Source organism: Rhizobium pantanalense (assembly GCF_030182525.1).
GTDB lineage: Bacteria > Pseudomonadota > Alphaproteobacteria > Rhizobiales > Rhizobiaceae > Rhizobium.
In genome coordinates this window covers 168,611-223,775 of sequence record NZ_JAQJCH010000007.1, presented here as the reverse complement: position 1 = coordinate 223,775, position 55,165 = coordinate 168,611, and the positions used below count along the sequence as shown (strand labels likewise).

Annotated in this window: 58 protein-coding genes (2 of these 58 cut by a window edge); 26 read left to right on the top strand and 32 right to left on the bottom strand. The window is 60.4% G+C overall.

The genetic code is table 11. From position 1 onward, the window contains the following. From PH558_RS20075 to ffh, 10 genes are all read right to left on the bottom strand, one after another. Positions 1–1,273: the 5' portion of an ABC transporter ATP-binding protein gene (locus PH558_RS20075; protein ID WP_285206154.1), read on the bottom strand. It extends 608 nt beyond the left edge of the window; 1,273 of the gene's 1,881 nt are visible here — the first part of the coding sequence; the start codon lies at positions 1,271–1,273; its stop codon lies off the left edge, out of view. Between the two features lie 258 nt (positions 1,274–1,531). Next, positions 1,532–2,941 carry a 3-isopropylmalate dehydratase large subunit gene (gene leuC, locus PH558_RS20070; RefSeq protein ID WP_113407863.1) on the bottom strand — a complete coding sequence of 470 codons (1,410 nt, stop codon included), beginning with the start codon at positions 2,939–2,941 and terminating at the stop codon, positions 1,532–1,534. Positions 2,942–3,210: 269 nt separating this feature from the next. Continuing rightward, positions 3,211–4,089 carry an amino acid ABC transporter permease gene (locus tag PH558_RS20065; RefSeq protein WP_285206153.1) on the bottom strand — a complete coding sequence of 293 codons (879 nt, stop codon included), beginning with the start codon at positions 4,087–4,089 and terminating at the stop codon, positions 3,211–3,213. Positions 4,090–4,123: 34 nt separating this feature from the next. Next, positions 4,124–4,921 (bottom strand): transporter substrate-binding domain-containing protein, encoded by a 798-nt coding sequence (locus PH558_RS20060; RefSeq protein WP_095433022.1) that lies wholly within the window; start codon positions 4,919–4,921, stop codon positions 4,124–4,126. A gap of 209 nt (positions 4,922–5,130) precedes the next feature. Beyond that, entirely contained in the window at positions 5,131–5,667 is a 537-nt protein-coding gene (rplS, locus tag PH558_RS20055; protein ID WP_069614778.1) for a 50S ribosomal protein L19, read from the bottom strand. 269 nt (positions 5,668–5,936) lie between these two features. Then, positions 5,937–6,629, bottom strand: a complete 693-nt coding sequence (trmD, locus tag PH558_RS20050; RefSeq protein ID WP_285206152.1) for a tRNA (guanosine(37)-N1)-methyltransferase TrmD — start codon at positions 6,627–6,629, stop codon at positions 5,937–5,939. 24 nt (positions 6,630–6,653) lie between these two features. Further along, positions 6,654–7,235, bottom strand: coding sequence for a ribosome maturation factor RimM (gene rimM / locus PH558_RS20045; protein WP_095436059.1), 582 nt, complete (start codon positions 7,233–7,235; stop codon positions 6,654–6,656). A gap of 180 nt (positions 7,236–7,415) precedes the next feature. After that, the gene (gene rpsP, locus PH558_RS20040; protein ID WP_095433020.1) at positions 7,416–7,775 is read right to left on the bottom strand and encodes a 30S ribosomal protein S16; all 360 of its coding nucleotides are present in this window, start codon (positions 7,773–7,775) and stop codon (positions 7,416–7,418) included. A gap of 126 nt (positions 7,776–7,901) precedes the next feature. Further along, positions 7,902–8,204: a chorismate mutase gene (locus PH558_RS20035; RefSeq protein ID WP_092717298.1), complete on the bottom strand. Its 303-nt coding sequence runs from the start codon at positions 8,202–8,204 to the stop codon at positions 7,902–7,904. 18 nt (positions 8,205–8,222) lie between these two features. Next, complete coding sequence (ffh, locus tag PH558_RS20030; RefSeq protein WP_113407860.1) at positions 8,223–9,800, bottom strand: signal recognition particle protein; 1,578 nt, start codon at positions 9,798–9,800, stop codon at positions 8,223–8,225. A gap of 377 nt (positions 9,801–10,177) precedes the next feature. On the opposite strand from ffh, the gene PH558_RS20025 reads away from it, so the two are divergent. After that, positions 10,178–11,167 (top strand): hypothetical protein, encoded by a 990-nt coding sequence (locus PH558_RS20025; protein WP_285206151.1) that lies wholly within the window; start codon positions 10,178–10,180, stop codon positions 11,165–11,167. Next, positions 11,164–12,180, top strand: a complete 1,017-nt coding sequence (locus tag PH558_RS20020) for an MBL fold metallo-hydrolase (protein ID WP_285206150.1) — start codon at positions 11,164–11,166, stop codon at positions 12,178–12,180. Before PH558_RS20025 ends, PH558_RS20020 begins: the two co-directional genes overlap by 4 nt. A 59-nt stretch (positions 12,181–12,239) precedes the next feature. Here PH558_RS20020 and PH558_RS20015 read toward each other — a convergent pair whose 3' ends face one another. Then, positions 12,240–12,683 (bottom strand): SRPBCC family protein, encoded by a 444-nt coding sequence (locus tag PH558_RS20015; protein WP_162751418.1) that lies wholly within the window; start codon positions 12,681–12,683, stop codon positions 12,240–12,242. Positions 12,684–12,880: 197 nt separating this feature from the next. On the opposite strand from PH558_RS20015, the gene dapF reads away from it, so the two are divergent. From dapF to PH558_RS19990, 5 genes are read left to right on the top strand one after another with little or no spacing between them, the layout of a single operon-like run. Beyond that, complete coding sequence (dapF, locus tag PH558_RS20010; RefSeq protein WP_285206149.1) at positions 12,881–13,786, top strand: diaminopimelate epimerase; 906 nt, start codon at positions 12,881–12,883, stop codon at positions 13,784–13,786. Next, positions 13,783–15,057, top strand: coding sequence for a tRNA (N(6)-L-threonylcarbamoyladenosine(37)-C(2))-methylthiotransferase MtaB (gene mtaB / locus PH558_RS20005; protein WP_285206148.1), 1,275 nt, complete (start codon positions 13,783–13,785; stop codon positions 15,055–15,057). Before dapF ends, mtaB begins: the two co-directional genes overlap by 4 nt. An 18-nt stretch (positions 15,058–15,075) precedes the next feature. Beyond that, positions 15,076–16,590 carry a signal recognition particle-docking protein FtsY gene (ftsY, locus tag PH558_RS20000; protein WP_285206147.1) on the top strand — a complete coding sequence of 505 codons (1,515 nt, stop codon included), beginning with the start codon at positions 15,076–15,078 and terminating at the stop codon, positions 16,588–16,590. Next, entirely contained in the window at positions 16,587–17,306 is a 720-nt protein-coding gene (locus tag PH558_RS19995) for a septation protein A (RefSeq protein ID WP_285206146.1), read from the top strand. The genes ftsY and PH558_RS19995 overlap by 4 nt, the downstream gene beginning before the upstream one ends. Continuing rightward, on the top strand, positions 17,303–17,893 hold the full coding sequence (locus PH558_RS19990) for a DUF2585 domain-containing protein (RefSeq protein ID WP_095433012.1): 591 nt from the start codon (positions 17,303–17,305) through the stop codon (positions 17,891–17,893). The genes PH558_RS19995 and PH558_RS19990 overlap by 4 nt, the downstream gene beginning before the upstream one ends. Before the next feature lie 164 nt (positions 17,894–18,057). On the opposite strand, the gene PH558_RS19985 is transcribed toward PH558_RS19990, so the two are convergent. From PH558_RS19985 to ccmA, 5 genes are all read right to left on the bottom strand, one after another. Beyond that, a complete protein-coding gene (locus PH558_RS19985; protein ID WP_285206145.1) occupies positions 18,058–18,669 on the bottom strand; it encodes a DsbE family thiol:disulfide interchange protein in 612 nt (203 codons plus the stop codon). Further along, positions 18,666–18,839 carry a heme exporter protein CcmD gene (gene ccmD / locus PH558_RS19980; protein WP_095433010.1) on the bottom strand — a complete coding sequence of 58 codons (174 nt, stop codon included), beginning with the start codon at positions 18,837–18,839 and terminating at the stop codon, positions 18,666–18,668. Before ccmD ends, PH558_RS19985 begins: the two co-directional genes overlap by 4 nt. 1 nt (position 18,840) lies before the next feature. Beyond that, positions 18,841–19,599 (bottom strand): heme ABC transporter permease, encoded by a 759-nt coding sequence (locus PH558_RS19975; RefSeq protein ID WP_285206144.1) that lies wholly within the window; start codon positions 19,597–19,599, stop codon positions 18,841–18,843. Between the two features lie 79 nt (positions 19,600–19,678). Beyond that, the gene (ccmB, locus tag PH558_RS19970; protein WP_113407849.1) at positions 19,679–20,338 is read right to left on the bottom strand and encodes a heme exporter protein CcmB; all 660 of its coding nucleotides are present in this window, start codon (positions 20,336–20,338) and stop codon (positions 19,679–19,681) included. A 256-nt stretch (positions 20,339–20,594) separates the two neighbouring features. Continuing rightward, positions 20,595–21,242, bottom strand: a complete 648-nt coding sequence (gene ccmA, locus PH558_RS19965) for a heme ABC exporter ATP-binding protein CcmA (protein WP_285206143.1) — start codon at positions 21,240–21,242, stop codon at positions 20,595–20,597. 262 nt (positions 21,243–21,504) lie between these two features. On the opposite strand from ccmA, the gene acnA reads away from it, so the two are divergent. The 3 genes from acnA (at position 21,505) to PH558_RS19950 (ending at position 25,926) form a co-directional block, all read left to right on the top strand. After that, the gene (gene acnA / locus PH558_RS19960; protein ID WP_095433006.1) at positions 21,505–24,195 is read left to right on the top strand and encodes an aconitate hydratase AcnA; all 2,691 of its coding nucleotides are present in this window, start codon (positions 21,505–21,507) and stop codon (positions 24,193–24,195) included. Positions 24,196–24,451: 256 nt separating this feature from the next. Next, positions 24,452–25,195 carry a DUF1223 domain-containing protein gene (locus PH558_RS19955; protein ID WP_095433005.1) on the top strand — a complete coding sequence of 248 codons (744 nt, stop codon included), beginning with the start codon at positions 24,452–24,454 and terminating at the stop codon, positions 25,193–25,195. Positions 25,196–25,524: 329 nt separating this feature from the next. Beyond that, entirely contained in the window at positions 25,525–25,926 is a 402-nt protein-coding gene (locus PH558_RS19950) for a DUF2794 domain-containing protein (RefSeq protein WP_095433004.1), read from the top strand. 106 nt (positions 25,927–26,032) lie between these two features. Here PH558_RS19950 and PH558_RS19945 read toward each other — a convergent pair whose 3' ends face one another. From PH558_RS19945 to PH558_RS19930, 4 genes are all read right to left on the bottom strand, one after another. Then, positions 26,033–26,590: a GNAT family N-acetyltransferase gene (locus PH558_RS19945; protein WP_285206142.1), complete on the bottom strand. Its 558-nt coding sequence runs from the start codon at positions 26,588–26,590 to the stop codon at positions 26,033–26,035. A 120-nt stretch (positions 26,591–26,710) separates the two neighbouring features. Further along, complete coding sequence (locus PH558_RS19940) at positions 26,711–27,451, bottom strand: Bax inhibitor-1/YccA family protein (protein ID WP_095433002.1); 741 nt, start codon at positions 27,449–27,451, stop codon at positions 26,711–26,713. A 195-nt stretch (positions 27,452–27,646) separates the two neighbouring features. Then, complete coding sequence (locus tag PH558_RS19935; protein ID WP_285206141.1) at positions 27,647–30,196, bottom strand: ABC transporter permease; 2,550 nt, start codon at positions 30,194–30,196, stop codon at positions 27,647–27,649. Next, a complete protein-coding gene (locus PH558_RS19930) occupies positions 30,193–30,903 on the bottom strand; it encodes an ABC transporter ATP-binding protein (RefSeq protein WP_285206140.1) in 711 nt (236 codons plus the stop codon). Before PH558_RS19930 ends, PH558_RS19935 begins: the two co-directional genes overlap by 4 nt. An 82-nt stretch (positions 30,904–30,985) precedes the next feature. Between PH558_RS19930 and PH558_RS19925 the strand changes: the two genes are divergently transcribed. After that, complete coding sequence (locus PH558_RS19925) at positions 30,986–31,636, top strand: arylesterase (RefSeq protein WP_285206139.1); 651 nt, start codon at positions 30,986–30,988, stop codon at positions 31,634–31,636. 68 nt (positions 31,637–31,704) lie between these two features. Then, positions 31,705–32,301 carry an RNA 2',3'-cyclic phosphodiesterase gene (gene thpR, locus PH558_RS19920; protein ID WP_285206138.1) on the top strand — a complete coding sequence of 199 codons (597 nt, stop codon included), beginning with the start codon at positions 31,705–31,707 and terminating at the stop codon, positions 32,299–32,301. Here thpR and PH558_RS19915 read toward each other — a convergent pair. Continuing rightward, positions 32,232–32,714, bottom strand: coding sequence for a low molecular weight protein-tyrosine-phosphatase (locus tag PH558_RS19915; RefSeq protein ID WP_285206137.1), 483 nt, complete (start codon positions 32,712–32,714; stop codon positions 32,232–32,234). The genes thpR and PH558_RS19915 overlap by 70 nt on opposite strands. 137 nt (positions 32,715–32,851) lie before the next feature. Here PH558_RS19915 and PH558_RS19910 point away from each other — a divergent pair, with 137 nt between their 5' ends. The 5 genes from PH558_RS19910 (at position 32,852) to PH558_RS19890 (ending at position 36,439) form a co-directional block, all read left to right on the top strand. Then, a complete protein-coding gene (locus PH558_RS19910; protein ID WP_285206136.1) occupies positions 32,852–33,157 on the top strand; it encodes a 4a-hydroxytetrahydrobiopterin dehydratase in 306 nt (101 codons plus the stop codon). A 66-nt stretch (positions 33,158–33,223) separates the two neighbouring features. Next, entirely contained in the window at positions 33,224–33,613 is a 390-nt protein-coding gene (locus PH558_RS19905) for a YkvA family protein (RefSeq protein ID WP_095432996.1), read from the top strand. 332 nt (positions 33,614–33,945) lie between these two features. After that, a complete protein-coding gene (locus tag PH558_RS19900) occupies positions 33,946–34,494 on the top strand; it encodes an invasion associated locus B family protein (protein WP_095432995.1) in 549 nt (182 codons plus the stop codon). 287 nt (positions 34,495–34,781) lie between these two features. Next, complete coding sequence (gene rlmN / locus PH558_RS19895) at positions 34,782–36,017, top strand: dual-specificity RNA methyltransferase RlmN (protein WP_285206135.1); 1,236 nt, start codon at positions 34,782–34,784, stop codon at positions 36,015–36,017. Positions 36,018–36,022: 5 nt separating this feature from the next. Continuing rightward, the gene (locus PH558_RS19890; protein ID WP_095432994.1) at positions 36,023–36,439 is read left to right on the top strand and encodes a hypothetical protein; all 417 of its coding nucleotides are present in this window, start codon (positions 36,023–36,025) and stop codon (positions 36,437–36,439) included. Here PH558_RS19890 and PH558_RS19885 read toward each other — a convergent pair. Next, positions 36,423–37,064 carry a LysE family translocator gene (locus tag PH558_RS19885; protein WP_095432993.1) on the bottom strand — a complete coding sequence of 214 codons (642 nt, stop codon included), beginning with the start codon at positions 37,062–37,064 and terminating at the stop codon, positions 36,423–36,425. The genes PH558_RS19890 and PH558_RS19885 overlap by 17 nt on opposite strands. 68 nt (positions 37,065–37,132) lie before the next feature. Next, the gene (locus PH558_RS19880) at positions 37,133–37,987 is read right to left on the bottom strand and encodes an SDR family NAD(P)-dependent oxidoreductase (protein ID WP_285206134.1); all 855 of its coding nucleotides are present in this window, start codon (positions 37,985–37,987) and stop codon (positions 37,133–37,135) included. Between the two features lie 183 nt (positions 37,988–38,170). On the opposite strand from PH558_RS19880, the gene PH558_RS19875 reads away from it, so the two are divergent. Next, on the top strand, positions 38,171–39,394 hold the full coding sequence (locus PH558_RS19875; RefSeq protein ID WP_095436057.1) for an argininosuccinate synthase: 1,224 nt from the start codon (positions 38,171–38,173) through the stop codon (positions 39,392–39,394). Between the two features lie 77 nt (positions 39,395–39,471). On the opposite strand, the gene PH558_RS19870 is transcribed toward PH558_RS19875, so the two are convergent. Continuing rightward, positions 39,472–39,954, bottom strand: a complete 483-nt coding sequence (locus tag PH558_RS19870; RefSeq protein ID WP_095432991.1) for a MarR family winged helix-turn-helix transcriptional regulator — start codon at positions 39,952–39,954, stop codon at positions 39,472–39,474. A gap of 162 nt (positions 39,955–40,116) precedes the next feature. Here PH558_RS19870 and PH558_RS19865 point away from each other — a divergent pair, with 162 nt between their 5' ends. Then, complete coding sequence (locus PH558_RS19865) at positions 40,117–40,758, top strand: LysE family translocator (RefSeq protein ID WP_095432990.1); 642 nt, start codon at positions 40,117–40,119, stop codon at positions 40,756–40,758. A 97-nt stretch (positions 40,759–40,855) separates the two neighbouring features. Continuing rightward, on the top strand, positions 40,856–42,919 hold the full coding sequence (locus PH558_RS19860) for a M3 family metallopeptidase (protein ID WP_285206133.1): 2,064 nt from the start codon (positions 40,856–40,858) through the stop codon (positions 42,917–42,919). 74 nt (positions 42,920–42,993) lie between these two features. Here the strand turns inward: PH558_RS19860 and PH558_RS19855 are convergent, their stop codons facing one another. Beyond that, positions 42,994–43,458 carry a MarR family winged helix-turn-helix transcriptional regulator gene (locus PH558_RS19855; RefSeq protein WP_285206190.1) on the bottom strand — a complete coding sequence of 155 codons (465 nt, stop codon included), beginning with the start codon at positions 43,456–43,458 and terminating at the stop codon, positions 42,994–42,996. Between the two features lie 90 nt (positions 43,459–43,548). Between PH558_RS19855 and PH558_RS19850 the strand changes: the two genes are divergently transcribed. The 4 genes from PH558_RS19850 (at position 43,549) to ppa (ending at position 47,659) form a co-directional block, all read left to right on the top strand. Next, complete coding sequence (locus PH558_RS19850; RefSeq protein WP_285206132.1) at positions 43,549–44,232, top strand: glutathione S-transferase family protein; 684 nt, start codon at positions 43,549–43,551, stop codon at positions 44,230–44,232. Positions 44,233–44,464: 232 nt separating this feature from the next. After that, positions 44,465–46,282, top strand: a complete 1,818-nt coding sequence (gene typA / locus PH558_RS19845; RefSeq protein ID WP_095432985.1) for a translational GTPase TypA — start codon at positions 44,465–44,467, stop codon at positions 46,280–46,282. A gap of 200 nt (positions 46,283–46,482) precedes the next feature. Beyond that, positions 46,483–46,989 (top strand): GNAT family N-acetyltransferase, encoded by a 507-nt coding sequence (locus PH558_RS19840; protein WP_069613362.1) that lies wholly within the window; start codon positions 46,483–46,485, stop codon positions 46,987–46,989. A 133-nt stretch (positions 46,990–47,122) separates the two neighbouring features. Continuing rightward, positions 47,123–47,659, top strand: a complete 537-nt coding sequence (ppa, locus tag PH558_RS19835; RefSeq protein WP_069613363.1) for an inorganic diphosphatase — start codon at positions 47,123–47,125, stop codon at positions 47,657–47,659. Positions 47,660–47,664: 5 nt separating this feature from the next. Here ppa and PH558_RS19830 read toward each other — a convergent pair whose 3' ends face one another. Both PH558_RS19830 and PH558_RS19825 read right to left on the bottom strand, forming a co-directional pair. Next, positions 47,665–47,982: a DUF167 domain-containing protein gene (locus PH558_RS19830; protein ID WP_285206131.1), complete on the bottom strand. Its 318-nt coding sequence runs from the start codon at positions 47,980–47,982 to the stop codon at positions 47,665–47,667. Further along, positions 47,979–48,302, bottom strand: coding sequence for a YggT family protein (locus PH558_RS19825; protein WP_095436056.1), 324 nt, complete (start codon positions 48,300–48,302; stop codon positions 47,979–47,981). Before PH558_RS19825 ends, PH558_RS19830 begins: the two co-directional genes overlap by 4 nt. 106 nt (positions 48,303–48,408) lie before the next feature. Here PH558_RS19825 and PH558_RS19820 point away from each other — a divergent pair, with 106 nt between their 5' ends. Both PH558_RS19820 and PH558_RS19815 read left to right on the top strand, forming a co-directional pair. Further along, entirely contained in the window at positions 48,409–49,665 is a 1,257-nt protein-coding gene (locus tag PH558_RS19820) for an MFS transporter (protein WP_113407839.1), read from the top strand. A gap of 10 nt (positions 49,666–49,675) precedes the next feature. Continuing rightward, on the top strand, positions 49,676–50,305 hold the full coding sequence (locus PH558_RS19815) for a poly-gamma-glutamate hydrolase family protein (protein WP_285206130.1): 630 nt from the start codon (positions 49,676–49,678) through the stop codon (positions 50,303–50,305). On the opposite strand, the gene PH558_RS19810 is transcribed toward PH558_RS19815, so the two are convergent. The 5 genes from PH558_RS19810 to PH558_RS19790 all read right to left on the bottom strand — a co-directional run. Beyond that, positions 50,302–51,027 (bottom strand): glutamine amidotransferase, encoded by a 726-nt coding sequence (locus PH558_RS19810; protein ID WP_285206189.1) that lies wholly within the window; start codon positions 51,025–51,027, stop codon positions 50,302–50,304. The genes PH558_RS19815 and PH558_RS19810 overlap by 4 nt on opposite strands. Then, positions 51,020–51,505 carry a tellurite resistance TerB family protein gene (locus PH558_RS19805; RefSeq protein WP_095432980.1) on the bottom strand — a complete coding sequence of 162 codons (486 nt, stop codon included), beginning with the start codon at positions 51,503–51,505 and terminating at the stop codon, positions 51,020–51,022. Before PH558_RS19805 ends, PH558_RS19810 begins: the two co-directional genes overlap by 8 nt. A gap of 113 nt (positions 51,506–51,618) precedes the next feature. Continuing rightward, positions 51,619–53,226, bottom strand: coding sequence for a heme biosynthesis protein HemY (locus tag PH558_RS19800; protein WP_285206129.1), 1,608 nt, complete (start codon positions 53,224–53,226; stop codon positions 51,619–51,621). A 15-nt stretch (positions 53,227–53,241) separates the two neighbouring features. Next, the gene (locus PH558_RS19795) at positions 53,242–54,522 is read right to left on the bottom strand and encodes a COG4223 family protein (RefSeq protein ID WP_285206128.1); all 1,281 of its coding nucleotides are present in this window, start codon (positions 54,520–54,522) and stop codon (positions 53,242–53,244) included. An 80-nt stretch (positions 54,523–54,602) separates the two neighbouring features. After that, positions 54,603–55,165, bottom strand: partial view of a uroporphyrinogen-III synthase gene (locus tag PH558_RS19790; protein ID WP_285206127.1) — the 3' portion only. Its footprint extends 166 nt past the window's final position; only the last 563 of its 729 coding nucleotides appear in the window; its start codon lies beyond the right edge, outside the window; the stop codon is at positions 54,603–54,605.

Sequence of the window (55,165 nt, the reverse complement as noted above, 5' to 3'; positions counted from 1 at the left end):
GGATCGCGCCGTCCTTGATATCGTAGAAGCGCAGGAGCAGGTTGGCGAGCGTCGTCTTGCCGGCGCCTGAGAGGCCGACGAGGCCGACCTTTTCGCCCGGCCGCACCGTCAGCGAAAGGTCATTGATGACGGGCTTGCCAGATTTGTAGGCGAAACGAACATTCTCGAAGCGGATTTCGCCGTTCGGGACGACAAGATCCCGCGCGTCCGGCCCGTCGGTAATGGTAGGCGGCGTCGTCATGACTGGCATGGCGTCCTTGATCGTGCCGATCGCCTGGAAGATCTGCTGGCCCATCTGCAGGAAAGTAAATGTGTGACCGGAGAGGCGGTTGAGAACATAAACGGCGGCGGTGAATTCGCCGATCGTGACGAAGCCATCCACGAGCCCGGTAAAGCCGATCGACAGGATAGCCAGCCAGTGCATCATGTTGAGAACGACGACGATGACTTCCGAGGTGCGATAGATGCGTTGTTCGCTCTGCTGAGCTTCGATCGCCTTGCTGATGATGCCTCTGATGGCGCCGGCCTCGCTGTCTTCCGCGGCGAATTGCTTGACCATTTGCATATTGGCGTAGAGGTCTGTGATGGCGCCGGAAATCAGGCTGCGACGCTTGGCCGAGCGGCGGGAGCGCTCAGTGAAGACGGGCGCCAGCCTGACGGCGAGAAGCACGTTGAGCGTGATCCAGATGATGGACGGAAGGGCAAGCTGCCAGGAGAGCGCGCCCAGAAGGATGACGGAGCCGACCATCTGCATGATAAAGCGCGGAATGGACTGGAAGGCCGAAACGACCTGCTGCTGGACGGCTGAAGCTACCTGCTGCAGGCGCGAGGCGACCTGGCCGGCATAGAGATCGTGGAAGAAGGCGAGATCCTGCCGCTCCACCGCCCTGTGGCCTTGCCATTGAATGGCGGCCGGCATGCCGATGCCAAGCGTATGCGAGTTCAACGTATTGACGAGGAAAGAGCCAATCGGGATGCAAGGGAAAAGCATCAGCCCAAGGAAGATCAGCAGCATCCGGTCGTTGTGCAGGAAAGCGGCAGCACCCTGCTGCGTGACGCCATCGACAATGACGGACAGGCCCCAAACGATGGTCAGGCTCATGATTTCAATCGCCATGGTGCAGAGCGCGAGCGTGATCAGGATGCCGCGAAACATGAGGATGAAGTGAAGAAGAACGGCCAATGGCCCCGTGGGGGGCAGCGGCCGGTAGGGGATGTCGAGCGGCCGGATCAACCTTTCGAAGGGACGGTAGATCTTATCTGAAATCGACATGGGCTTCTCGGATCGAAAATCGGGAGGAGCGCGGGAAATGAGTCAGACGGGCGGTATAAAATCATCTTCGGGCTGCAATCTCAAATAGAGATTTCAGAAAATGTAGGGGAGAGCGGATGTCACGAAAGCCGGGCCTGAGGCAGTGCGGCTGAGAGCTGTCGCTGAATTCTGAGATAGACGGCTCAGGCGGGAGAATTTTACAGCAGACAAAAAAGGCGGCTCGGAGGCCGCCTTTTGCATGCAATCAATCGAAGCAGATTACTTCCACTCGCGGATATCGACGAAGTGGCCGGCAATCGCGGCAGCGGCGGCCATGGCCGGCGAAACCAGATGGGTGCGGCCCTTGAAGCCCTGGCGGCCTTCGAAGTTGCGGTTCGAGGTTGATGCGCAGCGTTCGCCCGGCTTCAGGCGGTCGTCGTTCATGGCGAGGCACATGGAACAGCCAGGTTCGCGCCAATCGAAGCCGGCAGCCTTGAAGATCTTGTCGAGACCTTCGGCTTCGGCCTGTTCCTTCACGAGGCCGGAGCCCGGAACGATCATGGCGTTGACCGTGGAAGCCACCGTCTTGCCTTCAACGACCTTGGCGACGGCGCGCAGGTCTTCGATACGGCCGTTGGTGCAGGAGCCGATGAAGACGCGATCGACGTTGATCTCGGTCATCGGGGTGCCCGGCTTCAGGCCCATATAGTCGAGCGCACGCCACTTGGAGGCGCGCTTGGTCTCGTCCTGGATCTCGTCCGGGTTCGGAACGATACCCTGAACGGAGATGACGTCTTCCGGCGAGGAACCCCAGGAGACGATCGGCGGCAGGCTTGCGGCATCGAGCTTGACGATGCGGTCGTAATGCGCGCCCTCGTCGGACTTCAGCGTCTTCCAGTAGGCGATCGCCTGTTCCAGCGCTTCGCCCTTGGGCGCACGCGGCTTGCCCTTGATATATTCGAAGGTGACCTCATCCGGAGCGATCAGGCCGGCGCGGGCGCCGCCTTCGATCGACATGTTGCAGATGGTCATGCGGCCTTCCATCGACAGCGAGCGAATGGCTTCGCCGGCATATTCGATGACGTAGCCGGTGCCGCCGGCGGTGCCGATCTCGCCGATGATGGCAAGGATGATGTCCTTGGCGGTGACGCCGGGCGGCAGCTGGCCGTCGACCTGCACCAGCATGTTCTTGGCCTTCTTTTGAATCAGCGTCTGCGTGGCGAGCACATGCTCGACTTCAGACGTGCCGATACCATGGGCGAGCGAGCCGAAGGCGCCGTGGGTCGAGGTGTGGCTGTCGCCGCAGACGATGGTCATGCCGGGCAGAGTGAAGCCCTGCTCGGGGCCAATGATGTGGACGATGCCCTGGCGCTTGTCGTTTTCGGAGTAGTATTCCACACCGAATTCGGCGGCATTCTTGGCGAGCTGCTCGACCTGAATGCGGCTTTCCTCGTTCTTGATGCCGAGGTGGCGATCCGGCGAGGTTGGGACATTGTGGTCGACGACAGCGAGCGTCTTCTGCGGCGCGTGAACCTTGCGGCCGGACATGCGCAGACCTTCGAAGGCCTGCGGCGACGTCACCTCGTGAACGAGATGACGGTCGATATAGAGAAGACAGGTGCCGTCGTCTTGGGCGTCGACCAGATGGTCGTCCCAGATTTTGTCGTACAGTGTGCGTGGAGCGCTCATGGCTACAGATCCATATTGGCATTATCGAAGATGGGGGTTGACGGATCAGGACCGCCGGCCTCGGGTGTGATCAGCGAAGTCGGCTGTTGAGCGCGCCCGAAATCATCGCAAAGAAACGTGCCGGCAGACGCTTATGGTCCTGCAGCACGAAAGCCGTGACGTAACGTCCGTCTTTGCTCATGATCTTACTCATGGCCATGCTCATATCAATTTTCAAAACCTTCGGCAATGGCGACGATAGGCTGTATCGGTACGGTCGCCTTTGGCCATCATACTTGCGCGCTGGGCGGCTGGCCCGCGGCCAGACGGGGGAAGGCGGAGCGGTCGCTGCCGGAGCGGCGGCGCATCCAGGCTTCGAGTTGCCTGAGCAGCAGCGACAGACCGATCGTCAGCAGCAGATAGATGAAGGCGAGGATCGACAGCGTTTCGAAGTAGCGGAAATTGGCCGAATAATAGAGCTTGGCGAGCTGACTGATATCGGCGACGCCGAGCACGGACACCAGCGAACTGTCCTTCACCATGGCGATGAAATCGTTCGACAGCGGCGGCAGGATGACGCGGATCGCCTGAGGGAAGACGACGAGCCGAAAGCGCTGGAAGCGGCTGAGGCCCAACGCTTTTGCTGCTTCGATCTGGCCCTGGTCGACCGCCTGGATGCCGGCGCGGAAGATCTCGGCGATGAAGGAGGAATAGGCGATGGTCAGCGCGATGATCGTGCGCCAGACGAAGGGCACGTCGCGGGTGATGAGCGGGCTTGCCCAGCCGGTGGAGATCAATGGCGAGACGACGAAATTATAGACGGCGACAAAGGCCGGCGTGCCGACGAAGGCGATATAGGAAAGCAGTACCAGTATCGGGATGCCGCGCACGATCTCGATGTAGAAGCGCGCCATCTGTCTGAGCACGAGGAAATCGGAAAGGCCGAGCAGCGCCAGCCCGAGGCCGAGCAGCATGGCCAGCGTAAAGGCCACCAGCGTCACGAAGACCGTGACGCCGATGCCATTCAGCAGAAGAGAGAAAATCTGGGCATAGAGGCCGTTCGCCGCAATTGCGAATGAGGCGACGATGCCGAGGATAGCGAGGGCAATCAGCCACCAGGGAAAGTCATCCTTACCGCGGTGCCCGCCCGGACCTGCCAAAGGCGCCATCAGAGCGGGCTTCCAATATATCGGTCTTCAGAGTTCATTGGCCCATCTTGTAGTCGAGGAACCACTTCTTGTTCAGCGCGTCGAGCGTGCCGTCGGCCTTGAGGCTGGCGATGGCGGCATTGATCGGGGCGACGAGATCGGAGCCCTTCTGGAAGATAAAGCCGAAATCCTCGGTGCCGAGCGGACCGCCGACGAGCTTCAAGCCGCCATTGGAAGCGTCGACGTAGCCCTTGCCGGCCGTGCCGTCGGTCAGCACCATGTCGACGTCTCCGGTCTTCAGCGCCTGCACTGTCGCGCCGAAGGTTTCGAAGGTCTTGATGCGCGGATTCTGCTCGTTGCCGTCGAGGACTTCATAGACGGCGGTGTAGAAGGGCGTCGTGCCCGGCTGCGCGCCGATCAGGGCCTCCTTGACGGCGGCGAAGCTCTTGGCATCGGTGAAGCGCTTCTCGTCGCCACGCACGAGCATGAACTGCTGCGAGCGCATATAGGGGTCGGAGAAATCGACCTTCTGCTTGCGGTCTTCCTTGATGGTGATGCCGGTCATGCCGATGTTGTACTGGCCTTCGGAAACAGCCTGGATCATCGCGTCCCAGCTGGTGTTCTGGTACTCGACCTTGAAGTTCAGACGCTTGGCGATCTCGTTCATCGCGTCATATTCCCAGCCGATCGCCTTGTTAGTCTTCGGGTCGATGAACTGCAGCGGCGGATAGGCATTCTCGGTGACGACGACGACGGTTTTGCCGTTCAGGTTCGGCAGGTCGGCGGCGAAGGCAGCGAAAGGTGCAAGCACGAGGGCGCCAAGGCCCAGAAGGAACGAACGACGGAATGCCATGAAAATCTCCCCGATTAGCGTGGCGGGAAAGTGTCATATTTGGAAAGTGCATGGCAAGGCCGTTGCCGTGGCTGCGATCATAAAAATAGAAAAGCAACTCTAAGCGGGTGGCTGGCGATGAAAATTTCTTTCCGATGGGCGTGAGCCGGACAGCAAAAAGGCGACCCGAGGGCCGCCTTCAAGCTTTGCGATCCCAAGTGGATCGAAACTTATTCTGCTGCCGGCTCGGCTGCAGCAGCAGCTTCGGCAGCTGCCTTTGCTTCGGCGGCTTCCGCTGCTGCCTTCTCGGCTGCGAGAGCCTGAGCGGCTGCAACCTTCTCGGCTTCGATGCGTGCCTTCTCATCGGCCAGAGCCTGACGCTCGGCATCGTTGAGCTTGCGGGCGCGGGTGCCGGTGTTTTCGACGATACGGGCAGCCTTACCGCGCAGGTCGCGCAGGTAGTAGAGCTTGGCGCGACGGACCTTACCGCGGCGAACGACTTCGACGCTTTCGATCATCGGCGAGTAAACCGGGAATACGCGCTCGACGCCTTCGCCGTAGGAGATCTTGCGAACCGTGAAGTTTTCCTGCAGGCCGCCGCCGGAGCGAGCGATGCAAACGCCTTCATAGGCCTGAACGCGGGTACGGTTGCCTTCCGTGACCTTCACGTTGACGCGAACAGTGTCGCCAGCGGAAAATTCGGGGAGCGTGCGCTTGGCTTCGATCTTGGCAGCCTGTTCGGCTTCCAACTGCTGAATGATGTTCATGTTATCAACCTCGTTGTTGCTTCAACAGCCAGAGCGCTCATCATTCTATCTTCGGTCGGACCCTGAGATCACGCCTCGGATATATGCCCGTTCAGGCAGGAGCGAATACGTCTGCTCTTCTTTGCTGGTTGATGGGAAATTTCCCATGCCGGGCGCGCACATACCCTATTGTCACGCGTTTGTCACCCCTTGCGGCTGAATTAAGTGGCGATTGGCGCCAGTTTTGCGGCGCGCTTGAACCAATGTCGCTCATCCAGCCGGTGTTGTCGCTATTTCTTCCGCAATTCGTCCAGCAAATCCGGCCGACGCTCTCGCGTCAGCTCCTCGGCCTTCTCCCTCTGCCATTTGGCGATTGCCGCGTGGTTGCCCGAGGTGAGGATGGCGGGGATCTCGCGGCCTTCCCAGATCTGCGGGCGGGTATAATGCGGGTGCTCCAGCAGGCCGCCTTCGAAGCTTTCGTGCAGGCCGGAGAGGTCATTGCCCATGACGCCAGGCAGGATGCGGACGATGGCGTCGAGCAGGATGAGGGCGGCCGGTTCGCCACCCGAGAGGATATAGTCGCCGATGGAGACTTCCTCGAGGTCGCGTCCGTCAATGACGCGCTGGTCGACGCCTTCGAAGCGGCCGCAGACGATGATGACGCCATCGCCCTCGGCAAGTTCGCGGACGCGCTTCTGCGTCAGCGGCTTGCCGCGCGGGCTCATGAGCAGGCGGGGGCGGCTGTCGTTTTCGCTCGCATCGTCGATGGCGCGGGCAAGCACGTCAGGCTTCAGCACCATGCCGGCCCCGCCGCCGGCCGGCGTGTCATCGACCGTGCGGTGCTTGTCGGTGGCGAAATCACGGATCTGCACGGTGTCCAGCGACCATTGCCCGCGTTCCATCGCCTTGCCGGCAAGCGACGTGCCGAGATGGCCGGGGAACATCTCGGGATAGAGCGTCAGGATAGTCGCCCGAAAACTCATGGCGCGGTCACTTCCCAATAAGGATCACTTCTTCGGCTTGCCCTGCGGCTTTTCCGGCTTTGCGGGTTTGCCGATCAGATCGTCGGGGTCGTCGATCAAGCCGGCTGCCAGCGGATCGATCAGGATCTTGCCGCCTTCGAGATCGATTTCGAGCACGGCTGCCTCGGAAAAGGGGATCAGCACGGGGCGCTTGCCCGGCCCCTTCAGCTCCAGCAGGTCGCCGGCGCCGAAATCATAGACGCCGCTGACCGTGCCGTAGCCGGTGCCCTGATCGTCCACGGCTTCCAGGCCTTCGAGATCGGTGTAGAAGAATTCGTCGTCGTCGAGCTCGTCATCCGGCAGGTTGTCGCGCTCGATATAGAGTTCCAGTCCGTTCAGCGCCTCGGCAGCATTGCGGTCATTGATGCCGCGGAAGCGCACGATGACGACATTCTTGGCCTCGCGGATTTCCAGAACTTCGAAGCTGCGGCCGTCCATGCTGTGCAGGTGGCCATAATCGCCAAGCGCGGTTGGATCCGAGGTATAGGCGCGGGCGCGCACGTCGCCTCTGAGGCCCTGCGCCGCGCCAATGGTGGCCATCAATACCGGGTTTTGCAGTTTCGTCATGGTCTCTTCGCCGATTGCCGGGATTATGCAGCAGATCCAAAATGCTACAGCGACCTTTGCACTCATTTGTGACACGCGGCGCTGTCGTTGGTTCTCTCATAGGCTGAACATTTGCCGATGGGAACAAAAAACGGGCGGCATGTCGCCATGCCACCCGTTTTCAATCAACGCGAGGGCCGATTACTCGGAAGCAGCGGCGGCGTCAGCAACCTTCTGTGCCTTTTCGGCAGCGCGCTCCTGAGCCTTCTTGCCCGGCTTTGCCTTTTCCGGGTTGTTCTTCGCTTCACGCTTTGCGATGCCGGCTTCGTTGAGGAAGCGCAGAACGCGGTCGGTCGGCTGGGCGCCGTGATCGAGCCAATGCTTGATGCGTTCGACCTTGAGTTCAACGCGCTTCGCGTCGTCCTTGGCAAGCATCGGGTTCCAAGAGCCGAGGGTCTCCAGGAAACGGCCGTCGCGCGGCGAGCGGGCGTCGGCTACGACAACGTGGTAGTACGGGCGCTTCTTGGAGCCACCGCGGGCGAGACGAATTTTCAGTGCCATGTTCATTCTCCTTAGGCTTTTCTTGACCGCTTCGTTGTGCGGTATGGTTACGTCGCGCTGCTTTTTTCGTGTCGCGTGATCCCTGTCGAAAACGTCCTGCGTCCTTCGGGATCATGCGGCCGGGGATTACCCTTTGAAATCCGCAGCGATCTGTTCATGATGCCGGATGACTTCCTTGATGACGAAGTTCAGGAACTTCTCGGCGAAATCCGGGTCCAGATTGGCGTCCTTTGCCAGGCGGCGCAGACGCTCGATCTGAAATTCCTCGCGCGCCGGGTCGGCCGGCGGCAGGTCGTATTTGGCCTTCAGCACGCCGACCTCTTTGGTGCAGCGGAAGCGTTCGGCCAGCATATGCACCAGTGCAGCATCGATATTGTCGATCGACTGGCGGTAGTTGCCCAGTTGGGCCTTGACGTCTGGATCAATCATGGGGGTCAACGATCCTTTTCACTTCTTCTTCGGCAAACCGGGGAGGCCCGGGAAACCACCGCCAAGGCCCGGCAGCTTGGCGCCGCCGAGACCCGGCAAACCGCCGCCGCCCAGGCCCGGCAAACCACCCGGAAGGCCGCCGGGACGGCCGAGGCCGGCGGCTTCGGCTTGCTTCTGCAAGGCTTCGAGCTGCTTGGGATCCATGTTCGACAGGTCGGGCATCCCGCCCATACCGCCGCCGAGACCCATCTTACCGGCAAGGCCGCCCATCAGCTGCTTCATCATGCCGCCTTTGCCCTTGCCGCCCATCATCTTCATCATGTCGGCCATCTGGCGGTGCATCTTCAGAAGCTTGTTGATGTCGGAGGCGTCGGTGCCTGAGCCGGCGGCGATGCGTTTCTTGCGAGAATGCTTCAAAAGGTCCGGATTGGCGCGCTCGGCCTTGGTCATCGAGGAGATGATGGCGAGCTGGCGCTTGAACAGACGGTCATCGAGGCCGGCGGCGGCCATCTTGTCCTTCATGCCGGACATGCCGGGCATCAAGCCCATGATGCCGCCCATGCCGCCCATTTTCTGCATCTGGCCGAGCTGGTCGGCGAGATCGTTGAGGTCGAACTTGCCCTTGGCCATCTTGGCGGCCATGGCGGCCGCCTTCTCGGCGTCGATATTCTCGGCAGCCTTCTCGACGAGCGAGACGATGTCGCCCATGCCGAGGATGCGGTCAGCGATACGGCGGGGATGGAATTCCTCCAGCTCGCCCATCTTTTCGCCGACACCGATCAGTTTGATCGGCTTGCCAGTGACTGCGCGCATCGAAAGGGCCGCACCGCCGCGGCCATCGCCGTCCATGCGGGTCAGCACGAGGCCGGTAATCCCGACGCGCTCGTCGAAATTGCGGGCAAGGTTGACGGCGTCCTGACCGGTCAAGCTATCGGCAACCAGCAGAATTTCATGCGGATTGGACTTCTTCTTGATATCCGCCATCTCGACCATGAGCGGCTCGTCGATATGCGTACGGCCGGCGGTGTCGAGGATGACGATGTCATGGCCGCCGAGCTTGGCGGCCTGCACGGCGCGAGCGGCAATGTCGGTCGGCGACTGGCCTGATATGATCGGCAGCGTGTCGACGCCGGTCTGCACGCCGAGCTGGCGCAGCTGCTCCTGCGCCGCCGGACGGCGCGTATCGAGCGAGGCCATCAGGACCTTCTTGCGGTCGCGGCTCGTCAGGCGGTTGGCGATCTTGGCCGTCGTGGTGGTCTTACCGGAGCCCTGCAGACCGACCATCATGACGACGACCGGGGCGGGCGCATTCAGATCGATGCCGACGCCTTCGCCGCCGAGCATCTCGATCAGCTCGTCATGGACGATCTTGACGACCATCTGACCGGGCTTGATCGACTTCAGGATTTCGGCGCCGACGGCCTTTTCGCGGACGCGATCGGTAAAGGATCGCACGACATCCAGCGCCACGTCGGCTTCGAGCAGCGCGCGGCGAACCTCGCGCAGCGCTGCGGAAACATCGGCTTCCGAAAGCGCGCCGCGGCCTGTCAGTCCATTCAGAATGGAACCAAGACGGTCCTGGAGGTTTTCAAACATCGTTTCTTCCTTATCGATCGCTTGGGATTTGGACTTGGCGCAAGTTTGCGCGGTTCCTCGCCCGAAAACGTCGTGCTTTTCCATGACGAAAACAAGACGCAAAGCCAAAAAGCACCCGAGGGCGCATCGCGCTGTCGGGTGTTGACCTCCGGGATCTCTTTATACCTTAATGGGTCCCGGTCGGTGGCTCGGAGGCTTGTGCTCGTCGCAGATTGCGGGCGATAAACAGGAAAAGGCCGGCAAAGTCAACCCAATGCGGCCGAAATGCCTGAAATGCACGGATGAGATCGCCATATCGACGTCGATTTGACCGTATCACCGTTTTCAAATTGTTGTATCGATCCCAGCCGTCAAGTGATTCCCCGAGACCGTTCCGAATGAATGATACAGCCCTGACCGATCTCCTTGCTGCCTGTCGCGCTTACGCCGGCGGCCGGGTCGACACCCGTTTCAATACGGCGGCGCAAGCCTTCTACGCGAGTGCCAAGGCCCAGCCTAAGATCGCCGCGCGGGCGGCGCGCGAGCTTAGCCACTTGCCGCCACCGGGAGCCGCCGTTCTTGCCAATATGCTCGGGACCATCGTCGAGAAGGGCGGGGCCGTGGAACGCAGCGGTCCGGCCGTGTGGGAGCTCTATCTGGCGTGGCTGCCGCAGATCCATCGCGGCTTTGCCGGCCGCAAGGAGCTGAGCCCTCGGCAAAAGCAGCTGCTGGATGCCTTTCAGCTGCTTGGTCAATCGGCGGTTTCGCATCTTTCCGGCATGCCGCAGGAGCGTGCACTCGCTGCCGGCAACAAGGCACTGATGGCGCAGCTTGCCGAGCTGCAGGATTATACGCCGGGTGCAGCCTGGGTTCGCCAGGTGCTCTTGAGCCGCAGCGACGATCTGCTGGTGCTGCACCTGCCGAGCCGCCAGGGCTTTCGTCTGCGCTATGAGAATATCGTCAACGGCTTTCATCTCTTCACGCTCATTCAGGCGACGTTCGGCGAGCGGCTTCCTGACGGTCGTACGCCCCATCGGTTCATTATCGATATGGCACGCTGCGTGACCGTGGCCGAAGACGGTAATGACGAACCCTGGTGGCGCTATCAGACGGTGCGGCCGGATGAGCCGGGCCTTGCCGACATTTCCGGCGAAGCATCCGTCGAGACGATTTCGCGCATCGATGGCCGGCAGGTCATCCTACTTTCGCCTGTGGTCGAAGGCGCAGCATTGTGGGACACGAGCTTCTTCACGCCACAGCTATTCGCAATGCCGGCGAATGTCGTGATCGAGGAGGCGCTGACGCCTTCCGAGGCCGAAGAATGGTTCGCCAAAGCCGGCGTTCCCGCCGCCGAGGCGGCTGGTGCGCAACGGGCGGATAAAGCATGACAAGCTCATCGCGCTCGACCAAGAAAAATCCCTATTATCAAGGTCCGGTTTCCGACCATTTCGATGGTCAACGTTTCTTCAATCCCGGCGGTGTCGCGCCAGGCAATGCGCTCGATCTCTTGCGATGGCAGCTCGGCGGCGGGCGGGTACGCTGGCCCAATCCTGTCATCAGCGCCTTCCCGCCGGCCAAGCCGGATCGGCATGTTTTCGGCGACCAGATGCGGGTGACCATGGTCGGCCATGCGTCGATGCTGGTGCAGGTCGCCGGGTTGAATATCCTAACCGATCCCGTCTGGTCGGAGCGCGTCAGCCCCTTCCGGTCCGTCGGGCCGAAGCGCGTGGTGCCGCCCGGCATCCGCTTCGAGGACCTACCGCATATCGACCTCGTGCTTGTCACGCATAATCACTACGACCATCTCGATCTCGTGACCCTTGCTCGCTTGCAGCAGGCGCGCCGGCCAAAGATCGTCACGCCGCTCGGCAACGACACGATCATCCGCCGCGCCGTTCCAGATGCCGACATTACTGTTGTCGACTGGGGTGATCGCATCGCGTTCAAGACCGGCGTGACGATCGATGCCGAGTCTTGTCATCATTGGTCGGCACGCGGCATGGGCGACCGGCGCATGGCGCTCTGGGCGGCATTCGTGCTGACCACGCCAGCAGGTAAGATCTATCATGTCGGCGATACCGGCTTTCACGATGGCATCAATTATGAGGCTGCCCGGGAAAAACATGGCGGTTTCCGCCTCGCAATCCTGCCATTCGGCGCCTACGAGCCGCGCTGGTTCATGAAGGGTCAGCATCAGAATCCGGAAGAGGCGGTGAAGGGCATGAAGCTCTGCAACGCGGCCTATGTCGCTGGGCATCACTTCGCGACCTTCCAGCTGACGGACGAAGGCATCGATACGCCCGTTCAGGCGCTGGATGTCGCGCTGAAGGTGCACGGCGTGGAGCCGGATCGGTTTCGCCCGCTCAGGGCAGGCGAGGTTTTCGACGTGCCTGTTGTTTGATATTGTCGCCAAAACCCCTTCTCCCCGAAGGGAGAAGGAATTTTCAGCCTCAACGTGCCTTACTGCTTAATCTCAGGTTCAACCAGTTTCGCGAGATTGATCAGCGATTCCTGCCAGCCGAGATAACAGGCTTCCGGCGGGATGACATCGGGGATGCCGGCCTGGGTGATGTTGACCTCGGTTCCCACCAGCACCTTTTTCAATGTCACCGTCACTTCCATTTGGCCGGGCAGGTTGGGGTCGTCGAACCTGTCTGTGTAACGCACCAGTTCGCCGGGAACGAGCTCGATATATTCACCGCCGAAAGCGTGGACTTCACTGGTCGTAAAATTGCGGAACGACATCTTGAACGTGCCGCCGACTTTTCCTTCGAAGTGGTGCACGCTGCAGGCAAAGCCATTCGGCGGCAGCCACTTGGCCAGCGCATCCGCTTCGATGAATGCGCGATAGACCTTTTCCGGGCTTGTGGCGAGGACGCGGTGCAGGCTTATGGTATTCGGCATGGTCATAATCCCTATGGTTTGACGGAGTGGACGAGCCTAGGACGTGGCAATGTTTGACAATCCGACACGGCGAATGATTTTTTCTGAAAATAAATGACACTGCGGCCAAATCTGAAATTTGTCATCCTTCACGTCCCACTGGTAATTCCCCCGCAATTCCGCCATATACAGCTCGAAACACGGACGGACATGGCATCATGAGCAATACGGTCGAATTCGCGAGGATGAACGGGCTTGGCAACAAGATCCTGGTCATCGACATGCGCGGCCGCAAGGATGTGGTGACGCCGGCTGCGGCGATCGCGCTCAATGCCGACCCTGCCACCCAGTTCGACCAGATCATGGCGATCCACGATCCGAAGCTGCAGGGCACCGATGCCTGGATCGATATCCTCAACTGCGATGGCACGAAAGCGCAGGCCTGCGGCAACGGCACGCGCTGCGTCGTGCAGGCGCTTGCGGCCGAAACCGGCAGACACGTTTTTACTTTCCAGACCGTCGCCGGCATCCTGAATGCAAGGGAGCACGAGGACGGCACGATCTCGGTCGATATGGGCACGCCGGTCTTTGCCTGGGACAAGATCCCGCTTGCCGAGGAATTTGCCGATACCAGCCGCATCGAGCTGCAGATCGGGCCTATCGACAATCCCGTCCTGCATTCGCCTTCGGCGATGTCGATGGGCAATCCGCATGCGATCTTCTGGGTCGACAAGGACCCGATGTCCTTCGATCTGGATCGTTTCGGCCCGCTGCTCGAAAACCACCCGATGTTTCCCGAGCGCGCCAATATCACGCTGGCGCAGGTGCTGTCGCCGTCTTCGCTGCGCACCCGCACCTGGGAGCGCGGCGCCGGCTTGACGCTTGCCTGCGGCTCGGCCGCCTGTGCCGCTGCCGTCAGCGCCGCGCGCACCGGCCGCACCGGCCGCAAGGTGACGATCGAGGTCGCCTCGGCGCCGGCGCCTGGAAAGCTCACCATCGAATGGCTAGACAGTAACGATCATGTCGTGATGACGGGTCCTGCGGAATGGGAATGGTCCGGCACGGTCGATCCGGTCACGGGCAGCTTCTCGCGCGATCCGGAGCAAGGGGCTCAAGCGCGGTGAGCGGGGTCGAGGTCATTACCTTCGGCTGTCGTCTCAATACCTATGAATCCGAAGTGATGAGGGCCGAGGCGGAGAAAGCCGGGCTCAATAATGCTATTCTGGTCAATACCTGCGCCGTGACGGGCGAGGCCGTACGCCAGGCGCGGCAGGCGATCCGCCGGGCGCGACGCGACAATCCGCATGCCCGCATCATCGTGACAGGCTGCGCGGCGCAGACCGAGAAGCAGACCTTCGCCGAGATGGCCGAAGTCGATGCCGTGCTCGGCAACGAGGAGAAGCTGAAAAGCACCTCCTACCGCTCTTTGCCGGATTTCGGCGTTTCGGCCGAAGAGAAGCTGCGCGTCAATGACATCATGAGCGTGCGGGCGACCGCGCCGCAGATGATCCGCCATATCGATGGCCATGTGCGCGCCTTCATCCAGGTGCAGAACGGCTGCGATCACCGCTGCACCTTCTGCATCATTCCCTATGGCCGCGGCAATTCGCGCTCCGTGCCGATGGGTGCCGTGGTCGATCAGGCGCGTAACTTGGTTGAAAGCGGTTATCGCGAAATCGTGCTGACTGGCGTCGATGCCACGAGCTATGGCGCCGACCTGCCGGGTACGCCGACGCTCGGTCTCCTTGCCAAGACGCTGCTGAAGCAGATCCCCGAAATCCGCCGGCTGCGGCTCTCCTCGATCGACAGTATCGAGGCAGACCGGCACCTGATGGATCTCATCGCCGACGAGCCGCGCTTCATGCCGCATCTACATCTCTCGTTGCAGCATGGTGACGACATGATCCTCAAGCGCATGAAGCGGCGGCACTCGCGCGCCGATGCCGTGCGTATCATCGAGGATGTGCGCCGCCTGCGCCCGGAGACGAGCTTCGGCGCCGATATGATCGCCGGCTTTCCGACCGAGACGGAAGAGATGTTCGCCAATGCTGTCGGCTTGGCGCAAGAGGCCGGCATCGCGCATCTGCACGTTTTCCCGTACAGCGCGCGTCCCGGCACGCCAGCTGCCCGCATGCCGCAGCTCGACCGCGGCTTGGTCAAGGACCGCGCCGCGCGCCTGCGCGAGGTCGGGCAAAGATTGCACCAGATCCATCTCGACAAGATGGTCGGCACGCGGCAATGGCTGCTTGTGGAGAATGGCGGGTTGGCGCATACGGAAAACTTCACGCTTGTCGCCGCCCCCGGCCTTCGCCCGCGCGACCTTGTGCAGGTCGCAATCACCGGCCACAATGGCAAGCACCTCGACATGCAACTTCTGGCCGCCGACGCGGCCTAATGCTTCAACGGATACTTCATGGCGCTCGGTTTCATCAAAAAAGTCTTCACCTTCGGCCGCGAAAAGCCGGCCGAGGAGCAGGCGCCTGCGGAGGATTCTCAGAAGGTTGATGTGCCCGTTGTCGAGCAGGAAGCGCCCGCTGTAGATGTTTCGGCGGCTTCTGAGTTTGCCGAGCCCTCGTCACCCCCCTCTGTCCCTTCGGGACATCTCCCCCGCGAGGGGGGAGATCGGTTGGAGGGCGAGGCGTCGGCTGAGCAGGAACAACAGGCCGCGCAGGTTGTAGAGCCAGTTGCTTCCGCCGAGCCCAAGACGAGAACGCAGCCTGAAGAAGTACAGTCGGTCGAGTCGGAGCAATCCACCAATACTGAGGCCGATGTCGTTTTCGAGGAAACCTCCTCTGAACCGATCTCCCCCCTTGTGGGGGAGATGTCCGATAGGACAGAGGGGGGTGACGAAGCCTCGGCAAGCCCGGAACTTTCGTCGGAAGACTCGGAACCCTTCTCCGAAACCAGCGAACCCGCAGCCGAAACCCCCATCCTCCCCAAGGGTTTCTCCATCGCCGCTTCCGCTCCGGCACCGGCTCCAGAAGCCCCAAAACAAAAACTCTCCTGGTTCCAGCGCCTGCGCGCCGGGCTTGCGCGCACCTCGTCGCAGCTGACCGGCCAGATCACGGCGCTTTTTACCAAGCGCAAGCTCGACGATCAGACGCTGCAGGATCTGGAGGATCTATTGATCCAGGCCGATCTCGGCGTCGAAACGGCGATGCGCGTCACCGATACGCTGGCATCCGAACGCTACGGCAAGGATGTGACCGGCGAAGACGTGACCCGCATCATGGCGCAGGAAATCGCCAAGGTGCTGAAGCCTGTGGCAAAGCCGCTGCAGCTCGATCTCAGCCACAAGCCTCATGTGATCCTCGTCGTCGGCGTCAACGGCACCGGCAAGACGACGACGATCGGCAAGCTGGCGGCGAAGCTTTCCGGTGCCGGACTGAAGGTTACGCTGGCTGCCGGCGATACGTTCCGTGCGGCCGCCATTGAGCAATTGAAGATTTGGGCGGAGCGTACGAAATCGGACTTCATCGGCACCAAGCTCGGCGCGGATGCTGCCGGCCTCGCCTTCGATGCCTTCCAGCAGGCCAAGGCCAACAAGAGTGACGTGCTGATCATCGATACCGCCGGCCGTCTGCAGAACAAGGCGGAGCTGATGGCGGAGCTCGAAAAGATTGTGCGCGTGCTCGGCAAGCTCGATCCGGATGCGCCGCATACCGTGCTGCAGACGCTCGATGCGACGACCGGCCAGAACGCCTTGAACCAGGTGGAAATCTTCCGCAATGTTGCCGGCGTCAATGGCCTGATCATGACCAAGCTTGACGGCACGGCGCGGGGCGGCATCCTTGTTGCCATCTCGGCCAAGCATAAGCTGCCGGTCTATTTCATCGGCGTCGGCGAAGGTGTAGAGGATCTCGAGCCGTTCGAAGCCGAGGATTTTGCTCATGCCATCGCCGGTACGGGGACTGTAAGCAGCCAATGAATGACAAGAACAAGTTTGATGACGGGGAAAGTGCCGCAATGACGACCAGCGACAGCGATCTCACCCCAAGTGCCGCCGACAGGCATCATCCGATGCTGAAGCTGGTGCTGGAACTCGGACCTTTGCTGGTGTTCTTTTTCGGCAATCTGCGCGGCGAATGGCTGGCGCAGCATTTTCCGCAGCTGGCGACGCTCGGCGGCCCGCTCTTCGTCGCCACTGGCTTATTCATGGCGGCAACGGTGATCTCGCTCATCGTTTCGAAGGTCATGCTCGGCCATTTGCCGCTGATGCCTTTCGTCTCCGGCATTGTGGTGCTGATTTTCGGTGCGCTCGGCATCTATCTTCAGAACGAAACCTTCATCAAGATGAAGCCGACCATCGTCAACGCGCTGTTCGGTATCGTTCTGCTCGGCGGCCTTGCCTTCGGCAAGTCGCTGCTCGGCTATGTCTTCAATGCCGCCTTTCAGCTGGATGCCGAGGGCTGGCGCAAGCTGACGCTGCGCTGGGGTATTTTCTTCTTCGTTCTTGCCGTGCTCAACGAAGTCGTCTGGCGCGGTTCGAACTGGCTTTATCTTCCGGACACCAAGGCGGCGGATAATCTCTGGGTGAACTTCAAGGTCTGGGGAACGATGCCGATCACCATCCTCTTCACTCTGTCGCAGATGCCGCTGATCATGAAGCACACGGTCGAGCCACCGGTGGAAAACGGCAAATGAGCGAGGCCATCGACGCCCAAAGCCGCTATCGGCAACAGAGCTTCTGGTTCATCGCCTGCGCTGTCGTTCTGCTCGTGCAGATCGTCGCTGAATACATGATGGGCCGCGTGCCGATCTGCACCTGCGGTTACGTGAAGCTGTTCGAGCCGGTGGTGAAATCCAGCGGCAATTCGCAGCACATCGCCGACTGGTACACCCCATCGCATATCATCCACGGTTTCCTCTTCTTCGGTCTCACGCATCTGATCATGCGCGGCAAGCCACTGTCGATGCGGCTCTTCGTTGCCATGCTGATCGAATCCGGCTGGGAGATCCTGGAAAATTCCCCGATCATCATCAACCGCTACCGCGCCGCGACAATCTCGCTCGACTACGTCGGCGACAGCATCCTCAACTCGTCGATGGATGCCGTGTTCATGGTGGTCGGTTTCCTGTTTGCCTGGCGCGCGCCGGTGCTGGTGACGGTTGCCATCGCCATCTTCTTCGAGTTGCTCACCGGCTATTTGATCCGCGACAATCTCACGCTCAACGTGCTGATGCTGGTCTGGCCGGTCGATGCGATCAAAACGTGGCAGGGCGGGATTTAATCTTTTCACCCTCGCCCCTGCGGGGAGAGGGTGGCGCGATAGCGCCGGGTGAGGGGGCGTTTCGGGAGAGTGATGACTTTTGTTCGCCGCTCAAGGCTTTGTTGCTTCGTGCCCAGCCCCCTCATCCGCCCTTCGGGCACCTTCTCCCCGAGGGGAGAAGGGAGTTAAGACGCCGGCTTCCCCTGCGCCTTCGCTATCGCCGGATAGAGCCTCTCCTTCAGGCTGGTCGGCGTAAACGGGCCAACCTGCTTGTAGAGGATCGTGCCGTCGGGCGAGACGAGATAGGATTCCGGAATGCCGTAGACGCCCCAGTCGATGGCGGCGGAGCCGTTCGGGTCGATGCCGATGGCGTTGTAGGGATTGCCGAGTTCGCCGAGGAAGCGGAGGGCGTTTTCGCTCGTGTCCTTGTAATTGATGGCCACGATGTTGAGCTGGCCGCTCTTGGCCAGTTCCTTCAGTACAGGGTGTTCATCACGACAGGGGATGCACCAGGAGGCGAAGACGTTGACGAGCGTCAGCTTGCCCTTGATGGCGTCATCGGTCAATGCCGGCAGGTTGGAGCCGTCGAGCGGCGCGAGCGCGAGCTTCGGCGCCTTAGTGCCAATGAGTGCCGAGGGAATAGCCGATATATCGGTGCCGTGCACTTCCTGATCATACATGACCTTGCCGACCGCAAATGCGATGCAGGCAAAGACGATCAGCGGGATGAGCGCCAGCATATAGCGTGCGGTGCCGCTGGATTTCGGCTGATCCTTGTTATCGGTATCCGCAGTCATTTCGTCTTGCTCTCGGGCGAGTGCTGCGAGTGGCGGCGGATGCCGGAGGCTTCCAATGCGGCGAGCTCACGACGGCGCAGGCGTCCTTCGATCCAGATCCAGGTAATAACAGCAAGGATCATGAACGCCGCAAAGCCATAGGAGCCGAAGACGTAGAACGGATGCGACATGCTACTCCTCCCGGCTCGCCATGCGCGCGGCCATGCGGCGCTGGGTGGCGATGCGCCGTCGCCAGATCTCGTTGCGGATCGCCATCAGGTGCAGCGTGAAGAACAGCAGCGTGAAGGCGAGTGCCATGGTGAAGAGCGGCCAGAGGAATTCCGTATCGATGGCCGGGCCATCCATGCGCATGATGCTTTCCGACTGATGCAGCGTATTCCACCAGTCCACGGAGAACTTGATGATCGGAATATTGATGAAGCCGACCAGCGTCAGGATGGATGCAACCCGGGCCGCTTTGGAAGGATCATCCATGGCGCGGTTCAGCGCGATCAGGCCGAGATACATCAGGAAAAGGATGAAGACCGAGGTGAGGCGCGCATCCCAGACCCAATAGGTGCCCCACATCGGCTTGCCCCAGAGCGAGCCCGTCACCAGCGCGATCAGCGTGAAGGCGGCGCCGAGCGGTGCCGCCGTCTTGCCGGCGACATCGGCGAGCGGATGGCGCCAGACCAGCGTGCCGATCGCCGACATGCTCATGATCGTGTAGCACATCATCGACAGCCAGGCGGCCGGAACGTGAATATACATGATGCGGACGGTATCGCCCTGCTGGTAATCGCCCTCGGTCGTAAAGGACAGATAGAGGCCGATCACGAAGAGCACGGCCGAGATGGCCGCCAGCCAGGGAATGAGACGCGCCGAGAAAGCCAGGAACCGCGTGGGGTTGGCAAGGTCGGAAAATCGGCTGATCGCAGTGATATCGCTCATGCGGCTTGTTTAACCCGATATGCCTTTTCCGGCAATCGACCGCATTGCCTCAGATGGACGAAACAGTATCTTATTGCGATCAATCAGTCGTGTTACGCAGGGCAAGAGCAGCAGCGGCGGGGCCGAGGACGGCGAAGAACAAGGTGAGCGCGATCAGGATGAGGAAGGGCGGCAGGAACGGCTGCGGCCCTTCGACTGTGGCATAGGTGGCGCTGACGCCGAAGATCAGCACGGGGATCGTGAGCGGTAGCACCAGAATGGAGACCAGTAGTCCGCCGCGCGGCAGCGCCACGGCAACGGCAGCACCAACCGCGCCGATGAAGGTGATCGCCGGCGAGCCGACGAGCAGGGTCAGGGCCGTCGCGCCGATAGCCGTGTCGTTCATATTCATAAAGAGGCCGAGCAGTGGCGAGGCGATGACGAGGGGCAAGCCTGTCGCGATCCAATGCGCTGCGCATTTAATGAAGACCGTCAATACCAGCGGCGTTTCCTGCATGACGAGCAGATCGAGCGAACCATCGTCACGCTCGGCCTGGAACAGCCGGTCGAGGCCGAGAAGGCTCGCCAGCAGCGCTCCGATCCAGACGATGGCGGGACCGATGTGCGAGAGAAGCTTGAGGTCGGGTCCGACGCCGAAGGGAATGACGGCGACGACGGTGAGAAAGAAGAGGATGCCGATCAACGCCCCGCCGCCGGCGCGCACCGAAAGTCTGAGGTCGCGGAGGAAGAGGGCGGTCATGGGGAGACTCTTTCATGTTGAGATATACCTCGAGTACCCCCCTCTGTCGCTCTCGCGACATCTCCCCCACAAGGGGGGAGATTGGTAACTTGTGGCGCGCTCATGTCCCGAGCCAACATCGAATTTGTAGAAGCTGAACCCGCTGGTTTTGTAAGCGGGTGCGGCAAACTCCCAACAATCTCCCCCCTTGTGGGGGAGATGTCCCGAAGGGACAGAGGGGGGTATCGCAAGCTCGGCATGGGAGGAAATATCTGCATCATCCCCACACTCCCTCACTCACCCCGGCAAACCCCGTCATCCGCATCTCCTGTACGTTCTCCAAACCCAGCGGCTGGTGCGTCGCGGCAATAACGATGCCGCCGCTCTTCTGATGGGCTGAGATCAGCTCCGCAAACAGCCGGTCGGCGGAGCTGTCGAGCGCTGCCGTCGGTTCGTCGAGGATCCAGATCGGGCGATGGGCGACCAGAAGTTTGGCGAAAGCGATTCGCCGCTGCTGACCGGCGGAGAGATAGCCGAAGGGCAAATGGGTGATGCCAGCAAGCCCGACGGCGTCGGCGGCTTCATCGACAGCCAGGCCGGAGCCGCCCGGCACATCGCCGAGGAAGGTTTTCCAGAAGGTCAGATTTTCCGTGACGGTCAGCTCGGATTTCATCGCATTGCGGTGACCGAGATAGTGGCTGGCTTCACCGGCCGGCCGGCCCGATTCTCCGTCATTTCCGGTGAAGGTGACACGGCCCTTTTCCGGCTTCAGAAGGCCTGCCACGACACGCAGAAGCGTTGACTTTCCCGACCCGTTGCGCCCGGTCAGAATGAGGGCGTCGCCACCTCCCAAGTCAAAGGAAACGTTCGAGAAAATCAGGTCTTCGCCACGCCTTTCCGCCAGATTTTCAGCGCTTAGATGCATTCGCTCAGACTTTCCCCGTTATCGTTGCCGCAGCGCGCAAAAAATTGTCCAAATTTGCGCTTTGTCACTCTGGCAAGTCTTTACGAAATTATCTATAAGACCTGCAACCACGCCAGCGGCCGGCGTGAATTCAATCCTTGCGCCGAACTTAAGGTTTTACCCTTACGTGCGGACAGCGGAAATGGCCGTACCCGCATCCTGATGTGCATAAAGTGCATAGGCGTTCGCACGACTGTGTTGGCTATCAGAAACGGGGTATCTCGTGTCTAAATCTCTTGACAGTTTCAATTGTCGTTCCACGCTGACCGTGGACGGGAAAGACTATGTCTACTTCAGCCTTCCCAAGGCTGAAGCCAATGGTCTGCCCGGCGTTTCCAAGCTGCCTTATTCTATGAAGGTGCTTCTGGAAAACCTGCTGCGTTTTGAAGACGGGCAGTCGGTCACGAAGGACCATATCCTTGCTGTCGCCGAATGGCTGACCAACAAGGGCACCGTCGAGAACGAAATCGCTTATCGTCCCGCACGCGTGCTGATGCAGGACTTCACCGGCGTTCCGGCCGTTGTCGACCTTGCCGCCATGCGCGACGCCATGGTTTCGCTCGGCGGCGATCCGGAAAAGATCAACCCGCTCGTTCCCGTCGACCTCGTCATCGACCACTCCGTCATCGTCGACGAATTCGGCACGCCGCAGGCTTTCGCCAAGAACGTCGAGCTGGAATACCAGCGCAATGGGGAGCGCTACCGCTTCTTGAAGTGGGGCCAGCAGGCATTCAAGAACTTCCGCGTCGTTCCTCCCGGCACCGGCATCTGTCACCAGGTGAACCTCGAATATCTCGGCCAGACCGTCTGGACGAAGGAAGAGGACGGCGAAACGATCGCTTATCCCGACACCTGCGTCGGCACCGATTCGCACACGACCATGATCAACGGCCTCGGCGTTCTCGGCTGGGGTGTCGGCGGTATCGAAGCTGAAGCCGCCATGCTCGGCCAGCCGGTCTCGATGCTGCTGCCTGAAGTCATCGGCTTCAAGCTCACCGGCAAGCTCAAGGAAGGCGTCACCGCGACCGACCTCGTTCTGACCGTCGTGCAGATGCTGCGCAAGAAGGGCGTTGTTTCCAAATTCGTCGAATTCTTTGGCCCCGGCCTCGACAACATGCCGCTCGCCGACCGCGCCACCATCGGCAATATGGGTCCGGAATATGGCGCGACCTGCGGCTTCTTCCCGGTCGACAAGGAAACGCTGAACTATCTCAACATGTCCGGCCGCGCCAAGGACCGTATCGCGCTCGTCGAAGCCTATTCCAAGGCTCAGGGCATGTGGCGCGACAATGACGGTTCCGATCTCGTCTTCACCGACACGCTGGAACTCGATCTCGGCGATGTCGTGCCGTCCATGGCCGGCCCGAAGCGTCCGGAAGGCCGCATCGCGCTGGAAAACATCGCTTCCGGTTTCGCGACTTCGCTCGAAACCGAATACAAGAAGCCCGGTCAGCTCTCCAACCGCTATGCGGTCGAAGGCACGGATTTCGATATCGGCCATGGCGACGTTGCGATTGCCGCCATCACCTCCTGCACCAACACGTCCAACCCGTCGGTGCTGATCGCTGCCGGCCTTCTCGCCCGCAACGCCGTTGCCAAGGGCCTGAAGACCAAGCCGTGGGTCAAGACCTCGCTAGCACCGGGATCGCAGGTCGTCGGCGAATATCTTGCCAAGTCCGGCCTGCAGGCCGATCTCGACAAGCTCGGCTTCAACCTGGTCGGCTTCGGCTGCACCACCTGCATCGGCAATTCCGGCCCGCTGCCGGCGCCGATCTCGAAGACGATCAACGACAAGGGCCTGATCGTATCGGGCGTCCTCTCCGGTAACCGCAACTTCGAAGGCCGTATCTCGCCTGACGTCCAGGCGAACTATCTCGCTTCGCCGCCGCTCGTCGTCGCCTACGCGCTCGCCGGCTCGGTGCAGCTCGACCTGACGAAGGAGCCGATCGGCGAAGACCAGAACGGCAAGCCGGTCTATCTGAAGGACATCTGGCCGACCTCGCATGAGGTTCAGGAGTTCATCCAGAAGTACGTCACCCGCGAGCTTTATGAAACCAAGTATGCCGACGTCTTCAAGGGCGATGCCAACTGGCAGGCCGTGCAGGTTCCTCCGGGCCAGACCTATGCCTGGGACGACAACTCGACCTATGTGCAGAACCCGCCTTACTTCGTGGGCATGGGCAAAAAGGGCGCCGGCGTTTCCGACATCAAGGGCGCTCGCGTTCTCGGCCTCTTCGGCGACAAGATCACCACCGACCATATTTCTCCGGCCGGTTCGATCAAGGCTGCTTCTCCGGCCGGCTCGTACCTCCTCGGTCACGGCGTCGGCGTTGCCGATTTCAACCAGTACGGCACGCGCCGCGGCAACCACGAAGTCATGATGCGCGGTACTTTTGCCAACATCCGCATCCGCAACCACATGCTCGGCCCGAACGGCAAGGAAGGTGGCTACACCATCCATTATCCGTCCAAGGAAGAGACGTCGATCTACGATGCGGCCATGCAGTACAAGGCCGAGGGCGTTCCGCTCGTCATCTTCGCCGGTGTCGAATATGGCAACGGCTCGTCGCGCGACTGGGCTGCCAAGGGCACGAACCTGCTCGGCGTCCGCGCCGTGATCGCCCAGTCCTTCGAGCGCATCCACCGCTCGAACCTTGTGGGAATGGGCGTCATCCCCTTCGTCTTCGAGGAAGGCACCACCTGGGCAAGCCTCGGTCTGAAGGGCGACGAACTGGTCACGATCGAAGGCCTTGAGCACATCAAGCCACGCGAGCGTAAGATCGCCAAGATCACCTATGGCGACGGCTCGGTGAAGGACGTTCCGATTATCTGCCGCATCGATACGCTGGATGAGGTCGTCTACGTCAACAATGGCGGCATCCTGCAGACCGTTCTGCGCGATCTCGCTGCCTGATAGGCATTAAACGCTGTTATGGGAGGCCGCCGGAAAACTCTTCCGGCGGCCTCTTGTTTTTCACGGTGATGTGTACTGCGAGGCTTCCGCTCACTCCGGCCTCACCCCATCGTGACTTTGCGTCATCGCGTTAAACTATTATCTCTTGTTTCAGATTTTTCGGGCTTGATGTGGCCTGGTCGCCCCAAAAAGCGCGAGTTTTGCAGAGCCCGTGTAGGCAGACGGCGCTCGAGATTGGATGCAGAGGTAAGATAGAATGCGCCTTCGGTTTTTGGCTCCACTTCTGGCAGGCATTGCGCTCGCAAGTTCGCTGCATGCGCAGGAGGCTGCGAAGATCAAGGGCGTTGTCGAACTCTTTACCTCGCAAGGTTGCGCTTCCTGTCCGCCCGCCGATGCCGCTTTCCGCAAGCTGATCCGCCAGGGTAATGTCGTGGCACTCGCCTATCACGTCGATTATTGGAACTATCTCGGCTGGAACGACACCATGGCGTCCAAGGATAATACGGCGCGCCAATATGCCTACGCCCGGACGATGGGCCGCAGCGGCGTCTATACGCCGCAGGCGATCGTCAATGGCAGGGATCACATGAACGGCGCGGATCTCGATGCCATCAACGTCAAGCTCGATGATTTTCAGCGCCTTGGCGAAGGGCTGACGGTTCCGGTGAATGCCGCCATGAAGGGCGACGAGCTGGAGATCAAGATCGGCGCCGGGCAGGGCAGGGCGAATGTCGTTGCCGTCTATTTCGACAAGGAACAGATGGTGGCGCCGAAAGGCGGCGAAAACAACGGCCAGCAGATTGCCTATATGCACGCGGTATCCGATGTCGAAACAGTCGGCATGTGGGACGGCAAGGCTATGAGCCTCGTGCTGCCGTCGACCGTGCTGGATAAGGCCGGCCGGCGAGGCCTCGCGATCCTGCTGCAGTCGTCGACATCTTCGGGCGATCCGGCTGCCATTCTCGGGGCGACTGTTCTGACGGTCGGTTCGGACGGCTGAGCGGTTTTTCCAGCTTTGCCGGAGGTCTTCCATTTTGGCGTGGTCGAAAGGCTTCCTATTTTGGCTGATGCCCAATAGGGGAGGTGCCCGGCGAGGACGCATTCGGGGCTGGGGTTTAATCGATGCGTCCCGGCCGGGCCGTTTGACGCGGCGGCGCCAAACAGTCCTCTATACTTCCTGTAAATTGGGCGTCGTTTTGGCTGAAATGCGGCACTGACGAGGTGCTTTCACAGCTGGGAAAGAAATTGTGAGCCGCCAGCCGTCTTGCAATTTGATGTGGCTGAGGCAAACTGTCATTCTCCTGTCATGAGATAGCCCCTGGGGGATTGATGACTGATCAGCCGGATTTGAGACACGGTGAAAGCCGTTCCGCAGATACCAATTCATCCGTCGTCGTTGATCTCAGAGAATACAAACAGAGCAAGGACCCGCTACCGGTGACCTTTCATCGCCGGGAGCTGGATGCGATTCTCTGGATCTATGGCCGCATGGTTGGCGAAGGCGAGTGGCGCGACTACGCCATCGACCATTTGAAGGACAAGGCGGTTTTCTCCGTCTTCAAGCGCTCCGGCGAAATGCCGCTCTTCCGCATCGAAAAGAATCCGAAGCTCGCCGCGAAGCAGGGCGCCTTTTCCGTCGTCAATACCAACGGCATGATCCTGAAACGCGGTCATGACCTGAACCAAGTGTTGAAAGTTTTCGACAAGCAGCTGAAGCTGGTGGAGAAGTAGTTTCTCGTCATTGGCTCGCGCTTGTGGCGAGTGTGACACCCCCTCTGTCACGAAGTGACAGAGGGGGTGTCACAGGCTCTGCGGACTCATAGATCCGATACTAATACTATTCCCCAAATAACGTCCCAGGATAAACCGAGGGATCGGGATCGCTCTCCGCACCCTGGCCCAGCGCCTTCTGCATGAGCATCGTATCCAGCCACCGGCCATGCTTGTAGCCCGTGCCCTTCAAGAGCCCGACTTCGGCAAAGCCTGCGGCGCGATGCACGGCGACGGAGGCGGGATGGGCGCCGCCGATGACGGCGATCATCTGGCGGAAGCCGAGTCTCTGGCAGCTTTCGACGAGTGCATCGAGGAGTAATCTGCCGACGCCGCGCCCGCGCGCCTCCGGCGCCAGATAGATCGAATCCTCCACCATCCAGCGATAGGCCGGCCGCGTGCGGAATGCGGAGGCATAGGCATAGCCGAGGAACGCGCCGGTCTCGTCTTCGGCGACGAGATAGGGATAGCCCTTTTCACGGATTGCCTCGAACCGGGCCGCCATCTCTTCCTGACTCGGCGGCGTGATTTCGTAGCTTGCCGTACCGTTCAGGACGGAATCTCTGTAGATGGCGGTGATATGGGGAAGGTCGTCTGAAGTTGCACTGCGGAGGCTGACGGACATTGCTTCTATTGCCTGATCTGCGAATTTACGACGGGCGCTATCAAATCGCAGGGCGTCTGCCCAAGCAAATAAAAAAAGGCGGCCGAGGCCGCCTTTTCATGTCTCATTCATCCCGTGCGATTAACGGCGGTTGCCCATGAACTGCAGCAGGAACATGAACAGGTTGATGAAGTCGAGGTACAGCGACAGGGCGCCCATGATCGCCTTGCGGCCAGCCACGGTCACGTCGTCGGCTTCGTAGTACATTTCCTTGATCCGCTGTGTATCCCAGGCGGTGAGGCCTGCGAAGATCAGGACGCCGATCACCGAGATGGCGAACTGCAGGGCGGACGAAGCCAGGAAGATGTTGACGAGCGTTGCGATGATCAGGCCGAAGAGACCCATCATCAGGAACGAACCCATCGCGGACAGATCACGCTTCGTCGTGTAGCCGAACAGCGACAGCGCGCCGAAGGAGGCGGCGGTCACGAAGAAGGTCTGCACGACGCTCTGACCGGTGTAGATGATGAAGATCGACGACAGCGACAGACCTACCAGCGCGGCGTAGACCCAGAAGGTCGTCGTCGCGGCGGCCACGCTCATGCGGTTGATCCTGAAGCTCAGGAAGAAGACCATTGCCAGCGGGGCGAGAATGACAACCCACTTCAGCGGGCTGAGATAGATCGCCTGGCCGAAGGCCGTGATCTGTCCGTTTGCAAAGGCGAGCGAGAAGGATAGATAGGCGGCAACACCCGTGATCGCCAGACCCAGCGCCATCAGGTTATAGACCTTGAGCATGTAGGCTCGAAGGCCCTCGTCTATCATCGCACCGGATTGCGCACCGCTCTGCGCCCGGTTTTGGTAATTGCGGAAGTCAGCCATGTTTTCCTCTTTCAAGCTCCGATGTGATTACGGTGTCGGGTCTTTCAAGGCCCAGGCGCCGCTGCGGAGCTCAGCATGCCTGCACAGAATATGAGGCTTTCGGGCCTCATACACAAGGGTCAAGCGATCCGGCGCAGGTTAAATCGATGTAATATCGAGCCGTTTTGCCGGCTTCCGGTTCATCTCCGTAACGAATCAGAGCTCGCGCAGAACAGGCGCTGCCTTCTGGCCCAGGATGCGCCAGGTGCCGATCAGGCCGATGCTGACGGTCAAAATCAGCGCAATAACTAGGGTGGAGAAAGCGACATCGGGCAGGAAGGCAGAAGGCAAGCGCATGATGTGGCTGACGATGTACCAAGCGGATGCGGAGCCGGCGACCAGCGCGAAGATGGCGGTTGCGGCGCCCAGGATCAGATATTCGTAGCTGAAGGCACGGATCAATGTCGCGCGCGTCGCGCCGAGCGTCTTGAGGATGACCGCATCATGCGTGCGGGCGCGGTTGCCGGCGGCAAGCGCTCCCGCCAGCACAAGCACGGATGCGATGAGCGCGACGGAGGCGGCGGAACGGATCGCCGTCGCCAGCTGTCCCACGAGCGTGTTGACGACATCGAGCGCATCCTTGACGCGGACGCTTGTGATGGTTGGGTAGGTATTGGTAACTTTCCTCAGGATCGCCGCTTCCTGCTCCGAGGTGGCGGATGTGTCGGTCAGGGTCGCGAGCCAGGCGTGCGGTGCGCCCCTGAAGGTATTGGGCGAGAAGATCATCACGAAATTGATCGACAGCGACTGCCATTGCACCTTGCGGAAGCTGGCGATCTTGGCGGTGACGTTGCGGCCGAGCACGTTGACGGTGACCTTGTCGCCGAGTTTCAGGCCGAGCGCCTTGCCTTCCTCTTCGGAGAAGGAGACCAGCGGTTCGCCGCTATAATCCTTGTCCCACCATTTGCCTTCGGTGACCGAAGCGTTTTCCGGCACCGTATCGGCATAGGTGATGCCGCGATCGCCACGCAGCACCCATTGGCCGGCCGCCGGCACCTTCATCTTGGTGACATCCTCGTCGTTGAAGGCGACGATGCGCCCGCGGAGCATCGGCGCTTCGACGAGCTTGCCCTTGGGGTCGATGTCGAGGACGATCTTGCGGAAGCCTTCCAGTTCCGGCCCCTGAATATCGACGAAGAAGAAGTTCGGCGCCTGTTCGCTCATGCGGCCCATGAGTTCGCGGCGCATATTGCCGTCGATCAGCGTCAGGGTGACGAGTAGCGCCAGGCCGAGGCCGAGCGAGAGCACGACGGAGGAGGTGAGCGCGCCCGGCCGGTGGATGTTGCCGATCGCCAGGCGCAAAGCGGGCGATCGCACGCGCGGGCTGCGGCGGGCAAGCCAGGAGAGCAGGGCTGCTACCAGGCGCAGCACCACGAAAGCGCCGGCGATCGAGACGACGACGACGACTGCGATGAAGCGATCATAGGCAGTGACGATCGCCAGGGCGGCGAGTGCCGCCATCAGCACACCGGCGGCGAGCAGATAGGGCCAGCCGGGAAGGCGTCGCGCTTCGAAGCCCTGCTCGCGAAACAGCGCCGTTGCCGGCACCTCGCGGGCATGGCCGAGCGGCGGAATGGCGAACGCCAGCGTCGTCAGGAGGCCGAAGAGAGCGGCAAGCGTCAGCGCGCCGGGATAGAGCCGCGGCGCAGTCGAAATCGGCAGGAATTCTGCCATGAATTGCGATGCGATCATGGGCGCAATGGCGCCGAGGACGAGGCCAATTGCTATGCCGGCGAGCGCAACGACGGCGATCTGGATGAGATAGATCAGCACGACGACGAAGGCCGGCGCGCCCAGGCATTTGAAGGTAGCGATGGTCGTGCGCTTCGAATCGAGGAAGGCGCGTACGGCATTGGCAACGCCGACTCCGCCGACGATGAGCGCCGCCAGGCCGACCAGCGTCAGGAACTGCGAGAAGCGGGTGACGTTGTCGGCGAGCTGGGGAGCAGCGCGGTCGCTGCTGCGGATCGACCAGCCGGCTTGCGGGAAGGCGGCGTTGGCGCGGTCAGTGAGATTGCGGATGCCAGCTGCGGGGTTGTCCATGCGGATTTTGTAGGATTGTTCGACCAGACTGCCCGTGGTGATCAGGCCGGAGGCGATCAGGGCGTCGCGGCTGGTGATCAGACGTGGCGCGAAGCCGAAGCCTTCGGAGACGGCGTCGGGCTCGCTTTGGATGGTGCCTGATATGCGCAGCTTCGTATTGCCCAGCAGCAGATCGCTGCCGACCTTGAGGTTCAGGCGTTCCAACAGCAGGGGCGCTACGACGGCGCCATAGGCGCCATCCTTGGCGGCAAGCAGCGTCGACAAGGGCTGATCAGGATCGGCCTGGAAGGTGCCGTAGAGCGGATAAGCGTTGTCGACGGCCTTGACCTCGACCAACGCCTGATCCGAGCCATCGGGCAGACGTGCCATGGAACGCAGCCCGGTGGAGCGGGAAATTTTGCCCAAGCTTTGGAGATAGGCGAATTCTTCCGGCGTCGCCTCGCGATTGCGCAGTTCGAAACGGGCGTCGCCTGATAGCAGCGATTGTCCCTGCGTCGCGATCGCGTCGGTGATCGAACGGGAAACGGAATTGACCGCAGCGATCGCGCCAGTGCCGAGCGCGATGCAGGCAAGGAAGATGTAGAAGCCGCCAAGGCCGCCGCGCAGTTCGCGCAGGGCAAGGCGGAAGGCGAGGGGCAGGCGCAGTCCCGCCGCCGCGCTCATGCAATGGCTGCCTGGTTGGTGCGCGTGCGCATGCTGTCGTTCTCGATTTCGCCGGAACGGACGCGGATCTGGCGCGAGCAGCGGGCGGCAAGGGCGGGATCATGGGTGACGAGCAGCATGGTCGTGCCGCGCTCGGCCTGCTGGGCGAAGAGCAGGTCGGCGATCTGCCGGCCGGTATCGGTATCGAGATTGCCCGTCGGTTCGTCGGCGATCAGGACGGCTGGCGAAGGCGCCAGCGCGCGGGCGATGGCGACACGCTGCTGCTCGCCGCCGGAAAGCTGGCCGGGATAATGATTGAGCCTCTGGCCTAATCCTACTGCTTCCAGCTCCCGCCTGGCGATAGCGAAGGCATCGCGGACATTCGCAAGTTCCAGTGGCACGGCGACATTTTCCAGCGCCGTCATGTTGGCGATCAGGTGGAAGGATTGGAAAACGATGCCGATGTTCCGGCCGCGGAAATCGGCGATGCGATCTTCGCTCAGGCTATGCAGCGGCGTGTCGCGGATCAAAAGTTCGCCGCTGTCGAGTTTCTCGAGGCCGGCCAGTACCATCAGCAGGGTGGACTTGCCGGAGCCGGACGGGCCGACGATGCCGACGGCCTCACCCTCCATCACAGTGAGATCGATACCCTTCAGCACATGGACTGATGCGGCGGCATTGCCGAGCGTCAAATCTGCCTTCTTCAGCTCGATGATGGTTTTTGCCAATGCGAACGCCCTATATACCAGAGAACATCAGAGACAATGGCGGGCGCGATTTGGCCCGAGCAGCGAATTTAGGGAATGGATCATGGGTTTTAAAGTTGCCGCGCTTCAATTCGCTGTCATCACTTTCGGTCTTTTGTTTGGCGCTGTTGGCGCCGCCGAGGCGCGGACTATCCAGTTGGTCGGCTTCGGCGACAGCCTGATGGCGGGCTATCAGCTGCCCCCGGGCGACGGCTTTCCCGCGAAGCTTGAGGCGGCGCTGAAGGCCAAGGGGCTCGATATTGCCGTCGCCGATGCCGGTGTTTCGGGAGATACGACATCGGGCGGCCTTTCGCGCATCGACTGGTCGGTGCCCGATGGCACGGATGGCGTGATCCTGGAGCTTGGCGCCAACGACGCACTGCGCGGCATTCCGCCGGAACAGACGGAAAAGAACCTCGAGACGATGATCGAGCGGCTGAAGGGCAGAAAGATCCCGATCCTTCTCGTCGGCATGCTGGCGCCGCCGAACATGGGGGGCAACTACGCCGATAAATTCAATCCGATCTACAAGCGACTGGCCGACAAATATCAGCTTCCGCTCTATCCGTTCTTCCTTGATGGCGTTGCCACCCATGCGGATTTGCAGCTGTCGGACGGGATGCATCCGAACCCCAAGGGGGTTGATGTGATGGTCGAGCATATGTTGCCTGATGTTATGAGTTTTGTAGGGATGATTGACGCAGGTGCGAAATAGATGCTTGCACCGACTGCAAATGCGTGATTCCCTACCTATACCTGCAAGAGATTCGGGGAGTGCTCGTCATGCCGAGACTTTTTACCGCCCTCGAAATTCCGCGCAATGCGGCCATGAGCCTGTCATTGTTGCGCGGTGGTCTCCCGGGAGCCAGGTGGATCGACGTTGAAAATTATCACATCACTTTGCGCTTCATCGGCGATGTCGATGGCCGCACCGCGGATGAGATCGTCGACCGTCTGGACCGGATAGATCGGCCTGAATTCCAGCTTCGGCTGGAGGGCATCGGTTCCTTCGGCTCCAAGAAACCGCATTCGGTTTGGGCCGGGGTCTCGCAGACACCGGATATGTTCGCGCTGCAAGGCGAGATCGAGCGTATCTGCCAGCGTATCGGCCTGCAGCCGGACCCCCGCAAGTTCACGCCGCATGTGACCCTCGCCAGGCTGAAGTCCTCGCGGGTCGACGATGTCGTGCACTATCTCTCCGGTCGCGGCAATTTCTACACCGCGCCGTTCACGGTCGGGCGCTTCGTGCTTCTGTCGTCGCGCGAATCGGTCGGTGGCGGTCCCTATCTCACCGAAGAGATATTCCCGCTTCACGAGCCCCGCAGCACGTTCCCAACTTTGGGCAACAACGCGCTGCAGCCGGCCAAGAGCATGGTGTAAACCGCTTCGAAATCCTCGCGGTCGCCATAGTAGGGATCGGGAATGTCCTTGTTGCTTCCGAGCGCCAGGGCATTGAAGAGATACAGCCTCCCGAGGGATTCCGCGGGTGCTGCCTTGCGCAAGTTCTTCAAATTGTCTTGATCCATTGCCAGGATAAGATCGAACCGGCTGAAATCTGATGGTTCGATGCGGCGAGCGCGCTGGGCTGAAATATCGATTCCGTGGCCGGCGGCAACCGCAACCGAACGGCGATCCGGGCGTTCTCCCTGATGCCAGCCGCCGGTGCCAGCTGAATCGATGTCGAATTCACCGCCACGGCCGCCCTCGCTTGCCAGATGTCTGAATATGCCTTCGGCGAGGGGCGAGCGGCAGATATTGCCGGCGCAGACGAAAAGTATCCTGTGACGATCCATGTTATCGTTTCACCGCCAGAGCTTTCCGCTTTTCTTCGAAATGCGAAAACGCTCTACCCTTTTGCTTTTACGCAATTCCGGACGGAAAAAACGATACGCAGTTTTTCTGGAATTGCTTTAGAGAGGAGTGACTTGCCATGAAATACGACAGACTGGGCCGCGCGGCAATCGATGAAAATCTTGCGGAGCTTGGAGGCTGGGCGCTTGCGGATGACGGCCTTTCGATTTCGAAGACTTTCAAGTTCCGCAACTTCGTCGAGGCCTTCGGCTTCATGACGGAAGCCGCTCTTGCCGCGGAAAAATTCAACCACCATCCGGAATGGTTCAACGTCTATTCCCGCGTCGAGGTGAAGCTGACGACACACGATGCCGGCGGCCTGACCGATCATGACGTCAAACTGGCGAAGGCGATGGAGAAGGCGGCGGCACGCCGGATCGATTGAATCGCGGCAGGCGATCACCATATGTTTACACGGCCCGGCCGACAGGCCTCGATTGAGGTGAATGGAATGGATGACATCAAGTACGGGGAAATCCTGATGCCTGGTGACGAAGAGACCCAAAAAGAGCAGGAGAAATCGGTGCGCAGAAAATTCTGGCCGACCTTGCGGAAGGCAGCTCGCCATATTCCCTTTTCCCGCGACGTCGTGGCCGCCTTCTATTGTGCGTTCGACCCGCAGACGCCGACGCGTGTTCGCGGCATATTGCTGGCGGCGCTCGGCTATTTCGTCATGCCGGTTGATATTATCCCCGATTTCTTTGCCGTCATCGGCTTTTCCGATGATGTCGCGGTGCTGACGCTCGCTTTCAGCATGATTAGAGGCCATATCCGCCAGGAACATTACGACGCCGCCGATCGCGCGCTGGAGAACGAGCCCGAGTCTATGAAGACCGCCTGATGCTTGTTTTGCTGAGCCGATCTGAATCCTCTCGGGTTTCCAGAGATTTATGAGACCTCCCTGATTTTAGCGAGGTCAAATTCTTGCCCGAATCTTTCTGTCTTAAATCGAAGCTGCAGGGTGGTACTTCATCATCCGGGTTTTCCAATTCCTTCTGATGCGTTTCAAGCTTTGCGCGATAACTGGATTGAAATGGCACGGAGCCGGTGGCGGCAGCGCTCCGTTGACGGTTTGGTAACCTGAATAAAGTCAAAATAAGGCAGCTCACGAGCACAGGCGTGCGTCAATCGAATCGCCATGAGCTCTGGACCGCAAGAAATCGGCAGGAAACCATGTTTGTAAAAAGCTTCGCAATCGCCCTCTCGCTCGTTCTGGCCGGAACCGGCATAGCGTCCGCGCAGACCAAGAAGCAGACGCAGGCAGCGGCGCCAGCAGCGCCGGCGGCTCCGACGCGCATTCAGCAATTCGACGCGTGGGGTGCCTATTCCTACCAGTCCGCCGGCGGTAAGGTATGCTACGTTCTTTCCGTGCCGACGGCCAAGGCGCCGCCGACGGGCATCGACCACGGCGACAATTTCTTCATCGTGTCGCAGCGTCCGGGCCAGAACATCTCCTATGAACCGCAGGCGATGATGGGCTATCCCCTCAAGGACAACTCGAAGGTCAACGTCACCATCGACAACAAGACCTTCGTGATGTTCACCAAGGACAAGGCCGCGTGGGTGGAGAACGCCGCGCAGGAGCCGGCACTGGTCGCCGCGCTGAAATCCGGCCACTCGCTGAAGGTTTCGGCAACCTCAAAAAAGGGTACTGCCACTTCCTACACCTATTCATTGAAGGGTGTGACGGCTGCGCTGAAGCAGATCGAAAACTGCAAATAAGATCGAGGGTCGAAGGATCACGCAAATGTGATCTTTCCGTTGCCGCGACCGCAATGAGCAAGGCCGGTCAAGTCGACCGGCCTTTCGTTTTTGAAGGCCAACTCTTGCTTTTGAGGGAAAGGGATGACGCGAGCGGAAATTAATGCTAAAGGCCGCGCCAACGATAGGTGTGCGGCAGATAGCTTGCCCCGCCACCGCATGAATCTTCAGATTTCCGTGCCTTGCCCGCATCCGCAGCTTGCGTCAGCTTTTGCGGCATCGCCGATGTGAACCGTTGGAACGATCTTATGTCCGCCACTGATGTCATAACCCCCTCCAGGCTCAAGCCGATGCCGGTATCGCAGCCCGTCGAGCTTTCGCCGAAGCCATCGCTGATCGGCATGACACGCGAAGAGATGGGCGCGGCGCTTAGGGGAAAGGGCGTTGCCGACAAGCAGATCAAGATGCGTGTGAGCCAACTCTGGAACTGGATCTATGTGCGCGGCGTCTCCGATTTCGATGCCATGGCCAACGTGTCGAAGGACATGCGCGAAATGCTGAAGACGCATTTCACCATCGCGCGTCCCGAAATCGTCGAGGAGCAGGTTTCCAATGACGGCACCCGCAAATGGCTGCTGCGCTTCCCGCCGCGTGGCGCCGGCCGTCCCGTCGAAGTCGAAAGCGTCTATATTCCGGAAGAAGGGCGCGGCACGCTCTGCATTTCCAGCCAGGTCGGCTGTTCGCTCACCTGTTCCTTCTGTCATACCGGCACGCAGCGCCTAGTGCGCAATCTGACGGCGGAAGAGATCCTGTCGCAGTTGCTTCTGGCGCGCGACCGACTCGGCGATTTCCCGGACCGTGAAGCGCCGCAGGGTACGATCATGCCGGCCGAGGGACGCAAGGTCAGCAACATCGTCATGATGGGCATGGGCGAGCCGCTCTATAATTTCGAGAGCGTCAAGCAGGCTCTGCTGATCGCGTCGGATGGCGATGGCCTATCCTTGTCGAAGCGGCGTATCACTCTTTCGACCTCGGGCGTCGTACCGGAAATCTACCGCACCGGCGACGAGATCGGCGTCATGCTGGCGATCTCGCTGCATGCCGTGCGCGATGACCTGCGCGACATGCTGGTGCCGATCAACAAGAAATATTCGCTGAAGGAGCTGATGGACGCCTGCCGCGCCTATCCCGGCCTCTCGAATGCGCGCCGCATCACCTTTGAATATGTGATGCTGAAGGGCGTCAACGACAGCCTCGAAGACGCGAAGGGACTGATCCAGCTTCTGAAGGGCATTCCGGCCAAGATCAACCTGATCCCCTTCAATCCCTGGCCGGGCACGAACTATCAGTGTTCCGACTGGGAGCAGATCGAGAAATTCGCCGATTTCATCAATTCGGCTGGCTATGCCTCGCCAATTCGCACGCCGCGTGGGCGCGATATTCTCGCCGCCTGCGGTCAGCTTAAGTCGGAATCCGAGCGCATGCGCAAGACGGAGCGCCTGGCATTCGAAGCGATGATGATCGCCAATCACGGCGAGGATTGAGGTCGATGCTCCTTGGACTACGCAAGCCGATACGCCTCCTGTGGGGCTATCTCGCCGCTTGCGCACTGATGGGTTTCGTATTGGCTTGCGTTGCTGCCTATACTCTTCCGGGGAGCGGTGTGCCGGAGCTCTTCGTTCTGACCATCGAGATGACCAAGGCCGCAATGATCGTCAGCATTTTGCCATCTCTCATCGTCATTCCCATCATGGAATGGCGTGGGGTTCGCCGCTGGTTTGGATACGCGATCTACGGCGCGGTCCTGTCGTCCGTGGCATCCATTCTGATTTCCGGCTCTATGGAAAAGCCGCAAACTCTTAATCTGATCACGATCGCGGTCTGCTTCGCTTTTCTCGGGGCGGCCTGCGCGACCGTTTACTGGTTAATCGCTGGCCGCCACCCAATCCTCAGCGAGCCTGAGTAAAGAAAATCTTCACCGCAAAGATGGAGAAGACGCCGGCAAAGGCGTAGTCGAGGCCGCGCATCACGCCGCGATTCTGCTGTAGCCAAGACGACAGACCGTCGGCAGCAAGAACGACGAGCATGTTCACCGGCATGCCGATGACGATGAAGAAGAAGCCGAGGAAGAGCAGCTTGTGCGTGACGGCAGGATCGCCGGCAGTCACGAACTGCGGCAGAAAGGTCATGAAGAAGATGATGACCTTCGGATTCAGCAGATTGACCCAGAAGCCATTCGAGATATTGGCGAAGGGCGTTCCGCCGACCGTATCGACCTTCTTGACCGACAGGCTGGAACCGAAACGGATCGCCTGGATCGCCAGCCACAGCAGATAGGCAGCGCCGCCGGTCTTCAGTACGGTAAAGGCGACCGGCGAAGCCGTGATCAGCGCGGAGATGCCGAAGGCCACGAGGCAGGTATGGACGACAACGCCGAGCGTGGTGCCGAGTACGACGAAGAGCGCGGCCTTTTTACCCTGCGCCAGCGCGCGGCTGATCGATAGTGTCATGTCGGGACCAGGCGTCATCGCCAGCAGCAGGCTCGCTGCCGAGAAGGCCAGAAGGGTCGGCAGACTGGGTATGAAATCCATGAAAGTCGCTCCGAAAGCCGGATGATAGTGCTTGGCGTTTTCTTATCGGGCTTTCGGCTGATTGCAAATCAATCCTTCTTTTCGAGGAAGGCCTTGAATTGATCGGCATAGTCCGGGTGCCAGCGTGACAGCGGCGGCCGGTTCTCGACGATATCGCCGGCGGCCCAGAGCATGCGGCGTTCGTCGACCGGCCGGGCCACGTCATTATCGGGGCAGAGAATATAGAAATCGCCGCGCCTCAGGCTTTCCATCATGAACTCGACAGTCTGCTCCGGCGTCCAGGCGCCAGCAGGTTTTTCCCTGCGATCGCCTTTGGTCAGACCTGTGAAGACGAAGCCGGGGATGAGGAGATGGGCTGAAATCTTGGCGCCTTCCGTATTGCGGAGTTCGTGCTGCAGCGCTTCAGTGAAGACCTTCACGCCGGCCTTCGAGACATTGTAGGCGGGATTGCCGGGAGGCGTGGTGATGCCCTGTTTCGAGCCGGTGTTGATGATAACTCCCGGTTCACCATGGGCGATCATGCCCGGTCCGAAGATGCGCGTGCCGTTGATGACGCCGAGCAGGTTGACGCCAAGGATGGCGTCCCATCCGGCCTGGGCGCTGAAGATCGAGGTGTCCGGACCGATGCCGGCATTGTTCATCAGCACATGTACGCTGCCGAAACGCTGCAGGACGGCGCGCTGCAATGTTTCCAGAGCCTCCTTGCTTGCAACGTCGGTCTCCACGGCCATGACATGCTCTTCGCCTGCGATCGTCTTGAGTTCAGCGCTCGCTTCGGCCAGGCGATTCCCACCGAGATCGGCAATGACGACGCTCATGCCGAGTGAGGCGAAGTGTTTTGCTGCGGCAAAGCCGATGCCGGAAGCGCCCCCGGTGATGACGGCAATATTGGATTTCTTGAAAATGTCTTGAATATCGGTCACGAGCGGAGCCCTCCTCAGGCATTGTTCGGTCGCCGCCGAATATGGTACTTTCCCGAAGCGTGTCAAACCGCTTGAGCTGCCGCCACCCGCACTTCCCCTTGCGCCTCGTGATAATCTCGCTAAAAGTTCCGCGATACAGCTTTGCGGGCCTTTCCCCTGGTCCGCCTTGAAACGGAACTCATCATGGCATCACATAAAGACGTGAAGAAAGTCGTTCTCGCCTATTCCGGCGGTCTCGACACCTCGATTATCCTGAAGTGGCTGCAGACGGAGCTGGGCGCCGAAGTCGTCACCTTCACCGCCGATCTCGGCCAGGGCGAAGAGCTGGAGCCGGCGCGCAAGAAGGCCGAAATGCTCGGCATCAAGGAAATCTATATCGAGGATGTGCGCGAAGAATTCGTGCGCGATTTCGTCTTCCCGATGTTCCGCGCCAATGCCGTATATGAAGGCGTCTACCTGCTCGGTACCTCGATTGCCCGTCCGCTGATCTCCAAGCACCTGATCGAGATCGCCAGGAAGACCGGTGCCGACGCCATCGCGCACGGCGCGACCGGAAAGGGCAACGACCAGGTTCGCTTCGAGCTCTCAGCCTATGCGCTGAACCCGGATATCAAGATCATTGCTCCCTGGCGCGACTGGTCGTTCAAGAGCCGCACCGATCTGCTCGAATTTGCCGAGAAGCATCAGATCCCGGTCGCCAAGGACAAGAAGGGCGAAGCGCCTTTCTCCGTCGACGCTAACCTGCTGCACTCCTCGTCCGAAGGCAAGGTTCTGGAAAACCCGGCCCAGGAAGCGCCTGAATATGTGCACATGCGCACGATCTCGCCGGAAGCCGCTCCGGACAAGGCGACCATCATCAAGGTCGGCTTCGAAAAGGGCGATGCCGTTTCGATCAATGGCCAGCGCCTGAGCCCGGCAACCTTGCTTGCGAAACTGAACGATTACGGCCGCGACAACGGCATCGGCCGTCTCGATCTGGTCGAGAACCGTTTCGTTGGCATGAAGTCGCGCGGCGTCTACGAGACCCCCGGTGGCACGATTCTGCTCGCCGCCCATCGAGCCATCGAATCCATCACGCTCGACCGTGGTGCCGCGCACCTCAAGGACGAGCTGATGCCGCGCTATGCCGAGCTGATCTATTACGGCTTCTGGTTCTCGCCGGAGCGTGAGATGCTGCAGGCGCTGATCGACAAGAGCCAGGAACATGTCGAAGGCGAAGTGACGCTGAAGCTCTACAAGGGCAATGTCATGGTCATCGGCCGCGAAAGCCCGAAATCGCTTTATTCCGACAAGCTGGTCACCTTCGAGGACGACCAGGGCGCCTACGACCAGAAGGATGCGGCCGGCTTTATCAAGCTGAATGCGCTGCGCCTGCGCACGCTCGCCAAGCGCAATCTGTCGAAGTAATAAGATATTGAAATGAGAAATGGCCCGCTTCCGATCGCCGGAGGCGGGCTTTCTTATGTGGAAACTGGCGGCCGGAATTAATCGACCGGCCTCAATTCACGTTCGACTTCGGCAGGTGCTTCGGCCTTCTGCAGATTGCTGCGGAAGGCGCAGAGTGCGTCATGCAGCTGAACTTGAAGATCTTTGTCGAAGCCTTGCGTCGCGTTGCGCTCGACTTCGCAGATTTCCCTGTCGATCTGCTTCAGCTTGGCGTCGGCGGATTCCGAAAGCACGATCCGCTTGGCGCGGCGATCGAGCGGGTCGGGTTGGCGTTCGATCAGGCCGCGTGCCTGCAGCTTGTCAAGAAAAGCGCTGACCGTCATCGGCTCCAACCCCATGCGGGAGGCGATGTCGAGCTGGCGGCTGCCATTGATGGCGGCGACCTGCATCAGCGTTCGTGCTTCACCCGCCGTCAGCCCGAGCCCAGCGACAAGGATGCGTCGCTCGAAGGCCGCCCTGATCAGTCGGGCGCAATCGCTCACAAGAAAGGCGAGCGAATCCGTATTAATCCTGCTGTTCATAAGCGCTTCCCTACCTACGCTCTTTGATTTTTTGGGCCCCACTACGTTCTTATTGATTTCATCCCACGAACACAACGGCCTCCTGGAACTTAAAACGGTCAGCTGCTTGACCAAGTTCCACGGATTGCTACTCTCGCGTGATCACCAGCGGGATCACTCATCATGACGCAATCGCTCGTTGTCGGCGCCTTCCTCGCCGCGCTTTTCTACGTGCTTATTCCCGGTCCCGCCTTTCTGGCTCTGCTCGGCATCGGGGCCGGCCAGGGCCGCAAGGCGGGTGCATTCTTCGTCAGCGGCCATCTGCTTGGTGATCTCGTCTGGTCCGCGCTCGCCTTGGTCGCCATCGTCGGCGCCAAGACCATCGGCACCTTCGTCTTCGATCTGCTCGGTTTGCTGTGCGGCTTCTATCTCGCCTGGATCGGCTGGAGTGCCGTGACCGCCAAGCCGAGGGGTGACGGCAAGGCACTCGTCAATGTCGACCGCCCGTTCCGTCGCGGCCTGATCTTCGGCGTCACCAATCCGAAGGGATATCCTGTTGCGCTGGCGACATTCACGGCTCTTGTCGCGGGCTCCGCCAGCGCATTGACCTTCAGTGCGCTGCCGCTGCTGCTTGTTGTTTCCTTTGCCGGCTTCATAACGGCCGACCTCATTCTCATCAGCATCATCGGCGCAGGCGCTGTGCGGCGCTTCTATCGTGCGCATGAGCGGCTGATCGTGCGCTGCTCCGGCGTGCTTTTCATGGGTTTTGCGGCGCAGGCGCTCTGGCACGCCACGCCCGGTCTGCTTGGCTGGCGCAAAGCATGACCGTCCCCTTCAATTTGTTCAGCCTCCCGCCATACCAATTCGGCAGGAGCAGCCTTATATCGTGCTTCGATCAGATGCTGTCGAAAGGATGCCTTGCATGTCTTCTCTTGCCGCCGTCAATCCTGCGCTCACCGAATGGAACGGACATCAGGGGCTGCCGCGTTTCGATGCGGTAAAGGATACGGATTTTGCTGCCGCCTTTGATGCAGCGCTTGCATCGCATGAGGCCGAGATCGACGCGATCGCCGGCAACAGCGACGCGCCGACCTTCGCTAATACCGTGATCGCACTCGAAATCGCCGGCGATGAGCTCTCGCGCATCTCCGCGCTATTCTGGAACAAGGCCGGCGCTCATACCAACGAGACCATCCAGGCGCTGGAGCGTGAGATCGCGCCGAAGATGGCGCGGCATTATTCGAAGATCGGCACGAACGCGGCACTCTTTGCCCGTCTCGATGCACTTTGGGAGAGTCGCGACGCGCTTGGGCTGACGCTGGAAGAAACCCGTGTTCTGGAGCGGCACTGGAAGGGTTTCGTCAAGGCCGGTGCTAAGCTGCCGAAGGCCGAGCAAGAGCGGCTGTCCGCCATCAACGAGAAGCTTGCCGGCCTCGGCGCGCAATTCGGACAAAACGTCCTGGCGGATGAAAAGAGCTGGGCGCTGCTTTTGTCGGAAAAGGCCGATCTCGCCGGCCTTCCCGACTATCTGCGCGAGGCGATGGCAGCGGCTGCGCGCGAACGCGGCGAGGAGGGCAAATATGCTGTCACCCTGTCGCGCTCGATCATCGAGCCGTTCCTGACGTCTTCCGAGCGCCGCGATCTGCGCGAGCAGGCCTTCAATGCTTGGGTGGCGCGGGGCGCCAATGGCGGCAAGACCGACAATCGTGAGATCATTCGCGAAACTCTGGCATTGAGAGCAGAGAAGGCGAAGCTGCTTGGCTATGCCAATTTCGCCGAACTCAAGCTCGACAATACCATGGCGAAGACGCCTGATGCGGTGAACGATCTTCTGATGGCCGTCTGGAGCAAGGCGGCAGCACGAGCGGCAGAGGAAGAAAGGGATATTGCGGGGCTGATCGCCGAGGAAGGCCGCAATCACGAGGTTATGCCCTGGGATTGGCGGCACTATGCCGAGAAGATCCGGACGCGGAAGTTCGATTTCTCCGAGACCGAATTGAAGCCCTATCTGCAGCTCGAAAAGATCATTGCCGCCTGCTTCGATGTCGCCGGCCGTCTGTTCGGCATCAAGGCCGTCGAGCAGAAGGGCGTTCCAGCCTATCATCCCGATGTGCGCGTCTTCGAGATCCGCGACCGTTCCGACAAGCTCGTCGCTCTCTTCCTTGGCGATTACTTCGCCCGCAGCTCGAAGCGCTCCGGCGCCTGGATGAGTTCCTTCCAATCGCAGCACAAGTTGCCGCTGAAGAACGGCAAGGTCGGCGAACTGCCGATCATCTATAACGTCTGCAACTTCGCCAAGCCGGCGGAAGGCCGGCCGGCGCTGCTGTCGCTCGATGATGCCCGCACGCTGTTCCACGAATTCGGCCATGCGCTGCACGGCATGCTGTCCAACGTCACCTATCCCTCGGTTTCGGGCACCGGCGTTTCCCGCGATTTCGTCGAACTGCCGTCGCAGCTCTATGAGCATTGGCTGACGGTCCCCGCCATTCTCAAGGAATATGCCGTCCACTACGAGACCGGCGCACCGATCCCGCAGGCACTGCTCGACAAGGTTCTTGCCGCCCGTACCTTCAATGCCGGCTTCAATACGGTCGAATTCACGTCCTCGGCATTGGTCGACATGGCATTCCATACGCGCGGCGCAGTCGAGGATCCGATGGCGGTACAAGCGGAAGTGCTTGCCGAAATCCGCCTGCCGAAATCCATCGTCATGCGCCATGCGACGCCGCACTTCCAGCATGTGTTTTCCGGCGACGGCTATTCGGCCGGCTATTATTCCTACATGTGGTCGGAAGTGCTCGACGCCGATGCCTTCGCCGCCTTCGAAGAAACCGGCGATGCCTTCAATCCGGATATGGCTGCGAAACTCAAAGGCAACATCTATTCCGTCGGCGGTTCGATCGATCCGGAAGATGCCTATAAGGCTTTCCGCGGCAAGCTGCCGAGTGCGGATGCGATGCTGAAGAAGAAGGGGCTGGCCGCCTGATCTTTGCGTTCGGTGTGTCACAAGATCGGTCGCGGAAGGTCCACTTTCGCGACTGAGCTGAACTTGCCGATTAATCAGGATTTGCGTGAAAGCAGATCTAACAGCTCGGCCAGCTGATCGGCTTGCCCATCGTCCAGCTTATCGCCCACATGGCGTTGAAGTGCCGACGCATAGACTGCCCACATGCGGCTGCGCATGGCACTTCCTGCTTCGGTGATAACGACCCAGCGGCCTCGGCCGTCCTCGGAAAATATTTCACGATGAACAAGGCCGGCTTTTTCCATCCGATCGAGTAGGCGCGACAGGTTGTGCTGGGCGAGAAGCGTGCGCTCCTCGATCTCATAGGGCCGCAACTTTCCTTCCGTGGCCTGCGTCAGCTCCCATAGCACGTCGTACCAGCCGAGGGACGGCAGGCCGGCTGCCTTCAAATCCTGTTCGATCGCCGCAAGGACGATTTGCTGGGTGCGCATGAGGCGGACCCATGCTCGCGTCACCGCGGCGGAAGGTTTTGAAGGGGCGGCATCTGAATCATCTGACATGGATGCAATTACATCTATGTTGACCAGGCTGGCAAGTCTGGATATAGATGCAATTACATCTATTTTGAACGCGACCCAGGAGATTTGATCATGTCCGACGGAAAGCTGATCCTCGTCAGCCACTACCTCTGCCCCTACGTCCAGCGGGCAGCCATCACACTTGCTGAAAAGGCCGTGCCATTCGAGATCCGCTACGTCGACCTGTCAGCAAAGCCAGACTGGTTTCTAGACATTTCTCCGCTGGGTAAAGTTCCGTTGCTGATCGTGCCGCAGGGCGAAGGATCAGAAACGGTATTGTTCGAAAGTGCGGTGATCTGCGAATATCTCGAGGAAACCCAATCCGGCGCTCGACTCCATCCGACCGATCCGCTCACGCGTGCCCGCCATCGCGGCTGGATGGAATTCGGTTCTTCCATCCTTTCGGACTTGTGGGGGTTCGAGACCGCGAAGGACGAGGGGACCTATGAGGCCAAGCGCACAGCGCTGATCGATAAATTTGCTCGTGTCGAGGCGGAATTGAGAAACGGTCCCTTTTTTGCCGGAGACGCGTTCAGCCTGGTCGATGCAGTTTTTGCGCCGATCTTCCGTTACTTCGATGTGTTCGACACCATCAGATCGACCGGGGTTTTCGACGGGCTACCGCGTGTCAAGACATGGCGCGCGGAACTGGCATCGCGGCGAAGCGTGCGGGACGCGGTGACGCACGACTACCCCGAGCGCCTCAAAGCGTTCCTGCTCAATCATGATGCGTTCATACTGAGCCGTGCCGCCTAACGGAGCTGCGCAAATCCCAGTCGACGCGATTGCGCGCATCTGAATTGGTGACGCGATAGAAGAGAGTTCGCCTGTCTAGGCGCGTAAGACTGAGGGCGAGGCACGAAGAGCCGGCTTTCAGCCCCTTTCTTGCCTCCCCCCTTTCGCATTCGCGAAAAAAAGGGTATGAGCGCGCCAAATGCAATTGGCGTGTTACTGAAACACTGCGCCTCAGCCTCAGAGATTAAGACATATGGCACTTCGCAACATCGCGATCATCGCGCACGTTGACCATGGGAAAACCACCCTCGTCGACGAGCTCCTGAAGCAGTCCGGCTCGTTCCGCGAGAACCAGCGCGTTGCCGAACGCGTCATGGACTCGAACGATCTGGAAAAGGAGCGCGGCATCACCATTCTTGCCAAGGCGACCTCGGTCGTCTGGAAGGATACCCGCATCAACATCGTCGACACCCCCGGCCACGCCGATTTCGGCGGTGAAGTCGAGCGCATTCTCTCGATGGTGGATGGCGCGATCGTTCTCGTCGATGCTGCCGAAGGCCCCATGCCACAGACCAAATTCGTCGTCGGCAAGGCGCTCAAGGTCGGCCTGCGCCCGATCGTTGCGATCAACAAGATCGACCGCCCGGATGCCCGCGCCGACGAAGTCATCAACGAAGTCTTCGACCTCTTCGCCAATCTCGACGCCACCGACGAGCAGCTCGATTTCCCGATCCTCTACGGTTCCGGCCGTAACGGCTGGATGAACTATTCGCCCGAGGGTCCGAAGGATGAAGGTCTGGCGCCGCTGCTCGACCTCGTGGTCAAGCATGTTCCGGAGCCGACCGTCGGCGAAGGTCCGTTCCGCATGATCGGCACGATCCTGGAAGCCAACCCCTTCCTTGGCCGCATCATCACCGGCCGCATCCATTCCGGCTCGATCAAGCCGAACCAGGCCGTCAAGGTTCTGGGTGCAGACGGCAACCTCATCGAAACCGGCCGTATCTCGAAGATCCTCGCCTTCCGCGGCATCGAGCGTCAGCCGATCGACGAAGCGCAAGCAGGTGACATCGTCGCCATCGCCGGTCTCTCTAAGGGCACGGTCGCCGACACCTTCTGCGACCCGCAGGTCAGCGAGCCCCTGATCGCTCAGCCGATCGACCCGCCGACCGTCACCATGTCCTTCATCGTCAACGATAGCCCCTATGCGGGCACCGAAGGCGACAAAGTCACTTCGCGCGTCATTCGCGACCGCCTCTTCAAGGAAGCCGAAGGCAACGTCGCGCTGAAGATCGAGGAAGCCGAAGGCAAGGATTCCTTCTACGTTTCGGGCCGAGGCGAATTGCAGCTCGCAGTTCTGATCGAAACCATGCGTCGCGAAGGCTTCGAACTTGCCGTGTCGCGTCCGCGCGTCGTCATGCACAAGGACGAGAGCGGCCAGTTGCTCGAGCCGATCGAAGAAGTCGTCATTGACGTCGATGAAGAGCATTCCGGCATCGTCGTGCAGAAGATGTCCGAGCGTAAGGCTGAAATGTCGGAGCTGCGTCCTTCGGGCGGCAATCGCGTCCGTCTGGTATTCCTGGCGCCGACCCGCGGCCTCATCGGCTATCAGTCGGAACTTCTGACCGACACGCGCGGCACGGCCGTCATGAACCGCCTGTTCCATGATTACCAGCCATACAAGGGCGAAATTGGCGGCCGCGTGAACGGCGTGCTGCTCGCCAATGAAGCCGGCGAAGCCGTGGCCTACGCCCTGTTCAACCTGGAAGACCGCGGCCCGATGATCATCGATGCCGGCGAGAAGGTCTATGCCGGCATGATCATCGGCATCCACTCCCGCGACAACGACCTCGAAGTTAACGTGCTGAAGGGCAAGAAGCTCACCAACATCCGCGCCGCCGGCAAGGACGAAGCCGTGAAGCTGACCCCGCCGATCCGCATGACGCTCGACCGTGCGCTTTCCTGGATCCAGGACGACGAGCTGGTGGAAGTGACGCCGAAGTCGATCCGCCTGCGCAAGATGTATCTCGATCCGAACGAGCGCAAGCGTTACGAGAAGGCCCGTCTGGCCTGATCACCCTAACCGAGCAATGTATTGGACCCCGGCCTTCGCGCCGGGGTTTTTATTTGTATGTTCGGTTTTTGAGCCCTTGTCCTAAAGGTTAAAAAACCGTTAATTTTTGTTGATGATCCACGGATAAAGCCTGTGGGCAAGTCTGCCATCTTTATGAATGAGGATGGTTAATTCGCATCGGTAAGACCAGAGTAGACGTTATGAAGACGTTGTCGATTGATGTTCGGCGGGCAGAACCCCATGATGCCCGAGCCATTTCGGAGGTGCACCGCCAGTCCTGGCAGTACACCTATGCCGGCATCATTCCGCATCGCGCCCTCGGCCAGATGATCGAGCGTCGCGGCGAAGCCTGGTGGCGCAAGGCAACGAGCGGTCCCGCGACGCTGCTGGTTTTGGATGTCGCCGGCGAGATCGCAGGCTATGCCACGCTCGGCCTCAACCGTGCCCGCGCGCTGCCGCAGGAAGGCGAGATCTACGAACTCTATCTGCGCCCGCAATATCAGGGTCTCGGCTTGGGTCGCATGCTGTTCGGCGAGGCGCGCCGGCTGTTGAAGTCGCTCGGCTGCAAGGGGCTGGTCGTTTGGTGCCTTGAGGAAAACGAGAATGCCTACCGCTTCTATCGCGGGCAGGGTGGAGCGGATTTCTGCGAGGGCATCGAAACATTCGATCACAGGCAGCTTCGCAAGATCGGTTTCGTTTGGCCCTGAGCGGCGCTGTCGCGCATCGGTTCCGATTTAAGGAATCATGCAGTAAATCCGCCTCTTTCCCGATGCGTTGTTGCGTTGCGGCATGAATCCTATTATTTGGCTGGCGGCAACCATCCTTATCTAGGGGACAAGCATGCGTATCGACGCGATTTCCATTGGCAAGAACCCGCCCGAAGACGTCAACGTCATCGTTGAAGTGCCGGTCGGCGGTCATCCGATCAAGTATGAAATGGACAAGGAGGCCGGCACGCTGGTCGTCGACCGTTTCCTCTACACGCCGATGACCTATCCGGGCAATTACGGCTTCGTTCCGCATACGCTCTCCGACGACGGCGACCCGATCGACGTTCTGATCGCCAACACCCGCCCGCTGGTTCCGGGCTGCGTCATCAATGTTCGCCCGATCGGCGTGCTGATGATGGAAGACAATTCCGGCAAGGACGAGAAGATTATCGCTGTTCCCGCGCCGAAGCTGACCATGCGCTATGACAAGGTCAAGGAATATACCGACCTGCCCGAGATCACGCTGAAGCAGATCGAGCATTTCTTCGAGCACTACAAGGATCTGGAGCCTGGCAAGTGGGTTAAGATTTTCGGCTGGAAGGGTTCGAAGGAAGCCGGCGAACTCATCGTCGAAGCCATCGAGCGCGCTAAGAACACCAAGGCTTGATCTGATCAGCCGCCTTCAGTGACGGCGCAAAGCCTCTTTATCAAATCCTCCGGTTCGCCTTCGATCCGGAGGATTTTTTTGCGTGCAGTGTCGCCGCTGATAAGGGCAAGCGTGGATTTGGGGATGCCGAGGCTCTTTGAGAGCAGGGCGATCAGAGCCTTGTTGGCTTTGCCCTTTTCGGGTGCTGCCGAAACACGCGCCTTCAAATAGCCTTCGCCGTCGGCGCCCGTTTCCAACCCATCGATCGCATTACGCCCGCCATTGGGCGTGAGCCGCACGGAAAGCCTGACGTGATCCGGAAAGGTCTGCCAGGCTTTGCTCACCGCAGGAACATGGGGACGATCGAATTCCACATCAGCGAGCGGATGAAGAAAATGATGAGCAGCAGGATGACCGGCGAGATATCGATGCCGCCGAGGTCAGGCAGAATGCGGCGGATCGGGCGCAGGGCAGGCTCAGTGACCGCATATAGGAAGTTGCCGATGGAGCTGACAAACTGATTGCTCGAATTGATAACGTTGAACGCATAGAGCCAGGAAAAGATGGCGCTGGCGATCAAGATCCAGGTATAAAGATTCAAAGCCAGATCAATGGTTTGAAATAAGGCGAGCATATCCGTCTCCAATTCGCGGTTGACAGACATGTAGACATTGGCGACTAAACGGGCAAGTCCCATGCTCCGAAGCATGTTGAATCATGTTTAAAAGGCCGGCATTTGCGCTAGCGGCCACGTCGGAAAGTCTCGTTCCATGTCGCTCGCTGCCAGCGGAGACCGGTTTGCCGCCTTCAGGCACGTTGCCTATACTTATTTCTTCTTCGCGCGGTTTTTGACGGCCTTTGCCACGCAGGTCGTCAGCGTCTCCGTCGGCTGGCAGATGTATGAGCACACCGGCCAACCGCTCTATCTCGGTCTGATCGGCCTCGTTCAGTTCCTGCCGTCGCTGCTGCTGATCCTGGTGACGGGTACGGCTGCGGACCGCTACAACAGGCGGCGGATTTCCGCGATCTGCATTTTCGTCGGCACCCTCTGTGCGGCTGCCCTGCTGTTCCTGACCGTATCTGGCACCTTCGCGCCGCTGCCGGTATTTCTGATCCTTACGGTCTTCGGCATAGAACGCGCCTTCATGACGCCGGCCATGCAGTCGCTTGCGCCCAATCTGATCCCGCCCGAAGACCTGACGAACGCGATCACCTGGAACTCGATGTCATGGGATGCGGCCGCCATCCTCGGTCCTGTTGCCGGCGGTCTGCTTTATGGCATCGGGGCCAATGTCGCCTATACCGTTGCCGTCCTTTTCTTTGCGGCCGGCTCTGTGCTGACCTTCCTGATCCCGAAGCCGCAGCAGCGCATCGCGCATGAGCGGCGTAGCCTTAATGAGATGCTCGCCGGCTTCCGTTTCATCTGGTCGGAAAAAGTGGTGCTCGGTGCGGTCTCGCTCGATCTTTTCGCCGTGCTACTCGGCGGCGCGGTCGCGCTGATGCCCATCTATGCGCGCGATATCCTGACGCTCGGGCCCTGGGGTCTCGGCATGCTGCGCGCGGCGCCAAGCTTCGGCGCGATCGCCATGGGCCTTTTCCTGGCGACCTATCCTATCCGCAATCGCGCCGGTATCTGTATGTTTGCCGGCGTTGCCATGTTCGGCTTGGGAACCCTGATCTTCGGCATCTCGCATACGCCATGGCTGTCGATAACGGCTCTGGCCATCATGGGCGCATCCGACCTGATCTCCGTCTATGTCCGCGAAACGCTGATCACGCTCTGGACGCCGGATCACGTGCGCGGCCGTGTCAATGCCGTCAACATGGTCTTCGTCGGCGCGTCGAACGAGCTTGGCGAATTCCGCGCCGGCACCATGGCGCATTATTTCGGCGCGATTCCCGCCGTCGTCATTGGAGGACTTGGCACGCTGACCGTCGCCATCCTCTGGGCCACAGGTTTCCCGCAGCTTCGCCGGATCGACAGCCTGAGCGCGCCCGACCGTGACGGCGAGCCGCAACCGGTTTGAGGAGTGCGTAATGGCGAGGTTGCCGGATCGATACAATTCGTTTTCGGCGCTTCGCGAGCATGAAACCGAAGGCGTCGACTATCGCATCCATATCGAGGATCGATCATCGAATGTCGCCGTTATCGCTCCCCATGGCGGTTTCATTGAACCTGCCACGTCCGAGGTCGCTTTGGCGATCGCGGATGAGAGGTTCTCACTTTATCGTTTCGAAGGCCTCGATGCGGTGAGGCTCCATCATGAGCTGCACGTCACCTCCGAAAATTTCGATGAACCGATAGCAAACGGCTTGGTGGGCAGTTCGTCGATCGTCGTCGCCGTTCACGGCCGCACGGATCGGGATGATCCGCTGACGAGCTGGATCGGCGGTCTCGACACGTCGCTTCGCGACCGGATCGTCGAAGCATTGCGGCTCAATGGTTTTGTGGCGGCCGCGAGAATGAAAGGGGAGGCGCTTGCCGGAGCTTCCGCCGGTAATGTCTGCAATCGCGGCAAGCGGCAGGCCGGCGTCCAGCTCGAAATTCCGAGAGGCGTCAGGGATATTCTCATGAAAGACGCAGAAAAGATGAAGCGATATGCATCTGCGATCCGTGGCGCGATCGATGAATTCGATCGCGTGCTTTCGTCAGGAGAGAGCCTTTAGGCCGCCATTGCCTGCTTGCCCTCGAAGACGAGATCGAGAAATTCCGACAGCCAAGTCTTGAGCGCGGCGTCGAAGATCATGCGGCCTTCGAGATGCTCGCGGCCCTGCTGAGCATTCGGCATGCAGAAGCGGTGCTCGCCATGCACGACCCAGCGCTGCATCATGGCGCGCGTGAGTTCGGCATGGAACTGCAGGCCCCAGGCATTGGTGCCGTAGCGATAGGCCTGGTTGGGATAGGTCTCCGCTGTCGCCAGCAGGTCGGCGCCATGCGGTAGTTCGAAGCCTTCGCGGTGGAAGTGATAGACCATCTGCGGCCAGCGCATCAGCAGCCGACCCTTTTCCGTCGGCTGCAGAGCATACCAGCCGATCTCGGTCTTGCCGTCGTCGCGCGCCTTCACCTTTGCGCCGAGATGGCGGGCGAGCAGCTGCGCGCCAAGGCAGATGCCGAGATAGGGGCGGTTTTCCTTAAGCGGTACTTTGAGCCAGTCGGTCTCGGTCCTAATGAAATCATCCGGGTCGTTGGCGCTCATCGGGCCACCGAAGACGACGGCGCCGGCGTGCGCCTCTAGTGTCGAGGGCAGAGGGTCGCCGAGGACCGGCCGGCGGATATCAAGATCGAATCCCTTCTCCAGCAGCATCTGGCCGACGCGACCGGGACTGGAGCGCTCCTGATGCAGGACGATCAATATCGGGCGGCCAGCGCTCTTCGGCGCTTCAATCATCATTGCCTGTCTCCACCCTCGAACCGGGCGCGCGTGCGGCTGCTTCCTGTCGCTTCATGATGCGCTCGCGATCGGAAATGCCCATGAGGTCGGCGATCCGCCAGATCGCATGATCCTCCATCTCGCTGCGTTCGCCGTCGGCGTAGACGATGTCCCATAGGATGCCGAGCAGTTCGAGCCGCTGAGTGCTGTCGAGATGACGCTTCAGATCCGAGGTAAAGCGATAATAATCGACGGCTTCGCTTTCCGCTTCCTCGCCGGCAGCGATCAGCTGGTCGAGCTGGCGGCCATCGAGACCATATTGTTCCTTCAGGAGCTTGCGCAGCCGTTTCTTTTCGCTGTTCTCGATCTTGCCGTCCGCCTCCATGACCTGAATGCACAGCGCCGCCACCGCGACACGCGGGTCGTCGGGTGCGAAGCCGGATCTGGGGTGGTCCTGGGTCAGGTTATGAAGGAATTCCTGAAAGCGTTCGAACATGCGTCTCCATTCTCAAAATGGGCCGAGCAGGGTTCTTGGGGCACCATGCTCTATCTTTTTATCTTCCCGCAATTCCGGACGTAAAACCGCGGCGCAGTTTTGCCGGAATTGCTCTAAAACAGCTTGAGCCGCGTCTTGGGTTCCGGTTCAAGTTTATGATCCTTCACGCCCGGATCATCAGGCGCACCACCGAAGAAGGGCCGGGGCTCCTCACCCTGCTGCGCCGGTTTTGGCGCGGCTTCGGATGGGCTTGAAGCGGGTTTCGCCACGGTAGGTTCCAATTCCATGACATAGGTATCGGCGGCCGGCGATGCAACTTTCGGTGAACTTGGCTTTGCCGCCGTGGTTGCGAGGGCGGCCTCGCGCACCGGCGGCAGCGATTTCAGCGCCGCATCGACCGACACCGTGGAGCCTTCTTCCACCGGCCCATCGATCTGGCCGAAGGGTGCCTTCCATTCGAAAGCATCGAGACGGCCCGTGATCGGCGACAGAGGCAGCCATTTTTCCGAGACGAAGCCGTCGGCGACCCAGGCCGGATCGCGTGGTGCGCGCAGCGCCTGCGCCATCCAGTGGCGGATGCGGCCCTGATCGCCGGTTTCGGCCTCTTCGATGTCAGCAAGCAGCAGGAAGGCGCCTTCGCGCGCATCGATCCTTGCGGCTGCTTCGGCCTTGGCACGGGCCTTGGCAAAATCGCCGGCATCCATCGCTGCCTTCGCGGTCAACAGCAGGGCTTCGACATTGTTCGGGCGGATCGCCTCCAGCCGCTCGGCGCGCTTCAAACGGTCAAGAACGGAATCGCCACTGCGAGCTCGCACATAGGCCCTGCCGACTTCGGGATGCGGCTGCGCCTTCCAGACCTGCTCGAGGATGGAGGCTGCCTTGCGCACCTTGTCTTCACGGAACAAAGCTTTGGCCGCGATCAGCGCTGCGGGCACGAAATCGTCCACGAGCTTCAGAGCCGCCAGTGCATCGTCGCGCGCGCCCGCCGGATCGCTCTCCAGCTTGTCGTTGGCGCGGGCCGTCAGCAGCACTGCGCGTTGACGGTTGGCTGTGGCCTTGTCGACGACATGGGCGACCTTCTGCTGGTCCAGCAGCTTGATGGCATCATCCCAGCGGCCGGCCTGGCTGCGATATTCCAATGTCGCCTGCGCTGCCCAGGGCAGGTAGGGCGCCTGGTCGGCAGCCTTCTCGGCATATTGCCGCGCGGCTTCATGCGCGCCGAGACGCTTGGCTTCGAGAAAGAGGCCGCGCAGGCCGAGCTCGCGTGTTTCCGGATCATTGGCCATCTGCTCGAACTTCTGGCGGGCCTCGTCATGCTTACCTTCGATCAGGGCAGCCTGGGCTTCAAGGAGGTTGATGAGCGGCTCCTGATCGGCGCGGATGAGGCCGCGGGTGCGGGCTGCCATCTTGCGGGCGAGCAGCGAATTGCCGGCACCGGCAGCAATGAGGCCGGTCGACAACGCCTGATAGCCGCGATCGCGCTTGCGGGCGCGGAAGTAGCGGGTGACGGAATAGGGCGAAGTCCAGATCAACCGCACGAACCACCAGACGATCATGACAGCGGCCACGATCGCAATCAGGATCGCGGCGGCGACGATCAGCTTCGTCTGATAAAGCTGCCCTTCCCAAACCAGCGAGAGATCGCCGGGGCGATCCGCGAGCCACGAAAAGCCATAGCCGAGAGCTAGGACGAGAATGGCGAAGATAAGCAGTCTGATCATTGCTACACTCCGTCCTTAGTTCTGTTTCCCAGTATTGGCGATCGCCTTCGACAAGGCATCGCTTACCAGATCCTCGACGCGGATGCGGGCTTCCAGCGACTGCTTGAAGGCGGCCGATGCGGATTTTCCGGCATCGGGCAGGCTGTTCCACTCGGTCACCGCGCCTGGCAGATCGCCGTTCCTGACCTTGTCCTCGAAACGCGCGGCGATGGCATCGATGCTGTCGCCGGGCACATTGCCGACGGCGCGGACCTGCACCAGCGATTTCGCTCCCGACATCAGCCGGCTGCTCCAGCTCTGGTTCGGATCGTCGGTCTGCGCGGTGGCGACGATTGCGGTCGCGACATCGGAAACCTGGCGGATCAGGTCGGCGCGGGAGGGCACGCCGGTCTGGGCGAAATTCTTGAGATCGGCGACCGCTGGATCGTCCGGCGCAACATTGGCAAAGGTGTCGAGCTCGGGCTGGAAGGGACCGCCGCGGTCGATTGCCGCCTTCAACGCTGCAGCTGCGATGGCGCGGGCGACCGCGCTTTCCTGGCTCGGTCCGCTCAGCTTCTTTTCGGCATCGTCAAGACGCTTGTTGACTTCGGCATCTGAGGTTGCCTGGCTCTGCGTTGCCTTGCTGAGATCCGATTTCAGCTGCTCCACCTCGCTGGTGAGCGAAGCGATCTTCTGGTCGGAGGCGGGATTTGCGATGCCGCCCGAGCCATTTACCGAAGCGCCGTTGGCAGCGCTCGCCTCAAGTGCTGCGACGCGGGCCGTCAGTGCTTCGTCCGGCTTTGCAGCTGGCGCGGCGGCGAGATTGGCGACGCTCTGCTTGAGACCGTCGATCTCCGCATTCAGTGCGGCGATCTCGGTTGAGTTGTCCTTGCCTGTACGACCGCTAGGCAGGAAGCCCGCATATTGCAAGGCGCCGGCGCAGATGAGGGCGATCAGGCCGCCGGTGATGCCGGCCGCGATAAGGCCTGATGTCGAACCCTCGCGCGACGGCGGGCGCTCGGTATGAGGCGGATGGTCGGCATGGGACGGCGGAGGATCGGCCTGCTGCGCAGCGGCCGCTTGCGGCTCATGCGGTGCGGCGCCGAAGATCGACTCCTGAGCTTCTTCGCGAAATGGCTCCTTCTCCGCTTCCAGTGGCATTTCCACTTCATCAGCCGAGGAGCCACCAAGCTCGCCATGGCTGCGCTCAGTCAAATCTTCGGGAGCTGCGTCCTGCGCAGTTTTTTCGGCTTCCAGATCGATCGTGACCGGTTCGTCGTTGGGCTTCGAATGGTTAGGCGTTTTTCGCGATACCATGAGGTCCTCTTTATCATGCGCTGCAACGAAGTTAGACAGACAAGGCGATTATGGAAAGGCCTTACATCAAAATTGCGGCCTTACGCGTGGATCAGAAGCGCCATAAGCCGGTCTTCATTCGGCATGTCGGCAATATCGACATGGGATCGCATCGGCTCCGGAACTGCGCTGGCGATGGTTTCGCTTAGGCAGAGAAATCGTGTTTCGGCAAAGATGTCGGGGTTATGCCGAACGAATGGCAAGCTGAAAAAGCGTTTCGCCGTCTCGTGGGAATAGAGCAGTACGGCGTCCGCCCGGGTGTCGGCGAAAAGCCGGCGAAGGATGTTGTCGTCGGGGACGATATTCTGCATCCGGTAGCATTCGACGGTCAGGAAAGACAGGTGTCGCTCAGCCAGTCCGGCTTGGAAGCCAACCGCTCGCGGAGAACCCGCAAGATAGAGGAGGGGCCCGTCGGTCAGGCCTGAAGGATGGCTGGAGATCATGGCGGCAAGCTCTGTGCCGCCGCCTTCGGATATGGCGATATTGCTGAATCCGAGATCAGCCGCTTCTTTGGCTGTCGCCTGTCCCACGGCAAAGAGGCGGCGACCAAGGTGAGGCGCAAGATCGGAACGCAACAGCGAAAGCGCCCGGATCGCCTCGGCGC

What these genes read in the sequence shown, in the direction of transcription:
- PH558_RS19975 (WP_285206144.1), bottom strand. Translation starts at nt 19,599, where the DNA reads ATGAGCGATATCACTGCGATCAGCCGATTTTCCGACCTTGCCAACCCC.
- PH558_RS19795 (WP_285206128.1), bottom strand. Translation starts at nt 54,522, where the DNA reads ATGGTATCGCGAAAAACGCCTAACCATTCGAAGCCCAACGACGAACCG.
- ccmA (WP_285206143.1), bottom strand. Translation starts at nt 21,242, where the DNA reads ATGCATCTAAGCGCTGAAAATCTGGCGGAAAGGCGTGGCGAAGACCTG.
- rlmN (WP_285206135.1), top strand. Translation starts at nt 34,782, where the DNA reads ATGTCCGCCACTGATGTCATAACCCCCTCCAGGCTCAAGCCGATGCCG.
- PH558_RS19840 (WP_069613362.1), top strand. Translation starts at nt 46,483, where the DNA reads ATGAAGACGTTGTCGATTGATGTTCGGCGGGCAGAACCCCATGATGCC.
- PH558_RS19945 (WP_285206142.1), bottom strand. Translation starts at nt 26,590, where the DNA reads ATGTCCGTCAGCCTCCGCAGTGCAACTTCAGACGACCTTCCCCATATC.
- PH558_RS19995 (WP_285206146.1), top strand. Translation starts at nt 16,587, where the DNA reads ATGAATGACAAGAACAAGTTTGATGACGGGGAAAGTGCCGCAATGACG.
- PH558_RS20015 (WP_162751418.1), bottom strand. Translation starts at nt 12,683, where the DNA reads ATGCCGAATACCATAAGCCTGCACCGCGTCCTCGCCACAAGCCCGGAA.
- PH558_RS19910 (WP_285206136.1), top strand. Translation starts at nt 32,852, where the DNA reads ATGAAATACGACAGACTGGGCCGCGCGGCAATCGATGAAAATCTTGCG.
- PH558_RS19870 (WP_095432991.1), bottom strand. Translation starts at nt 39,954, where the DNA reads ATGAACAGCAGGATTAATACGGATTCGCTCGCCTTTCTTGTGAGCGAT.
- PH558_RS19955 (WP_095433005.1), top strand. Translation starts at nt 24,452, where the DNA reads ATGCGCCTTCGGTTTTTGGCTCCACTTCTGGCAGGCATTGCGCTCGCA.
- PH558_RS19850 (WP_285206132.1), top strand. Translation starts at nt 43,549, where the DNA reads ATGTCCGACGGAAAGCTGATCCTCGTCAGCCACTACCTCTGCCCCTAC.
- PH558_RS19915 (WP_285206137.1), bottom strand. Translation starts at nt 32,714, where the DNA reads ATGGATCGTCACAGGATACTTTTCGTCTGCGCCGGCAATATCTGCCGC.
- rimM (WP_095436059.1), bottom strand. Translation starts at nt 7,235, where the DNA reads ATGACGAAACTGCAAAACCCGGTATTGATGGCCACCATTGGCGCGGCG.
- thpR (WP_285206138.1), top strand. Translation starts at nt 31,705, where the DNA reads ATGCCGAGACTTTTTACCGCCCTCGAAATTCCGCGCAATGCGGCCATG.
- PH558_RS19890 (WP_095432994.1), top strand. Translation starts at nt 36,023, where the DNA reads ATGCTCCTTGGACTACGCAAGCCGATACGCCTCCTGTGGGGCTATCTC.
- PH558_RS19810 (WP_285206189.1), bottom strand. Translation starts at nt 51,027, where the DNA reads ATGATTGAAGCGCCGAAGAGCGCTGGCCGCCCGATATTGATCGTCCTG.
- PH558_RS19815 (WP_285206130.1), top strand. Translation starts at nt 49,676, where the DNA reads ATGGCGAGGTTGCCGGATCGATACAATTCGTTTTCGGCGCTTCGCGAG.
- PH558_RS20020 (WP_285206150.1), top strand. Translation starts at nt 11,164, where the DNA reads ATGACAAGCTCATCGCGCTCGACCAAGAAAAATCCCTATTATCAAGGT.
- PH558_RS19855 (WP_285206190.1), bottom strand. Translation starts at nt 43,458, where the DNA reads ATGTCAGATGATTCAGATGCCGCCCCTTCAAAACCTTCCGCCGCGGTG.
- PH558_RS19905 (WP_095432996.1), top strand. Translation starts at nt 33,224, where the DNA reads ATGGATGACATCAAGTACGGGGAAATCCTGATGCCTGGTGACGAAGAG.
- ftsY (WP_285206147.1), top strand. Translation starts at nt 15,076, where the DNA reads ATGGCGCTCGGTTTCATCAAAAAAGTCTTCACCTTCGGCCGCGAAAAG.
- trmD (WP_285206152.1), bottom strand. Translation starts at nt 6,629, where the DNA reads ATGAGTTTTCGGGCGACTATCCTGACGCTCTATCCCGAGATGTTCCCC.
- PH558_RS19950 (WP_095433004.1), top strand. Translation starts at nt 25,525, where the DNA reads ATGACTGATCAGCCGGATTTGAGACACGGTGAAAGCCGTTCCGCAGAT.
- PH558_RS19935 (WP_285206141.1), bottom strand. Translation starts at nt 30,196, where the DNA reads ATGAGCGCGGCGGCGGGACTGCGCCTGCCCCTCGCCTTCCGCCTTGCC.
- PH558_RS20060 (WP_095433022.1), bottom strand. Translation starts at nt 4,921, where the DNA reads ATGGCATTCCGTCGTTCGTTCCTTCTGGGCCTTGGCGCCCTCGTGCTT.
- PH558_RS19860 (WP_285206133.1), top strand. Translation starts at nt 40,856, where the DNA reads ATGTCTTCTCTTGCCGCCGTCAATCCTGCGCTCACCGAATGGAACGGA.
- PH558_RS19820 (WP_113407839.1), top strand. Translation starts at nt 48,409, where the DNA reads ATGTCGCTCGCTGCCAGCGGAGACCGGTTTGCCGCCTTCAGGCACGTT.
- leuC (WP_113407863.1), bottom strand. Translation starts at nt 2,941, where the DNA reads ATGAGCGCTCCACGCACACTGTACGACAAAATCTGGGACGACCATCTG.
- PH558_RS20025 (WP_285206151.1), top strand. Translation starts at nt 10,178, where the DNA reads ATGAATGATACAGCCCTGACCGATCTCCTTGCTGCCTGTCGCGCTTAC.
- PH558_RS19900 (WP_095432995.1), top strand. Translation starts at nt 33,946, where the DNA reads ATGTTTGTAAAAAGCTTCGCAATCGCCCTCTCGCTCGTTCTGGCCGGA.
- PH558_RS19875 (WP_095436057.1), top strand. Translation starts at nt 38,171, where the DNA reads ATGGCATCACATAAAGACGTGAAGAAAGTCGTTCTCGCCTATTCCGGC.
- PH558_RS20035 (WP_092717298.1), bottom strand. Translation starts at nt 8,204, where the DNA reads ATGATTGATCCAGACGTCAAGGCCCAACTGGGCAACTACCGCCAGTCG.
- PH558_RS20065 (WP_285206153.1), bottom strand. Translation starts at nt 4,089, where the DNA reads ATGGCGCCTTTGGCAGGTCCGGGCGGGCACCGCGGTAAGGATGACTTT.
- rpsP (WP_095433020.1), bottom strand. Translation starts at nt 7,775, where the DNA reads ATGGCACTGAAAATTCGTCTCGCCCGCGGTGGCTCCAAGAAGCGCCCG.
- PH558_RS19865 (WP_095432990.1), top strand. Translation starts at nt 40,117, where the DNA reads ATGACGCAATCGCTCGTTGTCGGCGCCTTCCTCGCCGCGCTTTTCTAC.
- ccmD (WP_095433010.1), bottom strand. Translation starts at nt 18,839, where the DNA reads ATGTCGCATCCGTTCTACGTCTTCGGCTCCTATGGCTTTGCGGCGTTC.
- PH558_RS19800 (WP_285206129.1), bottom strand. Translation starts at nt 53,226, where the DNA reads ATGATCAGACTGCTTATCTTCGCCATTCTCGTCCTAGCTCTCGGCTAT.
- PH558_RS19940 (WP_095433002.1), bottom strand. Translation starts at nt 27,451, where the DNA reads ATGGCTGACTTCCGCAATTACCAAAACCGGGCGCAGAGCGGTGCGCAA.
- PH558_RS19805 (WP_095432980.1), bottom strand. Translation starts at nt 51,505, where the DNA reads ATGTTCGAACGCTTTCAGGAATTCCTTCATAACCTGACCCAGGACCAC.
- dapF (WP_285206149.1), top strand. Translation starts at nt 12,881, where the DNA reads ATGAGCAATACGGTCGAATTCGCGAGGATGAACGGGCTTGGCAACAAG.
- PH558_RS19990 (WP_095433012.1), top strand. Translation starts at nt 17,303, where the DNA reads ATGAGCGAGGCCATCGACGCCCAAAGCCGCTATCGGCAACAGAGCTTC.
- typA (WP_095432985.1), top strand. Translation starts at nt 44,465, where the DNA reads ATGGCACTTCGCAACATCGCGATCATCGCGCACGTTGACCATGGGAAA.
- rplS (WP_069614778.1), bottom strand. Translation starts at nt 5,667, where the DNA reads ATGAACATCATTCAGCAGTTGGAAGCCGAACAGGCTGCCAAGATCGAA.
- PH558_RS19925 (WP_285206139.1), top strand. Translation starts at nt 30,986, where the DNA reads ATGGGTTTTAAAGTTGCCGCGCTTCAATTCGCTGTCATCACTTTCGGT.
- PH558_RS19885 (WP_095432993.1), bottom strand. Translation starts at nt 37,064, where the DNA reads ATGGATTTCATACCCAGTCTGCCGACCCTTCTGGCCTTCTCGGCAGCG.
- PH558_RS19985 (WP_285206145.1), bottom strand. Translation starts at nt 18,669, where the DNA reads ATGACTGCGGATACCGATAACAAGGATCAGCCGAAATCCAGCGGCACC.
- ccmB (WP_113407849.1), bottom strand. Translation starts at nt 20,338, where the DNA reads ATGACCGCCCTCTTCCTCCGCGACCTCAGACTTTCGGTGCGCGCCGGC.
- ppa (WP_069613363.1), top strand. Translation starts at nt 47,123, where the DNA reads ATGCGTATCGACGCGATTTCCATTGGCAAGAACCCGCCCGAAGACGTC.
- ffh (WP_113407860.1), bottom strand. Translation starts at nt 9,800, where the DNA reads ATGTTTGAAAACCTCCAGGACCGTCTTGGTTCCATTCTGAATGGACTG.
- PH558_RS19825 (WP_095436056.1), bottom strand. Translation starts at nt 48,302, where the DNA reads ATGTCTGTCAACCGCGAATTGGAGACGGATATGCTCGCCTTATTTCAA.